Consider the following 57,671-nt stretch of genomic DNA (forward strand, 5'->3'; position numbering starts at 1 on the left):
ATCTGGGTGTGGCGTCGGGGAACGGCAAGGGGCAGATCTTCGTCAAGGGCGAGGTCATCAAGACGGTTCCGGAGTCGAAGATCGTCGAGACTCTTGTCGAGGAAGCCCTGAAGATCGCCGAGGGCATGGACGGCGCGGGGACACCGTCGGGCGTCCCCGCCGTCACCGTGAGCTGAGGCAGGACCGGAGAGGGGGCCCGAGAGTGACCATTCTGGAGACCATCCGGGGACCGCGCGACCTGAAGGCGCTGAGCGGACCGGAACTCGACGAACTCGCCGAGGAAATCAGGAGGTTCCTGGTCGAGGCGGTGGCCAGGACCGGCGGACATCTGGGGCCCAACCTCGGGGTGGTGGAGCTGTCCATCGCCCTGCACCGGGCCTTCGACTCACCGGTGGACCGCATTCTGTGGGACACCGGGCACCAGAGCTACGTGCACAAACTGCTCACCGGGCGGCAGGACTTCTCGAAGCTGCGCGGCAAGGGCGGCCTGTCCGGCTACCCCTCCCGCGAGGAGTCCGTGCACGACATCATCGAGAACTCGCACGCCTCGACCGTGCTCGGCTGGGCGGACGGCCTGGCCAAGGCGAACAAGGTGATCGGCCGCCCCGACCATGTCGTCGCCGTCATCGGGGACGGCGCGCTCACCGGCGGCATGGCCTGGGAGGCGCTCAACAACATCGCGGCGGCCCGGGACCGGCCGCTCATCATCGTGGTGAACGACAACGAGCGCTCGTACGCCCCGACGATCGGCGGGCTCGCCGACCACCTGGCCACCCTCCGTACCACCGACGGGTACGAGCGCTTCCTGACATGGGGCAAGGACGTCCTGCAGCGCACCCCGGTGGTCGGACAGCCGCTGTACGGGTCGCTGCACGGCGCGAAGAAGGGGTTCAAGGACACCTTCGCCCCGCAGGGCATGTTCGAGGACCTGGGGCTCAAGTACGTCGGGCCGATAGACGGGCACGACATCGCAGCCGTCGAATCCGCGCTGCGCCGCGCGAAACGCTTCCACGGTCCGGTGCTGGTGCACTGCCTCACCGAGAAGGGCCGCGGCTACGCGCCCGCACTGCGGGACGAGGCCGACCGGTTCCACACCGTCGGCGCGATGGACCCGCTGACCTGCGCACCGGTCGCCCCGATGGTGAGTCCGTCGTGGACCTCGGTGTTCGGGGACGAGATCGCCGCGATCGGCGCCGAGCGGCCGGACGTCGTCGCCATCACCGCGGCGATGCTGCACCCCGTCGGGCTGACGAAGTTCGCCGAGGCGTTCCCCGAGCGGGTCTGGGACGTCGGGATCGCCGAGCAGCACGCGACGGTCTCCGCGGCGGGGCTGGCCACCGGGGGACTGCACCCGGTCGTCGCCGTCTATGCCACCTTCCTCAACCGCGCCTTCGATCAGCTGCTGATGGACGTCGCCCTGCACCGGTGCGGGGTGACGTTCGTCCTCGACCGGGCCGGGGTCACCGGTCCCGACGGCGCCTCGCACAACGGCATGTGGGACATGTCCGTGCTCCAGGTCGTGCCCGGGCTGCGGATCGCCGCCCCGCGTGACGCGGAGCGGCTCCGGGAGGAGCTGCGCGAGGCCGTTGACGTCGACGACGCACCGACCGTGCTGCGTTTCCCCAAGGAGTCGGTGGGGGAGCCGGTGCCGGCGACAGGCCGCGTCGGTGCCATGGACGTACTGCACCGCGCCGACGACCCCCACGTCCTCATCGTGACGGTCGGTGTGCTCGCCTCCGTCTGCCTGCAGGCCGCGGACCTGCTCTCGGGCGGCGGGATCCGCTGCACGGTCGTCGACCCGCGCTGGGTGAAGCCGGTCGACGAACAGCTCGCCCCGCTCGCCGCACGCCACCGGTTGGTCGCCGTCGTCGAGGACAACAGCCGGGCGGGAGGCGTCGGTTCGGCGGTCGGGCAGGCGTTGCGTGATGCCGGTGTCGACGTACCGCTGCGGACCTTCGGTGTCCCCGAGCAGTTCCTCGCGCACGGCAAGCGTGCGGAGGTGCTGGCCGACATCGGGCTCACACCGGTCGAGATCGCCGGCCGGATCAGCGGTGCGCTCGCCGCCAAGGAAGCGGCCCAGGGGATTGAGGAGAGCGGGGAATGAAGGACGACGGGCCCAAGGGCTTCGATCTGGCGCAGCTCCTCGCGGAACGCGGGGCCGAGCGGTACGAGCTGCACAAGAAATACCTCAACCACCAGCTCCCGCGGATGCTGCACACCATCGGTTTCGACAAGGTGTACGAGCGGGCCGAAGGTGCCCACTTCTGGGACGGGGACGGCAACGACTACCTCGACATGCTCGCCGGCTTCGGTGTCATGGGTCTGGGCCGCCACCACCCGGTCGTCCGCAAGGCACTGCACGACGTCATGGACGCCTCGCTCGCAGACCTCACCCGTTTCGACTGCCAGCCGCTTCCCGGGCTGCTGGCCGAGAAGCTGCTCACCCACAGTCCGCATCTGGACCGGGTCTTCTTCGGCAACAGCGGTACGGAAGCCGTCGAGACCGCGCTGAAGTTCGCCCGGTACGCCACCGGGAAACCCCGCATTCTCTACTGCACCCACGCCTTCCACGGCCTGACCACCGGCTCGCTCTCGGTCAACGGTGAATCGGGTTTCCGGGACGGCTTCGCACCGCTGCTCCCCGACACCGCTGTCGAGCTCGGCGACCTCGACGCACTACGGCGCGAACTGAGACGGGGCGATGTGGCGGCGCTCGTCGTCGAGCCGATCCAGGGGAAGGGTGTCCACGAGGCGCCGCCCGGCTACCTGCGCGCCGCACAGGAGCTGCTGCACCGCCACAAGGCGCTGCTCATCGCCGACGAGGTGCAGACCGGTCTCGGCAGGACCGGCGAGTTCTACGCGTACCAGCACGAGGAGGGTGTCGAACCCGATCTGGTCTGTGTCGCCAAGGCGCTCTCCGGCGGCTATGTGCCGGTCGGGGCGACCCTCGGGAAGGACTGGATCTTCAAACGCGTCTATTCGTCGATGGACCGGGTCCTGGTCCACTCGGCGAGCTTCGGTTCCAATGCCCAGGCGATGGCGGCCGGGCTTGCGGTCCTGGCGGTGATGGAGGACGAGGAGACCGTCGCGAACGCCCGCCGCACCGGTGATCTGCTGCGCGAGCGGCTCGCCGCGCTCACCGACCGCTACGAACTGCTGCACGAGGTCCGTGGCCGCGGGCTGATGATCGGCATCGAGTTCGGCCGGCCGAGCTCGTTGAAGCTGCGCAGTCGATGGACCATGTTGCAGGCGGCCCGCAAGGGTCTCTTCGCACAGATGGTCGTCGTGCCGCTCCTGCAGAAGCACCGGATCCTCACCCAGGTCTCCGGCGACCATCTGGAAGTGATCAAGCTGATTCCGCCGCTGGTCATCGGGGAGCCGGAAGTGGACCGGTTCGTGACCGCGTTCACAGCGGTGATGGATGACGCGCACAGCGGCGGCGGGCTGATGTGGGACTTCGGAAGAACGCTGGTCAGACAGACCGTCGCCAACCACTGAGGTCGAAGTTGCCTCAGAGGCAAAAAGTTTGCCTCCGAGGCAGGATCCTGGCCCAATAGGTACATGAACTCTCCCCATGGAGGGGTGGCCGACGAGCTGCCCGGCGTCGCGCCGCGCCTGCGCGATCTGCGCCGCCGCCGTGGTCTGACTCTGGAGGCCGCCGCCCAGCACGCCGGGCTGTCCCCGGCCCATCTGTCCCGGCTCGAAACGGGCCGGAGGCAGCCGTCGCTGCCCATGCTCCTCGGACTTGCCAGGATCTACGGTACGACGGTTTCCGAGCTGCTCGGCGAGATCGCCCCCGAACGTGACGCGATCGTCCGCGGTGGCCGGTTCGAGGGGGCAGAGGCCGACGGCTGGATGTACCAGCAGGCCGGCGGGTCCGGCCGGGCGATGCAGGCCCTGCGCGTCCGGGTTCCGTACGGCGCCCAGGGTGATCTCGTGCGGGTCCATCCCGGCGAGGAGTGGCTGTACGTCCTTGCCGGGCGGCTGAGGGTGAGCCTCGGCGACACCGTGCACGATCTCGACCCGGGCGACAGCGCCCACTTCGACTCGCTCACCCCGCACCGGATCGCAGCCGTGGACCGCGACGGATCCGAGCTGCTCTTCGTCCACACCCTGTTGCAGAGCCCCGCCGCCGAGCTGTGCCTCGGCAGCGGTACCCACCATCGCTGAGACCGGCCCGGCCGGTCACCGGAAAGGACTGTCATGTCCGATTCAGAGCACTTCGATCCGCTCACCCCGAGGTCCCAGAAGAACTATGACTCGCAGGAGCGGAAGTTTCCTCGCGGCGTGGTGATCAGGCTGTTCGCCTATCTCATCGCCGGACACATCTTCGCGGCCTTCCTGTACCTGCTCTTCGCGGTGGCCGGAAAGGGCTGACATCGACCGCCGTGCGGTCCGGCTACACCTCTTCGAGGAGCCGTCCGCGCAGCCGCTCCAGGATCTGCGGAGTCAGCTTCAGGCCCTCGGCGAGATAGCGGTCCGTGCTGCCCCAGGTCTCCTCGATGGTGCTGAAGGCCTCGGCGAGGTACTCGGCGCGGGCGTCGAAGAGCGGGCTGAGCAGCTCCATCACCTCCGGCGACATCCCGGTCGCCGAGGTGTCGGTGCGCCGGACCTTGTACCGGCGGTGCGGATCGTTGGACTTCAGGTAGTCGGCCTCGATGGCCTCGCGCTCGACGCCGACCGCCAGCAGCGAAACCGCGATCGAGAGACCGGCACGGTCCTTGCCGGCCGCGCAGTGCATCAGAGCGGGAACGCTGTCCTCGGCCAGGGCGTGCAGCACCCGGCCGTGCTCAGCAGTGCGATCCCTGATGATCGCCTTGTACGAGGCGGTCATCTGTGCCGCTCCCTTGCCGTCGGCAAGGACCGAGCGAAGCTGTGCGATGTCGCCGTCGCGGACCATCCGCCAGAACTCGGTGCCGTCAGCCGGGTCGGAGAGCGGAATGTTCACATTCCGCACGCCCGGCAGCTCCACGTCCGGGCCTTCGAGCCTGTGGTCCGCCGCATTGCGGAAGTCGAAGATCGTGTGCAGCCCGAGGCTGCCGAGGAACGCCGCGTCCTCGTCGGTGGCGTGCGCGAGGTGACCGCTGCGGAAGAGCCGTCCATGCCGCACCCGGCGGCCGTCCACGGTAGGCAGTCCGCCCACATCGCGGAAGTTGCGCACACCTGCCAGTTCGGGTTCCGTCGACGGGACCTGCGGCACCTGCTGCGTCACGGTGTCTCCTGGAGTGTCTGGCGTCGGCGCGGCTCGCCGGCGAGGTCAGTTCCTGCGACGATACGACATTGAATTCTCTGGCCATCCTCTCGGCCGTTTCCTGCTGAACAGCCCATGGAATTCCCCTCGCACGGGCGTTGCCCGGCCGTCGGTCGGCGGTCGATGATGTGCGGAACTGTGGGAATGCGGGGGATGGCATGATCGAGACAGGTGAGCAGGGTCGGACCTGGCTGCTGACCGGGGCGAGCGGCAGCTACGCGCTGCACCTCACCGGCCGGGACGAACTATTGCATCTGCACTGGGGGCCGCGGATCTCCCTCGCGGCCGCCGAGGCCCTCGCTGCCGCGCCCGAGCCGCCCTTCCGGGGCTTCGAGTCGCAGCTGGACGGCCGGGAGGAGTACCCGGTCGAGGGTGGCCCCCGCTTCGTCCGGCCCGCTCTCTCCGTACGCACCCCCGAGGTCCGTGGCACCGAATGGGCGTTCGCCGGGGCCGCCGTGGACGGCGACGAACTCCGTATCGCGTTCGTCGACCCGGTGCAGCAGCTTGCGCTCACGCTGCACTACCGGATGCGGGACGACTCCGATGTCATCGAGCGCTGGGCCACTGTCACCCACACCGGTCCTGACGGTCCGCCGCTGGAGCTGCTGCGCGCCGACGCGGCGGCCTGGGCGCTGCCCGCCCGCGACAGCTGGCGGCTGAGCCACCTGCACGGTCGCTGGGCGGCCGAGTCACAGCTCGTACGGTCGGAGCTGACGTACGGCGAGAAGGTCCTTTCCAGCAGGCGCGGCCACACCGGACACCAGTTCCTGCCCTGGGTGGCGCTCGACGCGGACGGCGCCGCCACCGAGGAGGGCGGCGAGGTGTACGGCTGCGCGCTCGGCTGGTCCGGCTCGTGGCGGATCGCGGTGCAGCAGCTCCCCGACGGGCTCGTGCAGATCACCGGAGGCGCCGGATACGACGACTCCGGGCTGCTGCTGCTCGCACCGGGGGAGACGTACACCACACCGGTGTTCGCCGGACTGTGGAGCGCCGAAGGGTTCGGCGGGGCGAGCCGGTCCTGGCACGCCTGGCAGCTGGCCCATGTCGTCCCGGACGCCGAGAGCCTGCGGCCGGTGCTCTACAACTCCTGGGAGGCGACCGGCTTCGATATCGCGGAGGACCAGCAGCGCGCCCTCGCCGTGCGCGCCGCGGCGATGGGCGTCGAGCTGTTCGTCGTGGACGACGCATGGTTCGGGCAGCGCACCAGCGACCGGGCCGGACTCGGTGACTGGACCCCCAACCCCGAGCGGTTCCCCGGCGGGCTGAAGCCGCTCGCCGACGAAGTGCACGGACTCGGCATGCAGTTCGGCATCTGGGTCGAGCCGGAGATGGTGAACGCCGACAGTGATCTGTATCGCGCGCACCCCGACTGGGTGCAGCACTTCGCTGGGAGGACCCGGACCGAATTCCGTCATCAGCTGGTGCTCAACGTGGCCCGGACCGATGTGCAGAACCATGTGTGGGAGCAGCTCGACAGGCTGCTCTCCAGCGCCCCGATCGACTATGTGAAATGGGACTTCAACCGCTGCTTCACCGATGCGGGCTGGCCGGGCGAGGGCTATCCGCAGAAGCTCTGGATCGCGCATGTGGACGCGCTCTACGCGCTGATCGACCGGCTGCGGGCCGCCCACCCCGGCGTCGCCTTCGAGTCCTGCTCGGGCGGCGGTGGCCGGATCGATCTGGGGATCCTCGCCCGTACCGACCAGGTGTGGACCTCCGACAACACCGACCCGCTCGACCGGCTCGCCATCCAGGAGGGCTTCGGGCAGATCCATCCGGCGCGGGTGATGGCCGCCTGGGTCACCGACAGTCCGAATGTCCAGCTCAACAGCAGGGTCAGTTCGCTGCGCTTCCGCTTCGTCAGCGCGATGGCCGGGGTGCTCGGGGTCGGCGGGGATCTCACCGAGTGGAGTGACGAGGAGCTGGCCGAGGCGCGGAGCTGGGTGGATCTCTACAAGGAAATCCGTCCCGCGGTGCAGCACGGCGCGCTGCACCGGTTGCGTGCCCCACGCGGTGGGCTCAGTGCCGTGCAGTACGTGCACGGCGACGAGGCCGTGGTGCTGATGTGGCTGGAGGCACAGCGGTACGGGGAGCGGCCGCCGGCCCTGCGGCTGCGCGGGCTCGACCCCGCGGCGACCTACACCGACCTGGGCACCGGGGCGGTCCACCACGGTGCTGTGCTGCTGCATCAGGGTCTGCACACCGGGCTGAGGGGGGACCTGGACGCGAAGGTGCTGAGGCTCCGACGTGGTGAACGCCCGTGACGTGTCCGTATTGCGTCTTTTAGCGGAACATAGCCTATTTCTACGGGAGATGATGGCCTCCTCGTGAGCGGGATCATATTCGTGACGGTGTGTGGTGGTGCCAGGGATGGGTATTCCTGACGACGCGCGGAAAGCCAAGATCCGTAATCCACAGAGGGTGACCGGGATTCCGCGCCGATTTCCCGGTGCGGAATCCATTGAGTAATGAGTGGCTTGTTTCCGCTGTCCTCGCTCGCCTACGGTCACCCTCAATCCGGACGGACCGCCAAATCCTGCCGCCGCCCGGAATTCGCACCCACTCACGTGTGGCAGGAGCGGGGGAACCAGGTAAGCCGCCGCCCGGAGAAATCCGGCCGGCTCGGGGTGAAGTCGCGAACTGCGACCGGGCATCTCCAGCCCGAACCCGACAGCTCACCTCGCAGGCGCCGGAGAGGAACTTCTTCATGCCCGCATCGGGTAAGCATCGCCGTACCAAGTCCAGCACGATCGCTCGTGGCGTCGCCGCTATCGGTGCCGGTGGGGCTGTTATCGCCCTTCCGCTGTTCGGCGCCACCGGTGCCCACGCCGCGGAGCAGGCCGCGCCCACCGCGCAGTCGGCAGCCGCACACGCCGCCGAGGCCGCGCCGGTCGTGAAGAAGCAGGCCGAGACCCGGACGTACTCCGTCGTCGGTGGTGACAACCTGTCGAAGATCGCCGCCGAGCAGCAGGTCGAGGGCGGCTGGCAGAAGCTGTACCAGGACAACCGCACGGTCGTCGGCGAGAACCCGAGCCTGATTTTCCCGGGTATGAAGCTCACGCTCGGCGGCAAGCCGGCCGGCTCCGCCGCGACGACGGACACCACGCAGTCCGCCCCGGCTCCGTCGACCTCCTCGGCCGACAAGTCCGCGTCGCAGTCCAAGGCTTCGGACTCCGTCAAGACCACCACGGTCTCCACCTCGGCCGGCCAGAGCAACAGCTCCGGCTACGTCCACCCCGTCCCGGGCAACCACACCACCGCCTACCGTGCCTCCGGCTCCAACTGGTCCAGCGGCAGCCACACGGGTATCGACTTCCCGGTTCCCACCGGCACCAGCGTGAAGGCGATCACCTCCGGCACCGTCGTCACCGCCGGCTGGGGTGGCGCGTACGGCAACCAGGTCGTCATCAAGCACGCCGACGGCCACTACTCGCAGTACGGCCACATGTCCTCGCTCTCCGTCTCGGCGGGCCAGACCGTGACCGCAGGCCAGCAGGTCGGCCTCTCCGGTGCCACCGGCAACGCCACCGGCCCGCACCTGCACTTCGAGATCCGCACCGGCCCGGCGTACGGGTCGGACATCGACCCGATCGCCTTCCTGGCCTCGCACGGGATCTACGTCTGATCCACGGCTGATCCGGTCGGCTCGGTGAAGGGGCGGTGCGCATCGGCGCGCCGTCCCTTTACTTATTCCCCGTTTACCAAAACCTGACCAGGTGGTCTATCTCACCACCCGTCAACCCTTTATTACGGTCGCGTAGGTCACATTCGGCGGTGCAGGATATGCGCTTGTGGCAGACGATTCGAGAAACAATCAACGTGGCGTCATCAACCGGCATGGCGCCATCGGGTCGTACGCAGCGATTGGCGACAGCTTCACCGAGGGAGTCGGAGACCCCGGCCCGGACGGAACCTTCGTCGGCTGGGCGGACCGTTTCGCGGTACTTCTCGCGGACCAGCTCCCGGACCCCGAAGCGGCTACGAGCCCCGAGGGCTCCGCGCATGGAATCTTCCGGTACGCCAATCTCGCCGTACGCGGACGCCTCCTCGACCAGATCGTCGAGGAGCAGGTACCGCGCGCCAAGGAGCTCGCGCCCGATCTGGTGAGCTTCTGTGCGGGCGGCAACGACATCATCCGGCCCGGCACCGACCCCGACGACGTGGCCGAGCGCTTCGAGCGCGCGGTCGCCGAGCTCACCGACTCGGTCGGCACCGTCCTGGTGACGACCGGCTTCGACACCCGCGGCGTTCCCGTCCTGCGTCATCTGCGCGGCAAGATCGCCACGTACACCGCCCATGTGCGCTCCATCGCCGATCGCTACGACTGCCCGGTCCTCGACCTCTGGTCGCTGAAGTCCGTGCAGGACCGGCGGGCCTGGGACGACGACCGGCTCCACCTGTCGCCCGAGGGGCACACCCGGGTCGCGCTGCGCGCCGCCCAGGTCCTCGGCCTCGATGTGCCGGCCGACCCCGACCAGGAATGGCCCCCGCAGGCACAGCGCGGCACGCTGGAGGTCCGGCGCGACGACATCCACTGGGCGCGTGAGTACCTGGTTCCGTGGATAGGGCGGCGCCTGCGCGGCGAGTCCTCCGGCGACCACGTCGAGGCGAAGCGGCCGGACCTCCTGCCGCTTTAGGGCGTCATCTGCCGGACGGGCCCGTTCCCCTTCTGCCTCTCGGGGGCTTCAGGCCGGTCCGGCGACGGGGGACACCGGCAGGAACCGGCGCCCCGAGGGCGCCGGTATGTCCGGGCGTCGGGCCGGTATGCGCTCCAGGACGCCACCCGCGAAGACGTCGTACAACGGCAGCGTCTCCAGATGCACATAGCCGATGTGGCAGTCGCAGACGCTGAGCGGGCAGGCCCGCGGACCGAGCGCGCGCCGGTAGCTGCCGTCGTACAGGTTGCCGAGCTCGGCCGGGACGAAGTGGCAGCGGCGCACCGTGCCGTCGCCGTCCACCGAGATGACGGACTCGCCGGTCCGGCACGGCATGCCTGCCGAGCGGTGCGGGTGACGGCTGTACGGGAACAGGGGGTCGAGGGTCGTCCAGCGGTCCGCCTCCTCGTCCGTGTAGCTCTGCCCCTCAGCGGCATTGACCCAGAGATAGACCTCGTCGGGCAGGTCGGTACGGAGCCGCCGCGCCTCGTCGACATGCTCCTCGAGACCGACGACACCGACGCTGTACCGGACACCGAGAGCGGACAGCTCCCGGCACCTGGCGAGGAAACGGTCGTACGGTGTCTGCCCCGGGTGGTACGTGCACCACAGTGCGATCTTGTCGCGGTCGGCTCCGCCGGCCTCGGCCAGCCACCGTGTACGACCGCTGAGATTGGTCTGGATCGCGACCCGGCCGATGTGCGGCAGCTGCGCCAGTTCCACCAACGCGCGGCGGTACCAGGAACGGACCAGCCCTTCGCCCCACGGTGTGAACAGCACCGAGATCCTGTCCCCGGTCTGCGCCGCCGCCCACGCGGTGAACCGCTCCAGCGCGGCGCGGTCGGCACGGAGCTGCTCCGGGCTGTCGCGCCGCTTGGCGAACGGACAGTACGGGCAGTCGTAGTCGCACGACGCCAGGGGACCCCGATAGAGGATCGTCAGATCCATGGGAGTGCTCACTTCGGTTCGTACGCGGCCATCGCGGCCCGTACAGCGGGGGAGAACAGTTCGGGACCCAGCGCGTCGGAATGGGCGAGCCCCTCGGGCGAGAGCCGTAGCAGCCCGGACGCCACGGCGGACCCGTCCAGCCAGCCCCGCGCCTCGAACCGGTCCAGCTCACCTGGGAAGTCGTCACCGGGAGCGGTGCCGAACCGCTCGCGGTATTCGGCCAGTTGCAGCCCCTCGGCCTGAAGAAGGGACTGCAGAAGGTGGCGCCTGCGCGCCTCGTCGCCATCGACATACCGCCCCACTTCCGCGCGGGAGAAGTCCTCGGTGGCGGTGTAGCTGTCGATGATCGCCCGCACTTCGCGCATCTCCACCGCGTAGTCGAAGGAGTAGTGCAGCCGGCTGGTGTACGAGCGTGCGCCGCAGCCCAGCCCGATCATGCCGTCCGTCTGGCACGCATAATCGGCGGGGCCCTGCTGCGGGGCGTCGGCGCGGCGGAACATCCGCATCGACACCTGCTCGTAGCCGTGGGCGAGGAGATGTTCCCGGCCCGCCCGGTACAGCCGGAGCCGCTCATTGTCCCAGGCCTCGTCCGCTGCTGCTTCGTCGCCGAGCCGGCCCAGGCCGGTCAGCGGGCGCACGTACAGCGGATAGAGATACAGCTCCTCCGGCAGCCAGGCGAGGGCCGCGTCCAGCGAGGAACGCCAGCTGATCTCGGTCTGTCCGTCGATGCCGTAGATCAGGTCGATGTTGAGGACCGGGATGCGTGCGTCCCGGATCCGGCCGAGCGCCGCCTCCACATCGGCGCGGCGCTGGGGACGGACCGCCGCGCGTGCCTCGGCGTCGACGAAGCTCTGTACGCCGATGCTGATCCGGGTCGTCCCGCGGTCGGCGAGGACGGCCAGCCGGTCGGTCGTTGCGGTCGACGGCGAGGTCTCGACCGACAGCGGCACGGACCGCAGGTCGGCGCCCATCCGCTTCTCCGCGATGTCGCAGAGCCGCTCCAACTCGGCGGCCGTCAGGAAGGTGGGGGTGCCCCCGCCGAACGCCGTTGCTGCGAACCGCACCGGCTCGTCGTCACCCAGTGCTTCACGCACGGCGGTGGCCTGCCGGTCCAGTGCGTCGAGATAGCGCGTCGTCAGCTCGTCGGGGGCGCCGATCCGGGTGAAGAGGTTGCAGAAACCGCAGCGGACCTCGCAGAACGGTATGTGGAGATAGAGCGAGAGCGCGTCCTTGCGTTCTCCCGCCCACAGCTCGCGCAGCGCGGGACGGCCGACGGGATGGCCGGTGAGCGGGCGGTACGCCGTCTTGTGCGGATAGGCGTAGACGTAGCTCTGGTACGGGCGGACGGTGTGCGGACTGGTCATCGTGCGGTGGCCCCCGGTTCCAGGAAGAAGTGCGCGTACGGAACGGTCCAGACGGACTCGTGGCCGAGCCGGTGACCGGTGTAGCCGTCGTCCCCGTACGCCGTGCCGTGGTCGGAGCAGACGATGGCGAAGCAGCGCCGACGGCTGCTTGCGGCGGCAAGGAGCCGACCGATGTGTGCGTCGACGTACTCCAGGGCGGAGGCGTGCGTGGCGCGGGAGTCACCCGACTCGCGGGTGGCGCCGGGCTGGTGGAACCAGTTGGGCTGGTGCAGCGCCGACACGTTGACGAAGAGGAACAGCCGTTGTTCGGCGGGAAGCCCCGCGACGACCTGCTCGGCCCGTGCCACCTGGGCCTCGAAGGAGGTGGGTGACGCGACGCCGAACTCGGGTTCCCAATGGCTCTCCTGGAACATGGCCGGCAGCACGGAACCGAGCGGGCCCTGCCGGTTGAAGAAGCCGACGCCTCCGATGCACACCGTGCGATAACCCGCCCCGGCCAGAGCGGACACCAGGTCCGGGGTGTCGAAGACGAAGGTCCGGGAAGCGGTGGTCTCACTGCCCGCGAAGCGTGCCGCGAACAGCCGGGGGTGCGGGCCGGGGGCGGCGGGCGTCGGCAGGAATCCCGCGAAGATCGCCTGGTGCGAGGCATAGGTGAAGCTGCCCGGGGCATGCCGCTTCTCCCAGATGCCGCCCGGGAGATGGCGGGCCAGATGCGGGATGCGTCCGGCGGCGGCGAGCTCCGCCGCCACGTCGTAGCGCAGGGTGTCGAGGGTGATGAGGAGCAGATCGTGACTGCCCACGATCTCGCTCATGTCCGGATTCCCGGCGTGTTCCGAGGGAGCGGCGTCCGCGTCGCGGATGTCGGCGGCGGACTGTCCGGCGTCAGGGGGTGGCGCTTGCACGGTGGTTCCTTGCTCTGTTCAGTACGGCGACGACCTGCGTCGCGTAGGTGTCCAGGCCCTCGAAGCCGCTGCCGGGCATCCCGGTCAGGCGTGGCAGCAGGTCGCCGAAGGCGTTGACCTCGCCGACGGCGAACCGCCGCCAGCCGGTCGCGGGCAGCAGATCGACGGCCACACACAGCGTGTCCGGGAAGCAGGCAGCGGCGCGCTCGCACACGGCCAGGGCCTCGGACCAGCTGCCGCCTGCCGCCTCGATGGCCGCGCGGACCTCGTCGAGGCTTCCGCGCTCGCCGCCGAGGTGAAGATTGGTCATGGGGGAGTGGCTGGTCCTTACGACGGCATGGGTGGCGCGGCCCGCCACCACCAGGACCCGCAGGTCGGCCGAGCGCCCACGCTGCGATGCCTTGGGCAGCCAGCGCTCGATGTGCAGCCCGTCCGGTGCGAGCGCGTCGACGATCGCCGCCACCTCGCGCTCCGTCGTACAGCGGCGCACCCGCAGCGAGTTGAAGAGCCGTCCGGACGTGTCGCGTTCCACCGACGTGGTCGCCCGCACCCGGCCGGGACCTGCCGTTTCCACGGCCAGCACCCCCGAGGCGGACGAGCCGTGCGCGAGCTTCACGAAGGCCCGTGGCATCCGGTGCTGAGCCAGCCGCTCGCGCACATCCGCCCAGTCGCGCACCACGGGCGCCGCAGCGCCGGAGGTCGGCGAAGCCGGTACAGGGACCCCGGCGCCGTCCAGCACGGCATGGCACAGCCGCTTGTCGAACAGCACGGCGACATCGCCCGGGGCGTCGAGCAGGGCCGCTCCGGCCGCGTCGGCCGCCCGTGCGACCGTCCGCACCGCTCCGGTGAACCGGGTGTACCAGAGGGCGGTGCCCTCGACCCTCGTCGGATCGTCCACCGACCGCAGCAACCGTTCTACCTCGGCGTCCTCACCGGGCGAGTCCATCCGTACGGTCTCGCCCGGCCGGAAAACGGCCTCGCCGCCCAGGACGTCCAGCCAGGGCACCACACGCGCGGCCGGCAGCCCGGCGGCGCGTACGGCGTCCCGGAAGAGTGTGACCCGGCGGTTGCCGGGAACTCCCACGACGGCGAAGCGCACCGCCGGGCCGCCCGCCCTACTCGCTGACTGCGACATAGCGCTCGTCGTCTTCATCCGGATCCCAGTACTCCACCTCGTCCGCTTCACCGTTCACCCGGTCGGCACCGAGCAGTCCCCTGAGACGGTCCAACCACGGGTCACTCATGTAGTGGTGATGCAGATCCAGCGAGGTCAGGTGGGTGAGCGGCTGGCCCGCGAGAAGCGCCTCGGCTCCGAGGTCGCCGAGCGTGCCCATCGCCAGGGAGAGCGATTCCAGCTGGGCGACAACCGGGGCGGACGCCACCGCGGCCGCGATCTCGTCCTGGATCTCACTGTTCTGCAGACCCAGATGGCGCAGGTTCGGGAACGCGGCGCCGGAGAGCAGAGGCGCAAGGTCCTCGACCGTCGCGTCCCCGCCGTACTCGGCGACGCCGAGCCAGAGTTCGAGGTGCTCCAGCACGGGCAGTTCCGACGCCCCGACCGCCCGCACGACGGCCGATGGAAGGCCGCCGGACTCGAACCGCAGCGAGGTGAGCGCCTCGTGCCGCACCGGCTGCAGATCAAGGGTCTGCCGGTCGGCCATCGGCTCACCGCAGCCGCGCACCGTCAGCTCCTGCAGCTGTCCGAACGCCTCGAGCACCGGGGTGATGTCGGCCATCTCCAGCCACGAGAGCTCGCACTCCTCGCTGACGACATCGGCGAGGAAGAGCGCCCGCAGGGATGGGAACCGGTCCGCGTGGCCCGCCAGCAGGTCGACGACGGGGGCGAACGGCTCGTACTCCTCCTGCCACCACGGGCCGATCAGCAGGGCTCGCACCTGGGTGGTGTCGACCGTGTCGAGGAAGTGCTGCCACAGAGCGGCGAACGTCACGCTGCCCTGCCAGGCGCTCTCCAGCCGCCAGGCGACCGCATCCGCCGCCGGAAGCGGACCGGTGCGCGACAGGCCGGGGCCGGGCAGCGTGAGGACCGGCAGGCCGTGGAACGTCTCGGGATGGTCGATGTCGGTCATCGAGCGTCACTCCGAAACCGCGGTGTAGCGGCCCTCGGCCCCGCGATCACCCCATGGTTCCTCGCGTTCGGACACATCGACCTGCACTCCGTGCGGTTCCAGCGCCTCCTTGATCCGGCGCTCCATCGGCGCGGTGAGGAAGTGATGGTGCAGATCGAGCCGGTCGAGGTGGGTCAGCGGCTGGCCTTCGAGCAACGCGGCCGCGCCCTCGTCGCCCAGCGTCCCGTGCGACAGATCGAGGGTGCGCAGCTGGGCGACGACAGGGGCGCCCGCGACGGCCGTCGCGATCTCGTTCTGCACCTCGCTGTTGCGCAGACCGAGGTGGCGCAGACGGGGGAAGCGCGAGCCGGAGAGCAGCGGGGCCAGGTCCGCGACCTCGGTGTCGCCGCCGTACTCGGAGACACCGAGCCAGAGATCGATCCGCTCCAGCGCGGGCAGCTCGCTGTCCAGAATGCCGCGGATCACTCCGGCCGGCAGCCCGCCCGTCTCGATGGTCAGCGAGCGCAGCCGCTCGTGCTTCGACGGGGAGAACTCCAGGTCCGTTCCGCCGCGCACGCCCAGTTCCAGCAGGCCGGGGAACGCCTTCAGCAGCGCGGTGACGTCGCACTGCTCGATCCAGGAGATCTCGTTCTCCTCGGCCGTCATGTCGCCGACGAAGACGGCTTCCAGCGAGGGCAGCCGGTCGGCGGCGGCGATCACGAGATCGATCGGGTAGGACGACTTCTCCTCGTACGACTCGCCCCACTGACCGATGATCAGGGCCCGCACGCCCGCAGGGTCGACAGCAGCGAGAAATGCCTGGAACGCCTCCTCCCAGGTCATCTCGGACTCGTCGTCGTACGGGTCGACCGCGATACGCCAGGCCGCGGCATCGGCGGCCTGCGCCGGGGCTTCGTTCGTCGCGTGCCGGAAGTCGACGGCCGGCAGGCCGAGCAACTCGTGCAGATGATCCACACCGGACATGACCCTGAGCTCCTGAGACTGGGGGACGGCTGATGTCCGCAAGGTTTATCAAGCCCCACTGACAATGCGGCGGGCGGGGGAGCGGTTGTGACCGATTGTCAGACCCTCCCCCTAGCGTTTTCTCCAGGGTCGGCACAGCGGGTGTCACCCTGGAGGGGAGACGTCTGTGTACCGGCAGGGCGATGTACTGATCGTGCCGTTGGACGAGTCCGAGGTGCCCGCGCACCTGGCCGACGCGCCGGGGGAGCCGAGGGACGCCCGCGGACGGATGGTGCTCGCGCTGGGCGAGGTCACCGGTCATGCGCATGCAGTCCAGGGGCCCGGCCGGCTGATGCGCGAGGCGGGCGCCTTCGGCCCGATGCTGCTCCATCTGCCCGACGGCGGGCGGGTGGTGCATGAGGAGCATGCTGCGATACCGCTGTCGAAGGGCTGGTACCGCGTCGTGCGCCAGCGGGAGTACGCACCGGGTGCGGTCCGCATCGTCGCGGACTGAGCCGGCCGGTCCGGGCAGGCAGCGAACAGCAGAGATCCGAGAGTGGACAGGGGACGGGGACAACCGATGCAGTACGTGGACTCATGGCGGGCCGTGGCAGCGGCGACGGGTGCGGCGGACCGGGGAGCGGCCGAGGACGGGGTCCGCCTCGCCTACCGCAGCGCGGGGCTGGCCGAGCCGGAACAGATTGTCTGGGCCGACTCGCCGAAGGCGGCCGTCGAGGCGGTCGGGAAGCTCGTCGACGCGGGCCGCTCCGTGCGCGACGAGGTGCGGACCCGCCCATGGGCGGAGGAACGGCGCCGGATGTACGACGAGCTGGGCCCGGCAGGCTGGTCCTCTCTCTGGTCGGCCACGGGCGCCCAGCTCTGGGAGACCACGGCCGCGCTCGCCGAGCGGATACGGACCGGTGTCGTCTCGGCCCTCGCCGCAAGCCTCGAGGACGAGTCGGATGTACGCCTGGTGCTGCTCGACGCGGTCCTCGGCCAGCACGACGCGGCGTGGCTCGCCGCGTTCGACGGCCGCGGGGACCGGCTCGTCGGCCTGGCGGAGGTGGCCCGGCACGCGGGCTGGTGGTGGCCGTACGAGCGCACCGTGGTGATCAGCGAACGCCCGGAGACGCTCCACCGCGACGAGGCCGGCCGGCTCGACCGCGGGGACGGCCCTGCCCTTTCGTACCGCGACGGGTTCGCGCTGTACGCCTGGCGCGGCATGCCCGTTCCCGCCGAGTTCCTCGCGGAACTGGCGGCCCTGACCCCTGAGCGGATACGCGAAGAGGGGAACGCGGAGCTGCGCCGCGTCATGCTGGAGTTCTACGGCTACGACCGCTACCTCACCGAGTCGGGCGCCGAGCCGGTGCACCGGGACGAGACGGGCGTCCTGTGGCGGATCGCACTGGACGGCGACGAGGACGTGGTGATGGTCGAGGTGGTCAACTCCACCCCGGAGCCCGACGGGACCCATCGCACATACTGGCTGCGGGTACCGCCCTCGACCCGCACCGCGAAGGACGGCGTCGCCTGGACCTTCGGCCTGGACGCACAGGCGTACGCGCCTCTGCGTCAGACCTGATCGGCCGACAGGGCGGAAGCAAGCGAAGGAGGCGGAGCGGCCGGCCGGGTCAGGCCGTCAGCGCCGCGTGGTCGATGCCCAGTTCGCGGGCGAGTGCCTCGTCGGTCCACGCCAGCATCGTGGCCCGGGAGAGCGGACCGGCGTACGACGTCATCTGGACGGCCAGGCCGTCCAGCAGCGCGGTCAGTCGCCAGGCCACGGACATCGGGTCGTCGCAGTGGAACTCACCCGCGGCGGCGCCCTCTTCGATGACCTCGGCCAGCTCCGACTTCCACTGCTGGTCGAGATCGCCGGCCACATTGCGCAGCGCCGGGTCCCGGAGCGAGGCCGCCCAGCCCTCGATCCACAGCCGCCAACCTTTGGCCTGCCCGGTCGGTGCGTACCAGCGGACGGCGGCGCGCAACCGCCGTACCGCACTCGTGCGGTGGCTCAGGAGCTTGCGCAGATGGGCGAGGTCCGCCTCGGCCGCATGTGCGAAGGCGGCTGCGACCAGCTTCTCCTTCGTCGAGAAGTGGTAAAGCACCAGGGCGTTGCTCACGCCGAGCACGGAGGCCACATCGGCGATCCGTACCGCCGCGACACCTCGCACCTCGATCTGTTCGACGGCAGCGCGGAGCAGCTCCTCGCGTCGTTCCTCCACGCTCAACCGCACTCTGGCCACGGCGTCACCCTAACCAATGCGCCGGTCCCGGACGGGCCGGGGGCGGGGCCGCATGCGGCCCCGCCCCCTCTCACCACCTGTCACCTGGGGGCTTCGGCCCCGGTCAGCACCAGATATCGGCGCAGCCGGAGTTGTACGCGTCGATCAGGGTCTCCGTCAGCGAGGCACCCGAGGTGTCCGTGACGGCGGTGCGCAGGTCGACCTTCGCGGTGCCCACCGCGGGCACCGTCACCTTCCACCTGCCGTCGGCCGTTCGCGCCGCCTCGGCCTGCTTCCAGTCGGTGCCGTCCGTCGCGTACCAGACCTTCAACGAAGCGATGGCAAGCGCCCGCTGACTGCCCTGCGCGGTCAGTCCGACCGTGTAATCGAGCGGCTTCCCGGCATCGGCCGCGTTCTCGCCGGTCAGCGGCAGCCGGTAGTCGAGGTCGAGCAGCCGGGCCGCGGCAGCCGACTTCTCGTGACCGGAGCGGAACCGCCACTCGCTGGTGATCCGGGTGCCGAGCATCCACGTGACCGGATCCGGTGATGTGCGGGTGGCGTCGACCGTCAGCCGGTACCAGTCGTCCTTGCGCGGCAGGTCGAATGTGGCGCGGCCCGGTGCATCGTTACGGGCCAGCACCTTCCCGTCGTCGTCCGCCAGGACCGTGCTGCCGGTGTCCGCCCCCGGCGCCGTCTCGGCACGGTGCCCGGCCGCGTCCGAGAACACCGGAAGCGCCACATTCAGCTTGTCGCCGTCCCGGGTGATCTGCGCCGCCCCGGCCTGTTCGCCGAGCGCCGGGTTGAAGGGCGCGGACATCCAGTCGTCCCGGTAGTCACCGCCCGCGCGGTACACGGTGGCCGGGCCGACGAGCGTCCCCAACGGGTAGACGAAGTCGGAGACGTCGTACTGGTAGTGGAAGGTCGCCGTCGTCCACGCGACGTCCGGGCTGTAGTAGAGCGTCTGCTCCGACGGCGGCCGATAGCGGGTGGACTGCTGGTTGAGCGTCAGCCCGTGCCATGTCGTCCAGGCGTACATGCCCTTGGGGTCGCTCGGGTAGCCGTGCGTGCGCTGCACCGTCGTCACCCTGGCCAGATCCGACCGCCGGTCGAACCAGTCGGCGCCCGCCGGGACCCTGCCGTCGACCGAGTGGTGCAGGAAGTAGGCGTCCGCCGAGGTGCTGATGCCGTCGAGCGTCAGCGTCAGCGGCCCTGCGGCCAGCCGTGCCCGCAGGGCGGGCACACTGGCCGTGTCCAGCCTGAGCACCGGTGTCGGCTTGTAGACCGAGAGTCCGTAGCCGACGTACACGATGGCGGCCGTGCCCGCGTCCGTCAGCTTCTGGTAGAGCGCGTTGTTGAACGCGGTCTGGCTGGTGGCCGGTGTCCACAGGACGATCTTGCCCTTGAGGTCCATGGCCGCCGGGTCGGTGTCCACCCCGGTGCCGATGTCGACGACCTCGCCGGTGGCCGTACCCAGCCAGCTGTAGATGCTGTACTGGGAGAGCAGCAGCCTCAGCGCGTCGGCCGAGGAGCCGGGCTCATGCGCGTCGACCTCCCGCTGCTGCCAGCTCAGCTCGCCGAAGAAGGTGAGCCCGTCCAGCGTCCCGCCCGTGGAGGGCACCGCCTCCACGCGGTACTGGCCGGCGGAGCTCGGTGCGACCAGCCCGGTGTCCGCGGCATCCGTGCCGGAACCGACCCGTGACGCGATCCCGGTGGCCGACTGCAGCGACACCCGGGCGGACCCGTCGTCGACACCGATCCTGACGGGCTCTGCGCCCTTGGTGTCCAGTGCGAGAGTGCTGTTCCGATCGAGCGTCACCCGGTGGGCGAAATGGATCGCCGCGGTCCCGACGACCGTGTTGCCCACGGTGTCGTACTCCCAGGTGTGCCCCAGGACGCGGTAGCTGCCGCGCGGCACCGTCACCGTCCTCGGCTTGGTGCCGTCCAGCCCGATCAGCTGGGATGCGCCCGTCTTCTCGTTCTGCAGGACCGCGCCCGTCGAGCTGCGCTCGGCGCCTTCGCGCGGTGCGGGGCCGGTCAGGGTGAGGGTGTACGTTTCCGGATCGGCCTCCACGGAGACGGGCACCGTCGCCCTGCCGCGCCCCGGCCAGGTTGCGGTGACCGCTCCGCTGTACGTCGTTCCCGCCTCGACCTGTGACGGATCGAGGACGACCTCCGTGACCGCGGACGACCGGGCGGGCACGGTCACGGTCTCCGCGCCCACCCGGATCGCCCGGCCGGGCCCGGCGGACAGCCGCAGCTTCACGGGCTTGTCCGTGGTGTTCGTCCAGGTCACGTCGTGGCTCTGCGGTGCGGCAGAGGCGTTCGGGTACGTGGCGTGGGCGGCCAGCGCGGTGGGTTCGGCGACCACCGTGGTGTCCAGTGCGGCCGGTACGTCGGTGAGACCGGCCCCCGTGTCGTTCACCGTCGCACCCGCCACCGGGGCGGCGCTGCCGACCAGCGCGGACTTCAGCTGAGCCCCCGTCCAGTCAGGGTGGCGCTGGGCCAGCAGGGCCGCGGCTCCCGCGACATGCGGGCTGGCCATCGACGTACCGGAGAGCGAGGCGTACTGCTCGGTGACGGCCGCGTCGTCCAGCGTGCCGGCTGCGCGGGCGGCCACGATGGCGCTGCCCGGTGCAGAGATCTCCGGCTTGACCGCGGGCCTGCCCTGGCGCGGTCCGCGTGAGGAGAACGCGGACATCTCACCGGACTTGGTGACCGAGCCGACCGTCAGTGCGGAATCGGCGGCGCCCGGCGCGCTGATCGTACGGTCGCCGCTGTTGCCCGCGGCGATCACGAAGAGCGTGCCGTGCTCGGCGGAGAGCCGGTCGACCGCGGCGGAGAGCGGGTCGGTGCCGTCGGAGGCCCGGTTCGATCCGAGGCTCATGTTGACGATCCGGGCGTCCTGGTCCACGGCCCACTGCATGCCGGCGAGGATCCAGGAGTCGTAGCCGTAGCCGTCGTTGCCGAGGACCTTGCCCTCGACGAGCTCTGCGCCCGGCGCGACACCCGCATACCGGCCCCCGGATGCGGCACCGGATCCGGCGATGATCGAGGAGACATGGGTGCCGTGGCCCTGGAGGTCCTGGACGTCGCCGTCCTCGGTGAAGTCCTGCGAGGCGGTGACGGCCTTCTTCAGGTCCGGGTGGGTGCGGTCGTAGCCGGTGTCGAGGACCGCGACCTTGGTGCCCCTGCCGGTGATTCCGGCGCGGTGAGCCGTGTCCGCGCCGATCTGCGGTACGGACCGGTCGAGAGTCGCCCGTACCCTGCCGTCGAGCCAGACCTTCCCGATGCCTTCGCTGCGGGCCCTTGACGCCGTGCCGAGCTGCTTCCACACGGTGCCGGCCGACTTCTTCGGCACGCTCAGCGCCGTGGTGCGTGCGGTGCGAAAGGCCGCGGCGACGCGGGCACCCTTCGGCGCGTCGGGGCTCGCGGCTGACGGTGTGTCGCCGCCGACCAGGACCCGCAGGGTGTCGGTGCTGCTGTCGGCGTAGCCCGAGGCGACCAGCTCGGTCACGTCGAACAGCCGCTGATCGACGCGGCCCTGCGCGATCTGTCCGACGGCGTCGATCGGCACCGCGTACTCGTGGCCGTCCGCCCGGAACCGCGTGAAGCCCATGCCCTCGCGGCCGGAGCCCGGCACGATCGAGCTGATCTGCACGGCGCTCCCGCTGCCGGAGTACGTCACCACGTCGCCGGTCAGCAGCGTGACGGTGCGGGCCGCGCCGCCCGCGGCCGGTGATGCGGCCGGGTCGGCGAAGGCGGGGGCATTGTCGGCGGCGGCAGGGAGTGATCCACCGGCAAGGGCGGCGGCGAGCGCCGTGGCGCAGGCCGCCGCCCATCTGGTCCGTCTCATTCTCACCTCGTGAACTCGTGTGTTCCCAGGGGGTGGTGAGGCGAGAGTGTCAGGAGCACGGCGGCGCGGGGGCGGTCGGTGCTGGCGGAAAGCTGCCATGGCAGCTATTCGCCGTAAACCCTTTGGATCAGCGGGAGTTGAGAGAAGGTTCGCGGAGGGTCACCGGTACCAGCCGAACCGTTCGGCCATCACCGGCAGTCGTTCGGCGACGAGTGCATGGGCCGCCGCGCGGGGCGTGGAGCCGTCGGCCTCGGCGCGGGCCAGCATCCGGTCGATCAGGGCGCGCATCGAGCGACGGGTGTGCCCGAACGCCTCCTCGGCGTCGGCGCCGATGTCGCCGAACAGGGTCCACCACCACCAGGCGTTCGTACCGGAGTTGACGACCACATCGGGCAGCACGGTGATCCCGCGCCCGGCGAGCAGCGCCTCCGCCTCCGGCAGCACCGGCATGTTCGCCGCCTCGACCACCCAACGGGCAGTGATCAGAGCCTGGTTCGCGGCGTCGATGGCGTACGAGACCGCTGCCGGGACGAGCACCTCCGCCTCCTGGGCCAGCCAGGCGTCGGCGGGCAGCTCGCGGTCCCCTTCCCGCAGCGCACCGCGGTCCACCGTTCCGTACGCGTCGCGGGCGGTGAGCAGCGCCTCGACGTCGAGGCCCGCCGGGTTGGCGATGGTGCCCTTGATGTCCGCGACGGCGACGACCTTCAGCCCTGCCCGCGCCAGGAACCGCGCCGTCGCCCCGCCCATCGTGCCGAGCCCTTGGACGGACACGCGCGCCTCCGGATAGGCCACGCCCGCCCGGTCCAGCGCGGCGAGCACCGACTCGGCGACCCCGCAGCCGCCGACCAGCTCGTCGAGCCCGATGCCGTCCACCTCGACGGCGAACGCGTCGGCGAGCCGCTGCCGCGCCGCCGCCTCGTCGTCGAGCAGCGGATAGACGGCCTGGACCGAGGAGACGAGCCCGGCCTCGGCGGCCGCCCGGTCGACGAGGTCCTGCGTCAGCCCGAGATCCTCACCGGTCGTCCAGATGTTCTCGATGTACGGGCGCACGGCCCGCAGATAGCGCACCAGTACCCCGTACGCCTCCGGGGCCCGCGGGTCGCAGTCGATGCCGCCCTTGGCACCGCCGAGCGGTATGTAGCGGGCCTGTGCGTTGTCGGCGTCGAAGTGCAGAGCTTCCTTCATCGTCATACCACGGGCGAGTCCGGCCACCTCGTCGAGCGTGCAGCCCTCCCGCATCCGCAGCCCGCCGCTGGACACACCGCGCACCAGCCGGTCGACGACCAGATGGCCCTGGCGTCCGGTGACATGGTCCGTCCAGGTCAGCGAGATCAGCGGAGCCGGCGGGGCGGTCGGGGACGAGGGCGTCGTCTGCGTTGTCATCGGGGGGTCTCCTCGGTCACGGTGATCAGGGTGGGCCCAGGGGTGGTCAGGGCCCCGGACAGGGCGCGGGTGAGCGCCTCGGGTGAATCGGCGTGGACACCGTGGCCGCCGTACGCGCGGGCCAGCGCCGGGAGGTCGACAGACGGCAGATCGACCGCCGTGGGGGTGTCGCCGCGCGCCGCCATTTCGTCGCGGATCTCGCCGTAACCGCCGTTGTCGAACACCACGACGGGCAGCGGCAGTCGCAACTGGGCGGCGGTGGCGAGCTCCTGAACGGAGAACTGCAGCCCGCCGTCACCGCTCAGCGCCACCACCTGGCGGGCGGGATACGCGGTCTTCGCGCCGATCGCGGCGGGCAGGGCATAGCCGAGCGTGCCGAAGCCGGTCGGATGGAGATAGCGCCCCGCCGGACCCACCGGCAGATGCGGGATCGCGCCGTAGTAGCAGCACTGCGCACTGTCCGAGGTCAGGATCGCGTCCGCGTCCAGGACGGTTCGTACGGCCTGCAGATACGGCAGCCAGCGGGCATCGCGCTCCGCGGTCTCCGCGTCCCGCCCGGCGCGCAGCGCCCGTACGGAACCGGCCCGGTCCGGAGCCCCGGAGGCCGGTGCGCCGTGGGTCGAGGCGAGTTGCTGCCGCAGGGCTTCCAAGGTGGTGCGGGCGTCGCCGACGAGCGGCAGCTGCGCGGGCAGTCCCGCGTACATCTGATCCGGGTCGACATCGATCCGGATCAGGGTGGCGCGCAGCACCGGCGGCGCGGACCAGAGATCGGACTCGGCCAGTTCGGTGCCCACGGCCAGCACCGCATCGCATCCGGCCAGCCACTGCTGTACGGACGGGCTGTGCAGCGACACCCCGAGCGACAGCGGGTGCGTCTCGTCGACGATCCCCTTGCCGTTGGCGGTGGTGACCACCGGCGCACCCAGCTCCTCGGCCAGCGTCAGGCACTGCGCCGTGGCGTTCCTGGCACCGCCGCCGAGGACCAGTGCGGGCTGCCGGGCCGACCGCAGCGCCTGCGCCGCGTCCCGCAGCGCGGGCCCGGACGGGCAGGTCGCGGGAGTCGGCGGGGCGAGCCGAACCGGACCCGCCGGTTCCATCGTCTCCAGCAGATCGAGCGGCACCTCGATGTGGGCCGGGCGCGGGCGCCCGGTGCGGAACAGTGTGAAGGCGCGCGCCACTGCAGAGAAGATCTCCTCGACCGTCGACACCCGGTGGCTGAAAGCCGAGACCCCCCGCAGGGCCTCGGTCTGGCTGCGCATCTCGTGCAGCAGACCGGTCGACTGGCGCGGGTGACGCAGCGGCATGCCGGGCGAGACGACCAGCAGCGGCACGCTGTCCGAGTACGCCTGCCCGACCGCCGCCGCGATGTTCAGCAGCGCCGGACCGGTGGTGGTGATCGCCACACCGGGGCGTCCGGTGACCCGCGCGTACGCATCGGCGGCGTACCCCGCGCCCTGCTCGTGGCGCGGGGTGACATGTGCGATGCCGTACGGGTCCAGATGCCGGTAGATCTCCAGGTTGTGCGTTCCCGGAATCCCGAACGCCTGCGTCACACCGTGCTCCGCCAATGCTCGAACCACGGCTTCGCCACCGGTCAACGAGGTCGGCCTCGGCTGCTCGGACACGCCGCCTCCCGCCACTCACAGGTCGATTTACTGAATCGCCAGTCAGTATCGAGAGCCGGGAGCGCCCCTGTCAATCCGATCTTTGCTGAATCGGTGTTCAGTGGCGGAAGTGCGACCGTCAGGGGGCGGCGGGGCTCGGCACCTCGCACTGGTCCTTGAAGCCCTGGCTGGTCAGACCCAGTGCGGAGTTCGTCCGCGAGCGCATGTTCTCCACGGCGACCATGGTCGTCAGCTCCACCAGGGCCTTCTCACCGAGCGCGATTTTGAGCCGGTCCACCAACTCGTCCGTGACCTCCGGCGGGGTGAGGCTCATCGCCTCTGCGTACTCCATGACGTCACGCTCCAGCGGTGTGTACGCTTCGCTCTCCCGCCACACCGGCACCTCGCGCAGTTTGCGGGGGTCCATCCCGTGCCGGTGGTGCTCCCAGTAGCCGAAGTCCATGCACCAGCTGCAGCCCACGGTCGCCGCGGACGTCATCACCGCAAGGGCCTTGAGCTGCGGGTCCAGTGCCTTCCACCGGCCCACGGCCAGCTCGAAGCGGAGCTCGGCCCACAGCACCTTGGTGTGGTGGGCAGCGGCCCGAACGGGATCGATGACCTTCCCGTACGTACGGTTCGAATACCACGACACGGCGCGGAAGAGGAGGCTGCGGGGCGGGTCGAGCGAGATTCGGGCGGTCATGACGGGTCTCCTTCGGTTCGGCTCCGAGCCCGCCGCGCGCTCCCCAGGGGGCGCCGGCGGCTGCGGTCACGGATGCGACGGCCGGGGGCTGCCGGATGTGACATCGCAGAGCGGCGGATCGAGGAATCCTGCGACGGGTACGGACGTTGGTTCCGGCATGACGGGATTCGATGCAGAGCAGGACGCGCTCCTCCGGCTGATCACCGAGGAGGACGGCGGGGTGCTCGTGACGCTGAAGCGGGAAGGCCGGCCCCAGCTGTCCAATGTCAATCACTTCTACTACCCCGAGGAGCGCATCATCCGCGTCTCGATCACCGAGGACAGGGCGAAGACGCGGAACCTCCGGCGCGATCCCAGGGCGAGCTACCACGTCACCAGCAAGGACCGCTGGGCCTGGACGGTCGCGGACGGGACCGCCGAGCTGTCGCCGGTCGCCGCCGATCCGCACGACGCGACCGTGGAGGAGCTGATCAGGCTCTACCGCGACGTGCAGGGCGAGCACCCCGACTGGGACGACTACCGCAGTGCCATGGTCCGCGACCGGCGGATCGTCCTGCGACTGCACGTGGAGCATGTGTACGGGCAGCCGCGTGGCTGAGGCAGCGAGGTCCGGCCGTCATTCATTCCCCTGGCCGTCCCCTGCTCGCACCGTCGTACCCCCTGCTGACACTGAAACGACACCGACTCCCTCAGGAGATGTTGTGACCGGCGCTGACTCCCTGCACCCGCTTCGCACCCGGCACCGTACGCTGCGACCTGCCGCATTCGGCGCCGACCCTGACGGCGACCGCATGGAGCGCATCCGGCGCTCACCCAACTTCGCCGACGGCGTCTTCCAGAACCCCATGGGAGCGCGGAGCAGGCCGTCCGGCTCCATGCTGGAGTTCGCGAAGGTCTTCTTCGGCAAGGAGGAGCGGGCCCGCAGGACGCCGACGGGCACGGTACCCGTCCACGCCACCACGCTCGCCGACCTCGCCGCGCCGCCCGCCACGGGGCTGCGGCTCACCTGGATGGGTCATTCGAGCGTGCTGGCCGAGATCGACGGCCGCCGGATCCTCTTCGACCCGGTGTGGGGTGAGCGATGCTCGCCCTTCGCGTTTGCCGGGCCCAAACGGCTGCACCCCGTTCCTCTGCCGCTCGCCGCGCTCGGCCCGGTCGACGCGGTCGTCATCTCCCATGACCACTACGACCACCTCGACCTGCCGACGATCCAGTCCCTGGCGGATTCGGACACAGTCTTCGCCGTGCCGCTCGGCGTCGGGGCCCACCTGGAGCGCTGGGGCGTGTCCGCCGACCGGATGCGCGAGCTCGACTGGAACGAGACCACGCACATCGCGGGGATCAGCCTGACCGCGACCCCCGCCCGGCACTTCTGCGGGCGCGGCCTGCGTAACCAGCAGCACACCCTCTGGGCGTCCTGGGCCGTCGCGGGCCCGGAGCACCGGATCTACCACAGCGGGGACACCGGCTATTTCCCCGGTTTCAAGGACATCGGCGCCGAGCACGGCCCGTTCGACGCGACGATGATCCAGATCGGCGCCTACTCCGAGTACTGGCCCAAGAACCACACGGACCATACGCCGCTGCCGGGCGCGTGGCCGGACATTCACATGACGCCTGCGCAGGGGGTGCAGGCGCACTTTGACCTGCAGGGATCGAAGCCGCACGGTGTGCTGCTGCCGATCCACTGGGGCACCTTCAACCTCGCGCTCCATCCCTGGGCGGAGCCGGGGGAGTGGACGATGGACGCGGCCGAGGAGGCCGGCCAGCCGGTCGCGGTCCCGTGCCCGGGTGAGCCCTTCGAGCCCGCTGGCGTTCTGCCGGTCGATCGGTGGTGGCGCGCGGTCTCCCCGCCGATCGCCCACCCCTGGCGCCGTCCGAAGCCCGTGGACGTGCCCTCGCCCGACACCCTCCAGGGTGATCTCGACCTGGCCGGCGAACGCTGATCGCTACGGAGGGCGACTCGACGCCGCCTCCCATGTGCCGGTCGGTCTTATGGAGCGGCCCGACTGCAGAGCAAAGGCGGCGGGCCGCGATGGCAGGGGACGACGTTCCGGCCCGGCATCCGTGTTCGATCAGCCCATGCAGCGGGTCACGGCATCGGCCGTCTCGCGGTTCGCGAGGTAGCCGGCCGCCTTGTGGAAGGGGAAGGCGCCGATCCCCGTTCGGACATCGGTGGTCACCTTGTTGAAGCGCTCGGTGAGAGGCTGGGGGATCGCGACGATATCGCCGGGGTCCGCGACGTTGACCCAGGCGGCCGCCCCGTGCGGCCGTATCGCGGCGGGTGCCTGTCCCGAGATCGCATCGGCCACGTTCGCTGAGGGCAAGCAGGTCGGGCGGAGCCTGTGCAGGCTCCGCCCGACCCGGCTCAGGCCGGAGTGCGTCGCAGCACCGCGCCCGTTTCGGTCAGACACGACCATGCGACTGCGCAACTCGCCACGCTTGCCAGCACGCCGATCAGGGTGTCCGGGCCCGAGGCCCCGGTGGCGACCGTTCTCAGGAACATCACGGCGATGGCCAACTCACCGAGTCCGAGCAGGATGAGCCAGCCCACGCGCAGCGCACGAGGTGTCCTCTCCCTGACCCGTGCCGATCCCAGCAGGGCGGCTCCGCCGATCATGGCCGGGAGGGCCACAGCGACCAGCAGCGCGTACAGTACGGCGGATGAGGTGCTGGGATCGGTGTGGTCGATGTCCGCGGTGTCGGGCACCAAAGTGAACGCCACCTCCAGCAGGGCGACGTACGCGACCTGGCCGAGCAGCAGCACCGGCACGACTCGGCGGTGGAACACGGTCGTCATGCGTTGCTCCTTACCAGACGACCGCTCTTGATGATCCAGAGCTTGCCCGTCGAGACATGGCTCTTGCACGAACTCCGGGTTTTCTTGTACGACTCGGCCTTGGAGTAGCGGGCCTTGTAGTAGCGGCCGATTTCGCGCCCCTTCTTGTTGTTCTTGAGGTCCATCTCCTTGTCGACGCCCCGGGACTCGGATTCGTGGCGGGTCGCCACCTCGTACGCCGTCTCGTGGTCGACGAAGACCTCCATCAGGGCGTTCCAGTAGCAGTGCCGGAAGGCGTCGCCGGTGCCCTGGAAGAGGGTCTTGTCGGGGTAGAGATCCTTGGCGTACTTGAGAGCGATTTCCGCCTGGTCACGTGCCTTGGAGCAGTCGTACGGGTTCCAGAAGCAGTAGCTGCGCTCGGCGGGCGTCACCGTGTAGCTGGAGCCGCTCGGGTCGAGCAGCACCGGGTAGGCGAGGGTCTGACCAGCCGCTGGGGCAAGGGAGACGTCGACGTCCGATCCGTTCGCCTTCATGGTGACGGGGACCGTGGCGCCCTTGGCGTCGACCGCGACCGGCGCGCTGAGGAACGTGACCAGGTCACTGTTCCCGTCGGAGATCATCAGCGTGTTGTCGGAGACGGCCGACATCTCCTGGCCCGGCTGCAGGACGACCTTGTAGGTGAAGGTCTTCGGCGCGCCGGCGCTGCGCAGCAGGTGGAAGAGCTCGACCTGGCTGGCGCTGCCTCGCACGGCGATGGTGTCGGCATCCTTCTGGGTGCCGGCGTAGATCACCAGACCTGTCTCGCTCAGCTCGGCGGTCGCCGAGGAGGCCACCGGAAGGTCGATCAGCGTCTGGGACGCGCCGTCGGCGCTGTTGCCGGTGAGTGCGCCATCGGAGGACGCGGGCAGTTCCGTCGTGGCCGTCTGGACCGCGGAGTCCTCAGTCTCCGTCTTCTCCGGGTCCTCCTGCTCGACATAGCCGGCCGGGGTGTCGTCCTCGTCCGCGATCTCCTCGTCCAGTTCGTCGGTTTCCTCCAGCCCATCGGCGGAGTGCAGAAGGTCAGCGAAGTGGGTCTCGGCGATCTCGTTGACGAACGGAACCGACAGTGTTCCGGTGATGTTGCCGACCCGGAAGGTGTGCTCGGCCCAGTCCGACCAGGTGCCGGCAGCGTTCTTCACCCGCGCAGTCAGTGTGTGCGTGCCGCGCGTCGCGGGCGTCAGCGTGAGCGTCGCTTTCCCGGTGGCGAGGGTCGTCGTCTGCGCCGCGCCCTCGTCGAGACGGTACTCGGCAGCAGTCCCCTTGCCCGCGGGATCGGCGAGCATGAACGTTCCTGCAGTGCCTGTGTCCCCGTGCCACAGTCCGTCGGCCGGGTACGTCGTCGAGGTGACCGTGGGCGGGGCCGGGACGGAGGTATCCACGGTCAGGTTGCGCCAAGCGGACCAGGTGCTGTTCCAGTCGGTGCCGTCGTAGACGTTGACCCGCCACTTGTAGGCGCCGGCGGCCAGGGCGGGAGCCGTCCAGCTGCCCGCGGTGCCGGATGCGACGTAGGCCGAGGTGCCGGAGGCCACCTTGCTGGTGCCGGCGGAGTTCCACACCTCGAAGCTGAACCGCACGGTGTTGCCGTCGGCGTCCGTGGCCTTCGCCTGGAGCGTGGGCGTGGTGTCGGCGGTGACGGTGTCGGCGGCCGGGCTCACCGGACTCGCCGCGCCCGGCTTGGTGTTGTAGGTGACCGACAGGGCCGGCTCGGTCGGCCCCTGGGCGCCGTCGACGTAGTTGGCCGAGCGGAACCGGCGCCAGCTCTTGGAGTCCAGCTCGTCCACGGCCCTGATCTGCAGGCCGTTGTTGGTCTCGCCGTTCGCCCAGGACTGGGCGATGTCCTTGACGTTCCAGCGCATGAAGTTCGCCGGGCAGGACGCGCTGTAGCCGTAGGCGGCCTTGGAGACGACGGAGCCGGTCGTCGTGGTGGCGGGCTGGGCGCCCCAGGTCACCGCGCTGGGGTCCCAACTGCCCGTTATCCGGCGGACCTCGACTCCGGAACCGTCCGTGGCGCAGGTGGAGGACCAATACGAGTGCAGCCGCAATTCGGCACTGAGTATGTGCTTGCCGGCGTACTTGGCGACGTCGAACTTCACGTAGGAGCGCGCCTTGGTGGTGCCCGCGTCGTAGGTGCCGGCCTTCAGCTCCGCCGAACCCCGCTGCGAGTCAGGGTAGTTGGTGGCGACCCAGGTGTCGGTCGAGGCGGCCAGCGTAGTGGTCGGGTCGATGGTGACCGGGTAGGTCACCGCCGGGTCGTCGAGGAATTCCTGGCTCGGCTTGAGCACCAGGACCGTGCCCTCGGCTGTCTCCTCGACGGTGGTGGCTATCTCGGCACTCTTTGCCGGATCGCCCGAGCGCGGGTCCGTGCCCGTGCCCCACATCCGGGGTGCCGGGGCGCTGGCAACGAGCTTGCCGCCCGCGTCCTCGAGCCGCAGGTGCCGCTGGGCGGTCTTCTCCAGCTTCATGCCCTTGAGCGTCACCGGGAGCCTGAGCTCCACCGGTTCGACCGGACGCTCCTTGAGGATCAGCGACTCGGTGAACCCGTGTGGCAGCGCCGTTACATGAAGATCGCCGTTCGGCGCGACGGAACGGTAGACGGCGGTGTCCCCGTCGATCACCGGGGCCGGCAGGCCAGTGCCCCAGTCCAGCCCGAACGCCTGCTCCCCGTGGCTGACTTGGGCGAAGTCCCCGGTACCGCCGTCCGACAGCTGCACGTCGGCGACCGCAGTCTTCGGCTCGAGCCTGCTGCCGGAGTCGACGAGGTCGGTGTCGATCCTGTGCCACTGCCCGTTCTCCTTGACGCGGATCGTCCCTGAGGCGACGTCCGTGGTCGTCGTCCCGTCGGGGTTCGCCCACGTCGTCGAGTCCTCCGTGCGGGCGGAGAGCACCTCGACCCGCTGCCCCTGCAGGACCGCGACCAGCCTGGCTGCCCTCTCGTTCGGCGCCTCGGTGATCCGGTCACGCAGACCCGCGGCCGACTGTGTTCCGTCAGCCCTGTTCGTTCCCTCGTCGGCCAGGGCCACCGCGGCCGACTGGACGGCGAGCGCCAAGCACAGCGACAGCGACGTGGTCGTCGTTGCCGTAAATCGTCTTCGCACTTTTCCCTCAAATGGTCAAGCCATCGCCATGTTTTGGCAATGGTTGACCGATGATAGGAGGGTCAGCGGTTTCATGATCAACTCACAGGGTGCGCAAAAGGGAATCAAAGACTCTCCTTCCGTTGTGATGTTGATCATGATGGAAGGGGCAGTGGGTTCTGGTGCTGCCCAGCCGGCCGACTCACGATGCCGCCGGTATCCCGATCGGGCGATGCCCCTGGAAGCGTGCCGCCGAGCGGGAAGCGAAAGCGGCAACCCAGTGCGCCAACACCGTTCGGAATGCGCCCAGTACGCGGCAGCGGATCCAGGACTCACTCACGCACATTGGTGAGGAACGATTGAAGAGGCAAGTCCGTGAAGCCCGGAGTGAGGCAGAGCCCCGATCCTGCCCAGTGGCCGCCTTCGGATCACCGGAGGAGGGCCGCGGGCGCGGTGACTGGCGGTTGGCCGCCATCGCGCCCGCGGTGATGTACGTGCTTGCAGTTATCAGACGATATGTCAGGCGCCCGGCACCGGGAACGGGTCGAGGTCCGGCTTGAGGACCTGGCCGGACTTCGGCGTGACCTGGTCCACCAGGTAGGAGGTCACCAGCCCGTTGAGGGCCTTGCTCCGGCCGACCGCGCAGTGCTCGATCACGTCGACCGTGACCAGCACGGCGTTGCCGAGCTCCCGCTGCATGTTCTGGGAGAACTTGTACTGGGTGGCAGGGTCGAAGGTGTTGCCGATGACCATGACCGGGTTGGCGGTCTGCTTGTTCCACGGGCCGGGGTACTGCTCAGCGGCACGTGCGGGCGACGGCCAGGTCGCGCATGCGGGCGCGTCGTAGACCTGGTACCGGCCGAAGGTGGGGGCGTCATGCTCCCAGGGGCGGGCCAGGTTCGCAAACACCTTGGGGTTCGTCGGGTACGGCTTGTCCTGGCAGTTGACGCCGTAGTAGGAGTCGTCGGCGCTGTACGGGGAGTCGGCGGGGGCCTCACGCAGCGCCGCCGGGACAACCTTGGTCAGCCGGTCCGCCTCGTCCGTGGATACCGTCCCTGCCCCCGAGCGGAAGCCCTGCTGCGGGTTGATCGCCTCGTGCAGTGCCTGCAACGAGCGGGCCAGCGGTGCCAGTCGGGTCTGCGCGTACAGGGCGTCGGCGACCTGGCTGGTGAAACTGCTCAGGGTGACCTGCGAACCGCTCGGCAGGGTCACCGGGCTGGTGCGAAGGCGGTCGCGGATCGCGTCGAACTTGGCGCGGGTGTCGCCGTCGGCGAACGCACAGCGCGGCGCACCGGCGGTCTTGCAGCGCTCGAGGAACTCGTCCAGGGAGAGTTCGAAGCCGCCGGCGCGCTGCCGGTCGTACTCCAGGCCGTTGTGCAGGCGCAGCTGCGGGTCGACGTTACCGTCGATGACGAGGGCGCGCACCTTGTCCGGGTACATGTTGGCGTAGGTGGCGCCGATCAACGTGCCGTAGGAGAACCCGGCGAAGTTGAGCTGGGCGTCGCCGACGGCCTGACGCATGCGGTCGAGGTCGCGCACCACATTGATGGTGGACATGTGCTGGATGAGCGCACCCGCGTTACGGGCGCACGCGTCGGTGTAGTCCTTGGTGGCCGCGAGCGTGCCGTCCACCTCGGCCGGCGTGACGGGCACTCCGGTGATTCGATCGAAGACCGCGTCGGCCTCCTCGTCGGTCTTGAAGCACTGCAGCGGGTTGCTCCGGGCCACGCCGCGGGGATCGAAGCCGATCAGGTCGAAGTGCTGCATGACGCGGGGCTCGAACCGGGTCGTGGTGGCCCACAGGTAACCACTGCCGCCCGGACCGCCGGGGTTGAGGAACAGCGAACCGATGCGCTTTGCAGGATCGCCGGCCCGCCGCCGCATCATGGCGATGCCGACCTTCTCGCCTGACGGGTTCGCATAGTCCAGTGGCACCGGGTACACGGCACAGTCGTAGATCTTGGGGTCGGGCTTGGACGGGTCCGGGTTGCAGGGCGTCCAGACCACCGGGGCGACCTGCTGCCCGGTGGTGGCCGGCGCGGTCGCGGGGGTCGTTGCTCCGGAGGGCATCGCGGGTGCGGCCGACGCCGTGACGGCGCTGCCGGAAATGAGGGCGAAAGCGCTGGTGAGTGCCGCCGCCAGAACTGATATGCGAGACAAGGAACCTCCTTCGATTTCTCAAACCCGGTCAGCATGGCAGTACTTGAGGGGGCGGTAAAGATCGCGCGCAAGGCGTCGGGCCGGGTGCCCTTGCGTACCGCGGTGCTCTGTCACCTGTGCCGGGTTCATGCGGTACACGCCGTGCGGCGGGCTGACCGATGGCGGAGCTGGAGCAGTGTCAACGCCTGATGGTGCACGTCGGTTGGGGGCGGGACACGGGTCGCCGAAACCGCGGGACCCCTGGGGAACTCCCGGACTTGCGCGCCTTCCGCCTCGACCTGCCCACGCGGACCATCGAACTGGACCTGTCGTTCCGTCTCACTGAGAGCTACGAACTCGCCCGGTGGTCCGGCTGCCGGGCTGCCGCTATCAATGCGGCGTTATCGGTCTCTTGTGCGAGAGCTCATACCAGAGCGGGATGGATGGTGGGCAAGTTTGACAACTGCCCGTCGCAGGAGCCCGATTGGTGACTACTGTGTGTGGCCGGTGATCAACGCTGGGCTCATATCGTTCGAGCATGGCCGAGCGCTGACCCGAGCCTGACCGACGACCGTAGGTGCCACCGCATGAACGCCGATTCCTGGTGCCCCATGTACCGAGGACGCTGATGTCTCAACTTCGCGCACCTGAAGCGCGACCGGAACGCCGAGAGGGCGCGCGGCACGGCCGGCCGGGTGCCCGTGCCCACTCGGCCGCGGCCAGGCCGCGCGCCGCACAGCCGTCTCCTGACGCCCGCCTGTGCCCCCCGATTCTGCGTACCGCCCTGCTCCCGGCCATCGCCGTGATGCTGAGCGGTGCCGCAGCCGTCATTTTCACCATCCGTTCCACCGGTGCCCGCCCGACCATCCAACTGTGGACTGTGCTGGGAGGGTCCGGGGCGCTGGCCCTCGCCGCCGTGGTCGCCGCATTCCTCGGCGCCAACCGGGTCACGACCACCATCCTCGGCCGTTGCCTGGCCCTGCGCCGTGCCGGTGTCCAGGGCCAGGCCGACCTGCAGCGGCTGGTGGAGAAGCTCCGCAATGGAGAACCGGCGCCCGCGCGGCGCCCCCCGCGGCCTGTCGCCCCCGGCAGTGACGCCTTCGACCTGCTCGCCCAGGAAATGGGGCGTTCGCACGAGGGGGCCGTCGCCGCCGTCGTCCAGGCAGCACAACTCAGCAACAACTCCGGCGAGGAACAGCGGGTCGAGGTCTTCGTCAATCTCGCCCGCCGCCTCCAGTCCCTCGTCCACCGGGAGATCCAGCTGCTCGACGAACTGGAGCACGAGGTCGAGGACCCCGATCTCCTCAAGGGCCTTTTCCAGGTCGACCACCTCGCCACCCGCATCCGCAGGCACGCCGAGAACCTCGCCGTCCTCGGCGGGGCCGTCTCCCGGCGCCAGTGGAGCAACCCGGTCACCATGACCGAGGTGCTGCGCTCCGCGATCGCCGAGGTCGAGCAGTATCCGCGGGTCAAACTGGTGCCGCCGATCGACGGCACCCTGCGTGGTCACGCCGTGGCCGATGTGATCCATCTGCTGGCCGAACTCGTCGAGAACGCCACCGTGTTCTCCGCCCCGCACACCCAGGTGCTGCTGCGAGCCCAGCACGTCACCGCGGGACTGGCCCTGGAGGTCGAGGACCGGGGACTCGGCATGCCGGGCAACGAGCAGAAGCGGATGAACGCCCTGCTCGCAGACCCCGACCAGGTCAACGTCGCCCATCTGCTCCAGGACGGCCGGATCGGGCTCTTCGTCGTCGCATCGCTGGCCCGCAGACATGGCATCGCCGTCCGGCTGCAGAGCAACATCTACGGCGGCACCCAGGCCGTACTGGTGCTCCCGCAGTCCCTGCTCGGCGCCGACACCGAGGCACCCACCACGGCCGACGCCGTCCCGGTCCCGCCGCCCGGCCCCGTACACCGGCCGCCCGCCCAGGACGCCACGGCGCACCAGCGGAAACTGAGCCCGGCCCCGAACCGGCAGACCCAGGTGCCCAGTCAGCCGCTCCGCCTCCACCAAGCGTCCCAGCAGCCGCGAAGGCAGGGCGAGGGGCCACCGCTGCCGCTGCGCGCGGAGCGCGTCACCTGGCCCACGGTCGAAGCCCGACCCGGCATCCAGCGCCCGGACGACGCGCGTCCGGCCCTCTCGCCGGAGCCCGGAACCGTGCGTGGCACCATGGGCCGGCCCCAACTCCCCAGGCGTGCCCACCAGGAACACCTGGTCCCGCAGCTGCGCGAAGCCCCCGCCCCCCGTGCCGAGGACGAAGAGCCTCCTTTGCACGACCCGGGGCTGATGGCGTCATTCCGGCGGGGCATCGAGCTCGCCGACGCCCGGAGCGAAGCGGACGCCGATACCGCACAACCCCCGGTCGTCGCCGTCGACATGGCCGGGCCACCGGCCCGGCGGCCCCTCGAACCGCTGCCCGTCCGCGGAAGCACCGCGACCACCTCCCCGCTCCCTCCCGAACCGGACCCCCTCGAAACGAATACCTTGAAGGAGTAGATGCACCATGACGACCGATATGCCGTCCGGCCAGGTCGCCGACCTCGACTGGCTGCTGAGCGGGCTGGTACAGCGTGTGCCGTACACGCGCAGCGCGGTCCTGCTCTCCGCCGACGGGCTGGTGAAGTCCCTCCACGGCATGGACGCGGACAGCGCCGACCACATGGCGGCGCTGGCCGCCGGTCTGTACTCCCTCGGCCGCAGCGCCGGGGCGCGCTTCGGGGACAACGGGGAGGTCCGGCAGGTGGTGGTGGAGCTCGACTCGACGCTGCTCTTCGTCTCCACCGCCGGTTCCGGCACCTGTCTCGCTGTCCTCGCCGGACGCGAGGCAGATGCCGCGGTGCTCGGCTACGAGATGACGATGCTGGTCAAGAGCGTCCGGCCGTATCTGACGACCCCGGCCAGGCAAGCGGCCGGGGCGCCGAGCTTCACGGGGCTGTGAGCGTGCCGGCCGCGCAGGACGGGCCGTTGCTCGACGACGCCGCGGGCCGGCTCATCCGTCCGTACACCGTGAGCAACGGCCGTACCCGTCCGACCGCCGTGCTCGATCTGCTCTCCCTCGTGCGGGCCACCGGCACCGATCCGCAGACGCATCTCGGCCCCGAGCACTCCGTGGCGCTCGGGCTGTGCGGGGGACCCACTTCGGTGGCCGAGATCGCCGCGCATCTGCGGCTGCCCGCAGTCGTCACCAAGGTGCTCGTCTCCGATCTGGTCGACTGCGGCGCAGTCACCGCGCATCCGCCCGCCTTCCATGACATGCCCACCGACCGATCTCTGCTGGAGGCAGTGCTCGATGGCTTACGACGACAGCTCTGACGGCTTCGGCACCTTGGGCGGAGGGGACGCTCCCGGGGGCCCCGAGTGCTTCCCCGTCGCGCTCAAGGTGCTGGTGGCGGGCGGCTTCGGCGTCGGCAAGACGACGTTCGTGGGCGCCGTCAGCGAGATCGCACCGCTGAGCACGGAGGAGCTGCTGACCCAGGTCAGTGCGGCGACCGACAGCCTGGAGGGTATCGAGTCGAAGACCGCCACGACGGTCGCCATGGACTTCGGCCGCATCACCCTCGACGAGCAGCACGTGCTCTATCTGTTCGGCACCCCGGGCCAGGAGCGCTTCTGGTTCATGTGGGACGAGCTCTCCCGGGGCGCGCTGGGAGCGGTCGTGCTCGCCGACACCCGGCGGCTCGAGGAGTGCTTCCCTGCAGTCGACTTCTTCGAGCGGCGAGGCATCGGATTCATCGTCGCGATCAACGAGTTCGACGGCGCCTACCGCTACGGCCCCGACGAGGTACGGGCCGCGCTCGACCTTCCGCCCGAGGTGCCGATCGTCCTCTGCGACGCCAGGATCGCGAACTCGGGTACCGGAGCGCTGATCACAATGGTCCAGCATCTGATCAACGCCACCTCCGACCCCGCCCCGCTCTCCACCCTCGGAGCCCACCCGTGAACGGACGCACCAACGGCCGGCCGCTGCTGACCCCCGTCGACCGCGATGCCCCCGTCCGAGCCCAGCGGCTGCAAACGCTCGGACTCGGGGAACCGGCCGGTGGATCGTTCGACAGCTTCGATGTGTTCGCAGACAAGGTGGCCGAAATGACCGATGTTCCTTTCTCGATGGTCAACTTCATCGACGGGAACCGGCAGTTCTTCGCCGGACTGCACACGCCGGCCGGCACGCACACCGGTTCCGACCTGGGCGCCATGGCCGCGGGCAGTGGCCGTGGCGGGCGGTATGTGGCCCTCGATCACGGCTACTGTCCGCACGTCGTCGCACGGCGGAAGGCGCTCGTCCTGGACGACGTCTGCGACTACCCGAGATTCGCCGGCAATCCGGTCGTCGACGACATAGGCATCCGTTCCTATCTCGGGGCTCCGCTCATCGACCGTACGGGCATCGTGCTGGGGGCGGTCTGCGCCGTCGACACCGTGCCCCGCCCCTGGGGGCGGGCCGGTCTCGACATCATCAAGTCCCTGGCGCAGGAACTCATCGGCCACATCCACCGACGGGAGGACAAGGCCTTGGGGAACTTCGGAACGGAAAACAGAGGGAGCCGCTGATGATTCCGCATGGCCCGGCCCCGGACGCCGCGCAGACCTGCACTTGAGCCCCGGCACCCTGCGCGACGCGCGACGGCACCTGGGAATCCCGGCCGGGAAAGGCCATACCCGGCCAACCGCAAACCCGTCCCCCAAGCCCGGCCCCTCCGCCGCCCTCGAGGCCACTGACGACAACCGATCGAGCCAAGCGGGAAACTGACGTGCGATCGGCCCTCAGGAGTGTCACCCTGTCGGGTGACCTCAATCGAGATGACCTCCATCCAGGCCGCCGCAGCCCGAAACAATGCCGACTGGTGTGCTTCGGTCTGTCGGTCCCACGGCATCGCGGGGACCTTCGGCCAGACGGCCTGGTGGAGTTCCCGCCGCACGCCGCCGTACTACCCCGACGCCGTCACTCTGCGCCACGACGCGGTGCCGGCCGACTTTCTTGCTGAGATTGACACCACGGCCCCCGGGTGCTCGATCAAGGACAGTTTCGCCACGCTCGACCTCACCTCCAGCGGCTTCGTCGAACTCTTCGATGCCCAGTGGATCCACCGCCCAGCGGAACTCCCGGCACCAGCAACGTCGGCCCTGCGCACCGAGCGGGTCTCCACGGCAGCCCAGCTTCGCGACTGGCAGGCCGCTTGGCACGGCGGTGACGGAACCCCGGACGTCTTCCGACCAGCGCTACTGGACGATCCGGCTGTGATGGTGCTCGGCGTCCACGACGGCGAAGGCCTCTCCGGCGGTGTCATCCTGAACCGCAGCACGGGGCTGATCGGCCTCTCCAACCTCTTCGCCGTCAACAGCAGCGACGTTGCGGCCATCTGGTCATCAGCGATCGCCGCGGTCGCCGCCCATTACCCCGGTCTTCCCCTCGTCGGATACGAACACGGGGACGATCTCGCGCACGCACAGGCCGGCGGATTCGACACACTGGGCACACTTCGCATCTGGCTGCACGACTCCTGACCGGCAACTGTCCCCCGCCCAAGTGTCGGGGGACAGGCAGGCACCCTGACGACACGGTTCGTCGCGCCGCCGGTGCCTCGTGCCGGGAGGGGCACTCGTACGTGTGCGAGCCGCCGCCCGTGCCTGGAAGCCCGCGCTCAGACCTCGACCGTCGTGCCGTCCAGGAAGGTCAGCAGCACCGACTCCGCGTCGGCCTGTACCGCCACCGATTCACGCAGCGCCCGCGGATGGATGGTGTCGCGGGACAGCGCGACCAGCGAGACATGGATGCTCTGCCCGCCCGGATGCCGTTCGCTCCGGAGATACGGGATCGCGGAGTGCGGCCCGTACGCGTTGGACTGCACGTCCCGTGCGACGCCGGCCCCTTCCGCTGCCTCCTCGGGCGCCGCGCCCGCCGTGGTGTCCCAGCCGTACAGGGCGACCACGGCACTGGTCAGACCGTCGGCGGTGCGCGTCAGCGCCCAGCCGGGTCCCGACGAGGAGAACGGCCGCTCGGTGTGCGCGACCGCGTGACCGCCCTCCCGCACCACCGCACCCTCCGGCGCCTCGACCCGGTGCACCCGGATCTCCCACGGGCCGTGCAGCACACTCGTGGTTTCGATCCGGTACGTGCGATCGTCGCGGGGCAGCCGGGCCGCGTACCAGGACGAGGCGACGCGGTCCTCACAGCGCACCGGATGGATCCTGCGCCGTCGTGACGGGGTGCCGTCCGGGGCGAGGAGCGCCAGATGGCCGTCGACGGCGCGTGCCATGGCGTGCGGCGCGGACTCGGGCGCGGTCGCTGTCGAATAGGCGAGCTTCGCGTAGTGCGGGTCCTCCTCGCCCGTGTCCGCGTCTGTGTCCACGTCCGTGGTGTCGCCGGTGGCGGCGGGCGGGTTGTGGTCGCTGCCGTGGTTGATCAGCCGGACGATGCCGTCGTGCCGTGTGGCGTGCAGCAGCCATCCCGGTGCGGGCAGCGCGGTGTACTGGTCGGACTCCTCGACGGGGAGCGGGAGTTCCCGCTCCGTCCACACCGGGTGGTCTGCCGGGAGCAGCAGCCCGAGGAAGCCCTTGCTCGCCCAGTACGGGGAAGCGGGACCGGAGTACGGCTGGGTGCTCGGCAGGAACGTGTCGTACCAGCCGAGGGTCAGCAGGCCCCGCTCGTCCGGGACGCCGCGCTCCACGAAGTGCCGCAGGGTGCCCGATGCGAGCCGGCGTGTGAGTCCGGGTGCGAGCGGCGTGCACTCGGCCAGCGCTCCCATCCAGACCGGTGCGAGCGCCGCGAACCGGTACGTCAGCGAGCGCCCCTGGTGGACCGGCGCACCGTCGGAGCCGAAGAAATGCGGATAGTCCTGCAGGAACCGGGAGAGCCGCTGCCGGTAGACCTCGGTTCTGCCGCCGTCGTCGTCCGGGCCCGCTATCCGCGACCAGAGCAGCGGATAGAGATGCATGGCCCAGCCGATGTAGTAGTCGAAGTTTCGGCCGTCCCCGTCCGTGTACCACCCGTCCCCGACGTACCAGTCCTCGATCCTGTCCAGATTGCTCTCGATGTCGGAGCGGCTGTAGGGGGCGCCCACCGAGGCGAGGAACTGCTCGGACACCACCTGGAAGAGTCGCCAGTTGTTGTCCCAGGTGCGGCCGCCGACGAAGCCGGAGAACCAGTCGACGACCCGCTCCTGGACCCGGGTGTCCAGCTTGTCCCATATCCAGGGGCGGGTCTCATGCAGACCGACGGCGATCGAGGCGGCCTCGACCATCTGCTGCGAGCAGTCGGTGAGCCTGGGCCAGGCCTCGGTGGAGGCCGGGTCCGTGCCCGTTGCCAGACCCTGCGCGTAGCGTTCGATCAGTTTCGGATCGACGTCCCCCCGGGCTCCGGCGATACGGAAGGCTGCCATCAGGAAGGAGCGTGCGTATCCTTCGAGCCCGTCCGACACCACGCCCGACCAACTGGCCCGGCCGGGTAGCCGGTATTGCGCGAAGCCCGGTGTGGCGTACGGGACGAGCGCGTCGAGCATCCGGTCGGCCGAGGCCTCCCAGTGCGCGCGCGTCCAGCCGGTCCGTGAGGAGAGCAGCCGGTCGGTCGGGGGGAGGTGCAGGAAGGGCGGGGTCATGCGGGTTGTGCTCCTCAGTCCGTCAGGGTCGACGGTTCTACGGGCGGTTTGGGCAGGTTGAGCGCGGCTAAGGGCTGTCCCGTAATCCCTGGTGGATCAGCGCGCGGCGTCAGATGCGGTGCATCGCAAGGCGGAGGGGCGTCCTCATACTGGTCGTATTCGGGTGTTTCGACAATGCAGCGAGGTGCCGCAGCTGTCGTCGTGCGCCCGCCAGGGATTACGGGACAGCCCTTAGGGCGTGTTTCGAAAGTCCCGTCTGCCGGGCGGCGTCCGGCACGCACGCTCGCCGTGTTGTCGGGCTCGCCCCGATACGACCGGTATCGGGGCGACCCTCCGCCTTGCGATCGCACGCACCGGACGCCGCCCGGCCCGCCCTACGGGCGGACGACGCTACTTTCGAAACACGCCCCAGGGCACTTCAGCGGCTGAACGGGGACGAGGTGGGGGAAACGTGCATGCGTACTCCCGGAGGAAGGAGGGGAAGGCGGGTCACAGGTGCCTGCTCAGCAGAGGGTGGCTGTGTGCGTGTGACCGCGCGATCCGCCGACCGTGACGGTGAGGACGGGGCGACGGCCGGGTGTCACGGACATGGTGGGGTCGGCGGTGACCACCCTGCTCACCGGGAAGGGCAGTTCCACCGTGACCGTGGTCTGCGTGCGGCTCGGGTCGGCGACGGCGACGGTGAGTTGCTGGTCCCTGCGCTGGACCAGCACCGAGGCCGGTCCGGATGCGGTGATCCCGGCGGCAGTGGCGGCTGCCCAGAAGTTCACCGCGGTCAGCCCCTGCCTGCGGACCTCCACGGCCTGCGCGGTGGCGTCGTTGGCGACGATCCGGATCGGACGCGAGTGCGACCAGACGGCGGTCGCAGCCGCGGACGCGCCGGGCAGCAGGACATAGGCGTAGCCCGCATCGGTGGGGGAGACACCGTGATCGACCCAGAGCGTCACATAGCGGCGGGTGACCGGATCGGTGCTGCCGCTGGTGTCCGCCCCGGTGTTGAGTGCCCGCCAGGTTCCGGTCCGCTCCTCACGCAGCGCCTGAAGTGCGGTGGAGTCGGGGAAGACATAACCGCCGACGCCGTCGACATGCGCCCACCGGGCGCGGCCGAACTCCTTGGTCCAGCCCTGGTCCGCCGGCTGTCGGACGCCGTCGACCGTCAGCTGCTGCGTGCCGTCCGCGCCGAGATTGCGGTTCTCCATGACCGTCTCGATCGTGCGCCCGTCGCTCGCGGTGATACCCGCACCGAGCGCGATCACCGCATTGTCGAGCAGGAACCAGGATTTCCTGGCCCGCAGGGTGCTGCCCGAGGGACCGATGAGCTCCATCGCCGAAGCACCGTACCGGTCGTGGAGCACCGCTCCGCCCGCGACGGCGTTCGTCGGCCGGTAGGTGGAAGTGCCGGCGCCGGTGCCGAGATCGGTCCGCTGCCTGGTGTCGACCGTGGTGCCGGGCAGCCGGTACGGGTCGACGGTCGGCCAGAAGCCGTCGTTGAACTGCCCGAGATCGTCGCCGTCGTACAGATACGTCATGCCGTCGCCGGTGTACCAGCCGTGCAGATTCTCGCCGTTGCCGGCCTCGTAGGCCGAGATCCGCTTCGACGACAACGACAGTGCGCAGGCCCAGCGGGGCTGCCGGTGCACCACCCGGTCCATGTCCGCGAAGACGAAGTGACCGGTCGTGCGCGCCCCGGCGGGGATGCTCCGGTCATTCAGCACAGCCTTGGCGAGGGCCAGTTGGGGAAGGGTGGCGAGATTCGCGAACGGGGTGGTGCGGTTGCGGGTCAGCCAGCCCTTGGCCAGCGCACGCCAGCGGTCCGCGTACGCGGCGGGTGCGCCGGTCGCCAGGAGCAGGATCGCTGCGACGGTCGCCGCACCGTCCCGGTGGTCACCGGCGCGCTCCCGGGAGATCGCCCGGCCGCGTACCGCGTCCATCATCAGCCCGTCGAAGACCACCGGCGAGAAGGTCCGCTCGACCGCCTCGTACATCACGGAGACCTGGGGGTCGGCGACCGCCCACTCGGAGTCCGCGAGCAGGGACAGCAGATAGGCGGCGCCGCTGAGCAGCACCGTGCCGTACGTACCCGTGTACGCGACCACGTCGTGCTGGACGAATGACCCGTCCTCGTAGAAGCCGTCACCCGAACCCGTGTACCTGAACAGGCTGTTGCGTCCGGAGTCACGCACGTCGGAGAGCGCGTCACGGGCCGATGCCAGCTTGGCCGCGTCCCGGCCCAGCAGTCCGCGCAGCGCGACGATGACGGCCTTGTCGGTGCGGTTGGCACCCGTCTCGGCGAGCGTGGGGGAGTTGGTGCGCCGGTCCGCGTTCGGGCAGAACCGGTCGACCACTGCCAGATAGTCCGTCAGATCGGTGGCGGACAGACGCCCGCGCAGCAGGACGGAGCAGTCCATCAGTGCCCGCGGGGCGCCGATCTCCCAGAACCACCAGTTGCCGGTCTCGCGCTTGGCCGGGTTGTACGCCGTGTCGTACGTGAAGCGCAGCGCGGAGACGAGGGCGTCCGCCGCCTCCTCGCTGCCGGTCAGTGAGGTGCCGGGGGTGGCCCAGGCAGTCGCGAGCGTACGGAGCCGGGTGTAGCTCTGGCCGAAGTTGCCGGGGTCGGTGACCGGGGAGAGGTCCGGCCAGAGCGCGGTCCGCCCGGCGCCGCGGTCAAGTGTCTCCCAGAGGCCCTTCGCCGTGGTGTCCAGGGTGGCGACCGCGGCGGCGACATCGAGGTCGGACGGGTCGATCGCGCCGCCGGTCAGCAGGGTTTCGGCGCGCTGGAGGAGCGCGTCGAATCCCACGGTGCCGGCGGTCTCGCCGACCTCTGCGGGCTGCGCCTGCGCGGCGCCGGCCGTGGCGACGAGTGTCGTGGCGGAGGTGGCCGCGACGGCCGCGGTGGCGCCCGTCGCGGCGAGCAGGGTGCGTCTGCTGAGGTTCATGATGTCCCCTTTCGACTGTGGTCAGTCCGTGAGCGTGCTCGGGTCGACGGGCGGCTTCGGCAGGTTCAGCGCGGCCAGTTCAGCCTTGCCGACGGCGTCGATCGGGAATGCCCAGGTGTTCACGAAGAAGTCCGTGAGGTCGTATCCGCAGACCCGGCTGGAATACGTGGCGAGCGCCCGGTAGCGCTTGTCGTTCTCCGTGTAGTCCGACTGGGGGTTCTCCTCGCGCACCAGCTTGTGCATGCGCGGCCAGAAGTCGTCACCGAAGGCGAGCTCCAGCTGGCGCAGAGGGACGAGCTTCTCGTACGCGCCGAAGGACTTCTCGTACGTCAGCCCCGCCGTGCCGAACTTGAGCTGTGCGGACTGGAAGTACGTGAGCCCGGTCTTCGGGTCGACCGTGAGGAGGTTGGACGGCTGCTTCAGGGTGCGCTGCGCGCCCAGCGAGTAGATGTTGACCGTGACCTCGGTCAGACCGCCCGGCTTGTACGCCATCTGCTGGTGGAGGTGGCCGAGTTCGTGGTACAGCCCCCAGCCGCGGGTCCGCAGCCCCTCCACCGTGGTGGCCCGGTCGAGGTAGGCGCGCGGGAAGCCGTTGTAGCCGTGTGTGGCATACGCGCCGACGCCGCTCGGCACCTTGCTGACCTCGGTGAAGTGGTATGGCCCCGCCTTGCGCCGGTGCACCGGCTTCGAGCCGTCGAGACCGCTGATCCGGGCGTGCGAGTCGATGATCGTCTCGACCAGCCCGAGCAGCGCCGCATGGTCCTCGCCGCGGTACAGGAGTGCGCCGTCGCGGGTGAGCGTCATGATCGTGTGCGGGGCGTGGAGTTCGACGTACGGCGAGGTGGTCAGTGTGTCGAGCTGGTGCTGGTAGTCGGCCTCGGAGGTACGGCCCAAGGTGAAGACCGGCATCGGGACGGCGCCTGAGCGGAAGACCACACCGGCGCGCTCGCCGTTCCCCGTCAGGGTCAGATAGACGGGGCCGCCGTGCGGGTCGGTCACGGTGTTCGTGCCCGCCGTCAACGGGTAGCTGCGGGGCTCGGCGATCTCGCCGTAGTAGTCCCACGCGCCGATCCAGAGCGTGGGTACCAGGCCGTCGTTCGGCTGGACGGTGAATGAGAGTGGGGTGGCGGCCGGGGCGTACAGGCCGGTGGGCTGGAACTCGGAGCCGCGCAGGGCCTGTCCGAGTCGCAGCCGCTCCGCCTCGGCGGCGGGTCGCGCGGTCACGCTCACCTTGACGGGCTGTGCGGTATCCGCGGCGGCGGTGGAGGGGGCAGTGGCGCCGATCGCGACTGCCGCTCCCATGCCGGCCGCGGCGGCGAGAACCGAGCGGCGGCCGACGGGGGAGGAGACCACGTCCGGAGGCGTGACGGCGGAGAAAGAGGACTGACGCATGCGGAACTCTCCCTGCAGAAACAATTGAGGGGCGGAAGCGTGCGGAACGGGTGAAGCTCGCCGTCAGCATGTAAGCGGTTGCTATCGAGCCGCAAGAGGTCTCAGGAAGTTACTGTTATTTACTATGGTCAACTGCGGTCAGTGGTGCAGTAACCGGTCACATTCGGGTGGACCGACCATACCGAGGTGCCACGGAATCGCGTACCACGATGTGGGTGCCGAGCCGCAGTGCGCCCGCGGTCGGCTCGCGCCAGTCGTCCTCGTCCCCACCGCCGACGGCCAGTCGGACGGCCTGCCGTCCCATCTCCTCCAGCGGCACATGAACGGTCGTCAGCCGCGGCCGAAGCTCCTGGGCGACCGGAATGTCGTCGTACCCCACCAGGGAGATGTCCTCGGGCACCCGCACCCCGGCCTCCTCCAACGCCTGGGCCGCGCCCGCCGCCACGATGTCGTTGGCGGCGAAGACAGCGGTGAAGACCGGTCCGTTCCGCAGCAGTTCCGCCATCCGCCGGTAGCCGAAGTTCCGGCTGAAGGTGCCGGGCTGGGCCAGCTCAGGGTCCGGCGTCACCCCGCGCAGCTCCAGGGCCCGCCGGTGCCCGGCCAGCCGGTCGCGGGTGGTGGAGAGCTTCGGCGGGCCGCCCAGGTAGAGGATCCGTTCGTGCCCCTGCATCAGCAGATGGTCGGTGATGGCGAAGGCGCCGCCCTCGTTGTCGTACTCGACCGCGGCCGTCGGTGCCTGCTCGCCCAACGGCGGCCTGCCGCACAGCACGAGCTTCGATCCGCCGGCGTCCAGCTCACGGGCCCGACGGGCCAGCTCCGAGGTGTAGCCCCGGTCGGCGACGCTGCCGCCGACCACGATCACCGCGTCGGCCCTGCGCTCGTGCATCAGCTCGACGAAGGCCAGCTCGCGCTGGGGATCGCCCTGGGCGCAGCACACCAGGCAGAGCCGCCCGCCGAGCGCGGCCTCCCGCTCCACACCTCGGGCGATGTACGCGTAGAAGGGGTCGATGAGCTCGTTGACGATGATGCCGACGGTGCGGCCGGAGGCGCCGGCAAGGGCGCGGGCGTGCGCGTTCACGACATAGCCGAGCTCGTGCATCGCGGCCTCGACCCGCTCCCTGGTCGCCTCCGCGACCGGGTAGTTGCGGTTCATGACGCGCGAGACCGTGGCGGTCGAGACGCCCGCCCGCCTGGCCACATCGGTGACGGTCGCCCTGCGCGGTCCGTCCACGGCAGTGCTCTGCCGGCGCATCCGGCTCACCCCCTGGTGACTGTTGTGTGACGCCGAGCCTAGTGCCCCTCCCGGCAAGCTTTCCCCCCTCGTGCCGTCCAGCACGCCCTCCCCCAATGCCTTGAGGGCCAGGGGGGGACCCCCTACCGCGTTGACCAAAAGCCCTGGTAGCGCCTTCCCCAAGCTCTCAACTTCGTTCGAGCCGGGGAGACCCCCTCCAAGGACGTCCGGCCGCCTGGCGATCCCACGCACGGGACCATGCTTCTCATGGGGCGAACATGGCCGGTCACGGCCTCGAGCCCGGGCGCGGGTGGGCTTCACGCGATCCTCCCCAGGTCGGCCCGGTGGACCGGATGGGTGAACGGCGCGCCCTGCGCGTACCGCACCAACTCGTCGACGGCGAGGGCCCCGAGCCGCCCCACTTCATTGCCCTGTGCGCCCGCCAGGTGCGGGGTGAGGAAGACGTTCGGCAGGTCCCACAGGGGGTGACCGTCCGGCAGGGGTTCGGGGGACGTGACGTCCAGAACCGCGTCCAGCCGCCCGCTGACCAGGTGCTCGGTCAGTGCCTCGGTGTCCACGAGGGGGCCGCGCGCGGTGTTGACGAGCAGGGTGCCGGGGCGCATCAGGGCGATCCTGCGCGCGTCGAGCAGTCCACGGGTCTCGGGTGTGTCCGGAGCGTGCACGGTGACGACATCGCTGGTCGCCACCAGGGTGTCCAGATCGGTCGGGGTGACCCCGAGCCGTCCGGCCTCGTCGGCGTCGATGTACGGGTCGTAGAGCAGCACCTCGGCATCGAGGATCCCGAGCAGTTCGATGACCCGGCGGCCGATCCGGGACGCGCCGACGACGCCGATGGTCAGTCCGTGTGTACCGAGCCAGTGATGCCGGTCGAGGTCGGCGGCGGTGCGGTGGGTCCGTCGGGTTCGGAAGAGACCGGCCAGCGGGAACACCCGTTTCGCACCCATGATGATCGCGGCCAGGGTGTACTCGGCGACCGGTACGGCATTGGCCGCCGCGGCCGAGGAGACCACGATGCCGCGGTCGAACGCCGTCGGCGACAGAAAGGTCTTCACCGTGCCGGCCGCGTGGATCACGGCGCGGAGCTGTGGGGCCCGGCCCAGCAGGGCCGCATCGACGGGCGGGCAGCCCCAGCCGGTGAGCAGGACCTCGGCCGAGGCCAGCGCCGCGGCGGCCTCCGGTGTGCCGAAATCCCTGACCGAGGAAGGGACGATGAGATCTGCGGACTCCTCCAGCCGGGTCCGTACGGGCGGCGGGAAGACGTCGTCGAGCAGTCCGGGGCTCATGGCCAGGACCGTGCGGGGCCGCCTCGGGGGCAGTTCCGCAGCGTCGGTGCCGGAATGAGCCGGTGCCTCTTCGGTGGTTCGCACCCTGCCTCCGGACAGTAAGCGTGTTCTATGGAATGACCGGCACGCTAGGTATCCCGAGGCCCGACCGTCAAGCGTGACCGTTGGTCAACTGTCCTTTTGCTCAGCTATTTTACTGTTTCACCCCCTGGGATTTGACCGTGAGAGCTCCGCGTAGCGCAGTCGTTTCTCCAGATCTCTTGACGCTTTGGTTAACCGCTTACTAACTTGCGGCCGCAGAAGGCTCACCATGCGCCAACCGGCCGAACAGGAAGCACCATGGCTGAAACAGCACCCCCGCTGCCTCGGGAAAAGCGGTCAAAACGGCATCAGAGGACCGGAACTTCTGCGTCTTCGTCGTCGACCCGGACCGTTCTTCCACAGAACAGCCTGACCGTCTGGCAGCGGATCAAGCGGGACCGGGTGATGCTGCTGCTGACCCTGCCGGGCCTGCTGTACTTCATCGTCTTCCACTACGTTCCGCTGCTCGGCTATGTCGTGGCCTTCCAGGACTACCAGCCGTACCTCGGGTACATGCACAGCGCCTGGGTGGGCTTCGCCAACTTCACCGCCGCGTTCGGCGAGCCGGCCTTCTGGTCCGCGACCTTCAACACCCTGGAGATCGCCCTCATCCAGCTGGTGTTCTTCTTCCCGATCCCGGTGGCCCTCGCTCTGCTGCTCAACAGCATCGTCAGCGAACGGATCCGGCGCTTCGTGCAGAGCGTCGTCTACCTGCCGCACTTCATCGGCTGGGTCATCATCGTCTCGATCTTCCAGCAGATCCTGGGCGGCGCCGGGCTGTTGCCCGATGTCCTCGGGGGGATGGGGCTGCCGCGCTACGACATGATGAGCGACCCCGACGCCTTCCCGTGGCTGCTGACCCTCCAGGTGGCCTGGAAGGACGCCGGCTGGGGAACGATCATCATCCTCGCGGCACTGCTCGGCATCGACAAGGGCCAGTACGAGGCCGCCGCGATCGACGGCGCCGGTCCCAGGCGCCGCCTGTGGCACGTCACACTTCCCGGCATCGCACCGGTCCTGATCCTTCTGCTGATCCTCAACCTCGGGCAGATCCTCTCCGTCGGCTTCGAGCAGATCCTGCTCCAGCGCGACGCGGTCGGCCCGGACGCCGGTGAGGTCCTCGACACCTACGTCTACTACCACGGCATCAAGGACAACGACTGGGGCGTCGCCGCCGCCGTCGGACTCGTCAAGGCGGTCATCGGCACCGCACTCGTCCTGGGCGCGAACAAGTTCGCCCACCGCCTCGGCCACGAAGGGGTATACCGCGGTGCTGACCGTTGAGAAGCCGCCCGCCACGTCCGTACCCGCCACGACGTCGGCGAAGAAGACTCCCCGTGGCAAGAAGCAGTCCGACGGCCGTCCGCCGTGGATGGAGAAGCCGACCCGCGTCGGGCAGGCCGCCAAGGGCCTCGCCATCGTCGTCGTGGTCGCCGCCGTCGCCTATCCGCTGCTCGGAGTCATCGGCACGAGCTTCGCCTCGCAGACCGACATCATCCGCAGTTCTGGGCTGGTCCTGTGGCCCGACCACCCCACCCTGGACGCCTACCGCACCATCTTCACCGGCGGAGTCGTCACCCGGGCGCTCGTGGTCAGTCTCGGCATCACGGTGTTCGGCACCCTCGCCAGCCTGCTCGTCACCGTCGGTATGGCGTACGGTCTCTCCCGCCGCGATGTCACCGGATCCCGCTTCATCCTGATGACCGCCCTGTTCACGATGCTCTTCAACGCGGGCATCATCCCCAACTTCTTGCTGGTCAAAGGACTTGGGCTGTACGACACCTACGCGGCGCTCGTCATGCCCACCCTGGTCAGCGCCTTCAACCTGGTCGTCCTGCGGTCCTTCTTCATGAACCTGCCCGAAGAGCTGTACGACGCGGCGAAGGTCGACGGGGCCGGCGACTTCCGCGTCCTCGTACGCATCGTCCTGCCGCTCTCCAAGGCTGTCCTCGCCGTGATCAGCCTCTTCTACGCGGTGACGTACTGGAACGCCTTCTTCAACTCGCTCCTGTATCTCAACGATTCCGACAAGTGGCCGCTGCCCATGGTCCTGCGCACCTATGTCCTCCAGGGCCAGAGCCTGAACGCCGCGTCGGCCGGTGAGGTCCTCGCCCCGCAGCAAGCCGTCCAGATGGCGGTCCTGGTGATCGCTGTCGTTCCGATCCTCTGCGTCTACCCGTTCCTCCAGCGCTATTTCACCAAGGGCGTGCTCACCGGCGCCATCAAGGGCTGACCGCCACTCCACCACCCCCTGCACTTCCTTTCCGTTCTCTCCCAAGGAGATTCCAGGTGTCGAGCTCCACCCCCATCAACCGCAGATCGCTGTTCCGCCTGGGCGCGGGCGTCGGTCTCGGTCTGGCCGCCGCTCCACTGCTCGCCGCCTGCGGCGACGGTGGCACGACCGCCAAGGCGGAGGCCAAGAGCGCCTCGCTGCTGCCGAACTCCGCGGTCCGTAACATCGGCCTCAATCCCGACCTCCAGGGGACTGCCACCGGCGTCCCGCAGGGCTTCTTCAGCTACCCGGCCAAGCCGCTGCGGGCCACCAAGGGCACTCCACTCAAGGGCGCGAAGCCGATCAGCGCGACGATGGAGACGTTCTCCCCGCCGCCGCCCGCGCGCGGCAACAACGCCGCTTGGCAGCAGATCGAGAAGCTCCTCGGCGGCCGGGTGGACATCACCGCCGTCCCCGCCGACGACTACGGCACCAAGTTCTCCACGATGGTCGCCAGCGACAGCCTGCCGGACCTGTTCATGTACCCGGAGTCCGGCGGCGTCGACAACAAGGCCGCCTTCCTCCAGGCCACCTGTGCCGACCTGACCCCGTTCCTCGCCGGGGACAAGATCAAGGACTACCCGAACCTGGCCGCGATCCCGAAGGGCGCCTGGCAGGCCGCCATCTTCGGCGGCAAGCTCTACGGTCTGCCGATCGCCCGCCCCGGCACCGGCGGCGCGGGCTTCTACCGCCACGACCTCTTCGCTGAGGCCGGGGTCACGAACCTGGACCAGATCACCGACCTCGACCGGTTCATCGAGCTCTGCAAGGAGCTCACCCGGCCCAAGAAGGACCGGTACGCGATCATCGCGGGTGCCACCACGATGCTCGCCATGTCCGCGGGCGCGCCGGGCGGCTGGCGGTTGGACGCCAAGACCGGCAAGTTCACCGTGGACCTGGAAACTCCCGAGTACCGACAGGCCGTCGAGACCGCCCGGAACCTGTACAAGGCGGGCTGTTACTACCCCGGCACCCTTCAGATGTCCGGGGCGCAGAAGGCCCAGTACACGGACATGTTCAAGAACGGCAAGGGCGCGTACGTCTATGACGGCATGCCCACCTATCTGGCGCCCGGCGTCGGCTACATCGCCGCGATGAAGGCGATCGACACGACGTACGACCCGCGCCCGTTCGTCCCGTTCGGCAAGGACGCCGTCACGTGGATGGACAACGTCGCGCTGCAGAACACGCACATCAAGAAGGCGTCCGGGGACCGCGTCAAGCAGATCCTCGCCTTCGCAGACTTCGCCGCCTCCCCGTTCGGCAGCGAGGAGTACACACTGATCAACTACGGCGTCGAGGGCACCGACTTCACCCGTGACGACAAGGGCAACCCGGCCCTCACCAAGCAGGGCACCCAGGATGTCACCGTGCCCTGGAAGTTCGCGGCCTCCGCCGTCCCCGCGATCTTCAGCGCCGACTCCGAGCAGGGCGTCCGTCACGTCCACGACGCGTTCACCAAGATGATTCCGATGATGGTGCCGGACCCGACCCTCCAGTACTCCTCGCCCACGTGGGATTCGAAGGGCTCCGGCAGCCTCATCACGCTGAAGGGGGACGCCCTGAAGGACATCATCGCCGGCCGCAAGCCGATGTCGGCCTACGACCAGCTGGTCAAGGACTACCTGGCCAAGGGCGGCGAGCAGGCCCGCGGCGAGTTCGAAGAGGCCTTCCAGAAGGGCAAGAACTGATGAGCTCTCCCACCAGCAGGCGGTCCGCGCTCCGACTCGGCGGCGCGGCCGTCGCGGCAGCGGTCGCCGTACCCGTCCTCGGCTCGCCCGCCCGTGCCCGCAGCCGGGGCTTCGACCCGGCCCCCGGCTCCGACGGCGTCGGCGACCCGCTCTTCCCGACCCTCGGCAACGGCGGTTACCAGGTCGTCCACTACGACCTGACCTTCGACTTCACCCCGGTGACGTACGACTTCACCGCCGTCGTGAAGATCAATGCCAGGGCGACCCAGGACCTGTCCGCGTTCAATCTGGACACCGACGGGCACACCATCGACTCCGTCACCGTCGCCGGGCGCACCGCCACCTGGGCGCTGTCGGCCGGCAAGAGCGGCCAGGAACTCACCGTCACCCCCGCCCGAGCCTTGCACGACGGGCAGCCGTTCACCGTCGAGATCCGCTACCACGGCAACGGCAAGGCACCCCGGCTCGGCCTCACCGGATGGAAGTTCGGCACCGACGGCGGTTTCGCCTCGGCCGCCCAGTCCTCCCGCGCCGACACGTTCCTGCCGTGCAACGACACCCCCTCCGACAAGGCCACCTGGACCTTCCACATCAGCGCGCCGCAGGGCTATGTCGCGACCGCCAACGGCGAACTGCTCGACAGGACCCCGCGCGCCGACGGCTCCACCGTCTGGCACTTCGCCCTGCGCGAGCGGATGGCGACCGAACTGATCGGCATCGCCGTCGTCAAGGGCACCTATCTGTACGGCACCAGCCACCGTGGACTGCCCCTGCGGCACATCGTCCCGCAGGGGCAGGAGGAGAAGTACGGCCCGATCGTCGCCCGTACCGCCGACCATCTGGCCTGGCTGGAGGAGAAGTTCGGCCGCTACCCGTTCTCCGTCTACGGCCTCCACATCTACGACGGGTACACGGACGCCCTGGAGAACCAGACCCTCTCCCTCTTCTCCACCAACTGGTTCAAGCTCAACGCCGACGGCCAGCCCGGCTACGAGACCACCATGGTCCACGAACTCACCCACCAGTGGTTCGGCGACTCCGTCACCCCGAACGACTGGCAGCAGGCCTGGCTCAACGAGGGCCCCGCCGTGTACTACGCCGGGCTGTACGGCGAGGAGCGCGGCTGGTCGGTCTTCGCGGACAAGATGAAGGCCACGTACGAGAAGCTCGACGCGGTCCGCGCCGCCGACGGCCCGCCCGGACGGCCCAAGGCGCTCGGCGGCACCAACATCTACGACGGTGGCGCGCTCGTCCTGTACGCCCTCGGCCGGCAGATCGGTCAGCAGAAGTTCGACCAGGTCATGCGGGAGTGGGTCAAGCGGTTCAAGGACTCCACCTACACCAGCGAGGAGTTCATCGCCCACACCGTCAAGATCACCGGCGACGCATCCCTCGACCCGTTCCTGCGCGACTGGCTCTTCGGAGCCGTGAACCCGCCCATGCCCGGACACCCCGACTGGAAGGTCGCCGCATGAACCGCCCGATGAACGTCATCCGGGGAACCGCCGCAGCCGTCACCGCCGCGGCTCTCGCCGCCCTCTTCGCCGCCCCGACCGCCCAGGCCGCACCCGGTGCCCGCACCCTGTACGCCGCACCCGACGGGCACGGCACCTCGTGTACCGTCGCCCGCCCGTGTTCACCGGAAGGCGCTCGCGACCAGGCGCGAACCGAGACCGGCCGTGACATCCGCGTCCTCCTCAAGGGCGGCACGTACCACCTCGACGCCCCCCTGCGGCTGGGTGCAGACGACTCCGGCACGGACGGACACACCGTCACCTGGACCGCGGCGCCGGACGCGCGCCCCATCCTGTCCGGCGGCCGCACCCTCACCGGATGGACGCAGAACACCGACGGCACCTGGAGCGCCGAGGTCCCGGCCGGTGTCACCCCGCGTCAGCTCTTCGTCGACGGCAAGCGTGCCACCCGCGCCCGGGGCGAGGCCTGCGCGGCGAGCGTCTGCGACGCCACGAAGACCGGCATGACCGGTGCGAAGGCCACCGGTATCGCCGACTGGCAGCGCCCCACGGACGCCGAGGCCGTCATCCGGGTCCGCTGGCGCAACTACCACTGCCGGATCGCGGGCGTCAGCGGCGACCTGCTCACCTTCGCCCAGCCCTGCTGGACGAACTCCGCGAGCGGTACCAACCGCACCGGACCCGCCTGGGACACCACGACGGTGGACTCCACCCGCTACAGCGGCGTCGCCTTCTTCGAGAACGCCCCCGAACTCCTCGACGAGCCGGGCGAGTTCGTGTGGAACTCGGCGGCCCGCACGGTCACCTACCTGCCGCGCAAGGGCGAGGACATGCGCCGCGCGCAGGCCATCACTCCGCACACCGAACAGCTGCTCGTCGTCGACGGCGCCCACGACGTCACCGTCAGCGGGATCGGCTTCGCGTATGCGGCGTACCGCCAGCCCGGCACCGACGAGGGCTACGCGGGCATGCAGGCCGGTCTCACCCTGACCGGAGCCACCGGCCCCGTCGATCATGCGGGCCGCTTCTACACCAAGCCGTCCGCCGCGGTCACCGTCCGCGGCGGAGAGCGCATCTCCATCGAGAACGCGCGATTCAGCGACCTCGGCGGGGCGGGCGCGACGCTCGAAGCAGGAACCAAGGACAGCGCCCTGACCCGTTCCACGTTCACCGACCTGTCCTCGGGAGCGGTGTACGTGGGTGACACCGAGCCGATGCCCTCGGCGGCACTCGCGGGCGAGCGGAACACGATCGCGTACAACACGATCACCCGTTCCGGAGTCGAGTACACCGACTCGGTCGGCATCTGGGCAGGTTACGAGGCCGAGCTGACCGTCGACCACAACAGCCTCGACCACCTCCCGTACTCCGGGATCTCGGTCGGCTGGGGCTGGAACCAGCCCGAGTCGCGAAAGTCCGTGCTGCGCGACAACAAGGTGACGAACAACCGGATCACGAACGTCATGGAGGTCGCCCACCAGCAGCACGACGGCGGGGCGATCTACACCCAGGGCGCCCAGCCCGGCACCGTCGTCTCCGGCAACTACATCAACCGCTCCGCCTTCGGCAACACCGAGCGCGACGGCAACGGCATCTACCTCGACGAGCAGTCCTCGTACATAGCCGTCGAGAACAACGTCATCACCCGTATCGGCTACAAGTGGGTCTCCAACTGGGCGGACTACGGCATCCAGAACACCGCCCGCAGCAACTGGACCGACACTGCGGCGCCCGCGCTCGGTGGAACGGGGTCCGTCATGACGGACAACTCGACCGGCCTGGACCGGCTGCCGGCCGAAGCCCTCGCCGTCGCCGCACGGGCCGGCGCCCACGGCGGCCCCGTCGAACAGCTCCGCACCGACCTGGCACGCACGGGCACCGCAAGCCAGTCCTCGACCGAGGGCTCGGCCGGTGCGGCGCTCGCCCTCGACGCCGACACCAACACGGACACCCGGACGCTGTCCGAGGCGGGTGCCTGGTGGCAGGTCGACCTGGGCGCGACGAAGCATGTCCGCCAGATCGAGATCTGGAACAACTCGTCGACCACGACAGCGGACTTCGACGTCATCACTGACGACGGCACGGTCCACGTCAGTGGCAAGGCGCTGCGTCCGACCGTCCTCAACGTGGACAGCAGGACCCGCACGGTGAAGATCGCCCTGTCGGGAACGGGCCGCGTGGCTCTGTCCCAGATCCTGATCCACCCGTAGGTCTGCGGTTTCACCGCAGGTGATGCACCCCGCCGGACGGGCCCTGGCCCGTCCGGCACCCTCATGGCGCTGGTCAGGCTGTTTGGGGTGAGTACGCGAAGGGGCGACGAGGGCAGGATTCGAACCTGCGTCCACCCGGGATCAGAGCCGGGCGCTCCTCCGCAGAGCCTCCTCGTCGCCGGGACAGGTCGCGTTCCTGAAAGGCGGCGTGGTCGTCGCTCCACTGCTTGGTCAGGCGGATGACGGTGGCCGGGGACAGGCCGGCCGTTCCGCCGAGAAACTGCTCCAGGGCGGGTACGAAGTCCCCGGACGACAGGCCGTGCAGGTAGAGCAGCGGCAGCACCTCGGAGATCTTCGGCGACTTGCGGCACCACGGTGGCAAGATCTTCGAGGAGAACCGCCTGCGCTCGCCGGTCTGCTCGTCGACGCGCCGGTCGTTGATCCGTGGGGCCTTCACCTCAACCGGTCCGGCTGCAGTGACCACGGTCCGGGGCCGGTGGTGGCCGTTGCGGACGACCAGGCAACGGCCGACCTCGTCGGCCCCGACGGCCAACTCAGCTATGTACTGGTTGACTTCTGCTTCCAGTGCGGCGGCCAGCATCCGGCGGGCGCCCGTGAGATCGGAGTCAAGGTCTTGTGCCCCCAGCCCAAGCTGCCGGCGGTACGACCAAGTACGGTGCGGAACCGTAACCGCCCCGCCTCGATGCTTGCTTCCCACAGCCCTGCGGCGTCACCGGACACCGAGAGGGACTGGAGCCCATGCTCCTGCGCGCGGAAGCCGGCGTCGACCACATTCTGGTCCAGCATCCCCATCGCAGTGAGCGTCGTATGGCCACAGGACACCGCGTCATCGGGGCTCCCGGAGCCGTTGGCCAGCAGGGCATAGCGCAGGACCAGGGCGGCGAAGAAGGTGTAGGTGCCGACGACGTCGGTGACCTCCTCGTCGCCGGTCCACTGCAGCTCCGGGAACCGCTCCAGCACACGTACGCGCTCCGCGGCGTCGGAGAGCGGGCGGTCGACATGCCAGAGGTCGCGTACGGACTCCACGTAGAAATCCACGTCGCCTTCCCGGCTCCCTCCGCCCACCCGCAGCCCCACAAACAGTGGCGCCATACGTTCGGCGCAGGCGGCTACGTACAGACGGACCATCTCTCCGTTCCCGCTGCGAAGGGTCGTCGTGACGGCCTGTTCCACCAACGTCTCCACGCCTCCACCTTTCCTGTAAGCCGTCCGTATAGCCGACATGCTCGCAGGAGGCTGGCGCGTTCCAGCGCCTGGTCACCAGCGCCGCAACAGGTGAACGCTCAGCGGGTGGCCAAGCCCGGAAAGCTTGGTGTCCGGGAGTCAGTGGCCGCCGAGGCCCCATGCGTCGAGTCCGCCGTAGATATGGGCCTCCAGGCAATGGGGGGCGGCGAAGCCTACGGCTTCGCCGCGGTAGATGGCGATGAGCGAGTCCTTGCCCCGCCACCAGGTGTCGGTGAGTCCCCGGACTTCAGGCACCGGCTCGAACCCGTCAAGGTTCACCTGTTCGACGG

Annotated in this window: 45 protein-coding genes, 1 tRNA gene, 2 pseudogenes and 1 riboswitch (1 of these 49 running past the window's edge); of the genes and pseudogenes, 23 read left to right on the plus strand and 25 right to left on the minus strand. The window is 69.8% G+C overall.

All coding sequences use genetic code 11. The annotated features are described in order from the left end of the window. The 5 genes and pseudogenes from ACNPQM_RS24265 to ACNPQM_RS24285 form a co-directional block, all read left to right on the plus strand. Window positions 1-176, plus strand: a pseudogene (locus ACNPQM_RS24265) (4-hydroxy-3-methylbut-2-en-1-yl diphosphate synthase); the annotation flags it as partial. A 26-nt stretch (window positions 177-202) separates the two neighbouring features. Beyond that, window positions 203-2,104, plus strand: a complete 1,902-nt coding sequence (gene dxs, locus ACNPQM_RS24270) for a 1-deoxy-D-xylulose-5-phosphate synthase (RefSeq protein WP_418085704.1) — start codon at window positions 203-205, stop codon at window positions 2,102-2,104. After that, window positions 2,101-3,498: an aspartate aminotransferase family protein gene (locus ACNPQM_RS24275; RefSeq protein WP_418085705.1), complete on the plus strand. Its 1,398-nt coding sequence runs from the start codon at window positions 2,101-2,103 to the stop codon at window positions 3,496-3,498. Before dxs ends, ACNPQM_RS24275 begins: the two co-directional genes overlap by 4 nt. A 63-nt stretch (window positions 3,499-3,561) precedes the next feature. After that, complete coding sequence (locus ACNPQM_RS24280) at window positions 3,562-4,170, plus strand: helix-turn-helix domain-containing protein (RefSeq protein ID WP_418085706.1); 609 nt, start codon at window positions 3,562-3,564, stop codon at window positions 4,168-4,170. A 33-nt stretch (window positions 4,171-4,203) separates the two neighbouring features. Beyond that, entirely contained in the window at window positions 4,204-4,377 is a 174-nt protein-coding gene (locus tag ACNPQM_RS24285; RefSeq protein ID WP_418085707.1) for a DUF6126 family protein, read from the plus strand. 22 nt (window positions 4,378-4,399) lie between these two features. Here the strand turns inward: ACNPQM_RS24285 and ACNPQM_RS24290 are convergent, their stop codons facing one another. Continuing rightward, complete coding sequence (locus ACNPQM_RS24290; RefSeq protein ID WP_418085708.1) at window positions 4,400-5,212, minus strand: tyrosine-protein phosphatase; 813 nt, start codon at window positions 5,210-5,212, stop codon at window positions 4,400-4,402. Window positions 5,213-5,409: 197 nt separating this feature from the next. Here ACNPQM_RS24290 and ACNPQM_RS24295 point away from each other — a divergent pair, with 197 nt between their 5' ends. The 3 genes from ACNPQM_RS24295 (at window position 5,410) to ACNPQM_RS24305 (ending at window position 9,888) form a co-directional block, all read left to right on the plus strand. Further along, complete coding sequence (locus ACNPQM_RS24295; protein ID WP_418085709.1) at window positions 5,410-7,515, plus strand: alpha-galactosidase; 2,106 nt, start codon at window positions 5,410-5,412, stop codon at window positions 7,513-7,515. 282 nt (window positions 7,516-7,797) lie between these two features. Next, window positions 7,798-7,955: riboswitch (cyclic di-AMP (ydaO/yuaA leader) on the plus strand. A gap of 3 nt (window positions 7,956-7,958) precedes the next feature. After that, complete coding sequence (locus ACNPQM_RS24300) at window positions 7,959-8,876, plus strand: M23 family metallopeptidase (protein ID WP_418085710.1); 918 nt, start codon at window positions 7,959-7,961, stop codon at window positions 8,874-8,876. Between the two features lie 166 nt (window positions 8,877-9,042). After that, complete coding sequence (locus ACNPQM_RS24305) at window positions 9,043-9,888, plus strand: SGNH/GDSL hydrolase family protein (protein WP_418085711.1); 846 nt, start codon at window positions 9,043-9,045, stop codon at window positions 9,886-9,888. 48 nt (window positions 9,889-9,936) lie between these two features. On the opposite strand, the gene ACNPQM_RS24310 is transcribed toward ACNPQM_RS24305, so the two are convergent. From ACNPQM_RS24310 to ACNPQM_RS24335, 6 genes are all read right to left on the minus strand, one after another. Then, the gene (locus tag ACNPQM_RS24310; RefSeq protein ID WP_418085712.1) at window positions 9,937-10,854 is read right to left on the minus strand and encodes an STM4011 family radical SAM protein; all 918 of its coding nucleotides are present in this window, start codon (window positions 10,852-10,854) and stop codon (window positions 9,937-9,939) included. Window positions 10,855-10,862: 8 nt separating this feature from the next. Continuing rightward, a complete protein-coding gene (locus tag ACNPQM_RS24315) occupies window positions 10,863-12,218 on the minus strand; it encodes an STM4012 family radical SAM protein (protein WP_418085713.1) in 1,356 nt (451 codons plus the stop codon). Next, window positions 12,215-13,030, minus strand: coding sequence for an STM4013/SEN3800 family hydrolase (locus tag ACNPQM_RS24320; RefSeq protein ID WP_418085756.1), 816 nt, complete (start codon window positions 13,028-13,030; stop codon window positions 12,215-12,217). Before ACNPQM_RS24320 ends, ACNPQM_RS24315 begins: the two co-directional genes overlap by 4 nt. Before the next feature lie 70 nt (window positions 13,031-13,100). Then, on the minus strand, window positions 13,101-14,255 hold the full coding sequence (locus ACNPQM_RS24325; RefSeq protein WP_418085714.1) for an STM4014 family protein: 1,155 nt from the start codon (window positions 14,253-14,255) through the stop codon (window positions 13,101-13,103). Further along, a complete protein-coding gene (locus ACNPQM_RS24330) occupies window positions 14,236-15,207 on the minus strand; it encodes an STM4015 family protein (RefSeq protein ID WP_418085715.1) in 972 nt (323 codons plus the stop codon). The genes ACNPQM_RS24325 and ACNPQM_RS24330 overlap by 20 nt, the downstream gene beginning before the upstream one ends. Window positions 15,208-15,213: 6 nt before the next feature. Continuing rightward, on the minus strand, window positions 15,214-16,170 hold the full coding sequence (locus tag ACNPQM_RS24335) for an STM4015 family protein (RefSeq protein ID WP_358861905.1): 957 nt from the start codon (window positions 16,168-16,170) through the stop codon (window positions 15,214-15,216). Window positions 16,171-16,336: 166 nt separating this feature from the next. Here ACNPQM_RS24335 and ACNPQM_RS24340 point away from each other — a divergent pair, with 166 nt between their 5' ends. Together ACNPQM_RS24340 and ACNPQM_RS24345 are read left to right on the plus strand one after the other, a co-directional pair. Next, entirely contained in the window at window positions 16,337-16,663 is a 327-nt protein-coding gene (locus tag ACNPQM_RS24340; protein ID WP_358861906.1) for a hypothetical protein, read from the plus strand. A 66-nt stretch (window positions 16,664-16,729) separates the two neighbouring features. After that, on the plus strand, window positions 16,730-17,731 hold the full coding sequence (locus ACNPQM_RS24345; RefSeq protein WP_418085716.1) for a DUF6745 domain-containing protein: 1,002 nt from the start codon (window positions 16,730-16,732) through the stop codon (window positions 17,729-17,731). Between the two features lie 49 nt (window positions 17,732-17,780). On the opposite strand, the gene ACNPQM_RS24350 is transcribed toward ACNPQM_RS24345, so the two are convergent. The 5 genes from ACNPQM_RS24350 to ACNPQM_RS24370 all read right to left on the minus strand — a co-directional run bounded on the left by ACNPQM_RS24350 (window position 17,781) and on the right by ACNPQM_RS24370 (window position 25,914). Beyond that, window positions 17,781-18,392 carry a TetR/AcrR family transcriptional regulator gene (locus ACNPQM_RS24350; RefSeq protein WP_418085717.1) on the minus strand — a complete coding sequence of 204 codons (612 nt, stop codon included), beginning with the start codon at window positions 18,390-18,392 and terminating at the stop codon, window positions 17,781-17,783. 103 nt (window positions 18,393-18,495) lie between these two features. Continuing rightward, complete coding sequence (locus tag ACNPQM_RS24355; protein ID WP_418085718.1) at window positions 18,496-22,224, minus strand: S8 family serine peptidase; 3,729 nt, start codon at window positions 22,222-22,224, stop codon at window positions 18,496-18,498. A gap of 159 nt (window positions 22,225-22,383) precedes the next feature. Next, the gene (locus ACNPQM_RS24360; protein WP_418085719.1) at window positions 22,384-23,607 is read right to left on the minus strand and encodes a Glu/Leu/Phe/Val dehydrogenase dimerization domain-containing protein; all 1,224 of its coding nucleotides are present in this window, start codon (window positions 23,605-23,607) and stop codon (window positions 22,384-22,386) included. Further along, a complete protein-coding gene (locus tag ACNPQM_RS24365; protein ID WP_418085720.1) occupies window positions 23,604-25,232 on the minus strand; it encodes a thiamine pyrophosphate-binding protein in 1,629 nt (542 codons plus the stop codon). The genes ACNPQM_RS24360 and ACNPQM_RS24365 overlap by 4 nt, the downstream gene beginning before the upstream one ends. 118 nt (window positions 25,233-25,350) lie before the next feature. Further along, the gene (locus ACNPQM_RS24370; protein ID WP_358861911.1) at window positions 25,351-25,914 is read right to left on the minus strand and encodes a carboxymuconolactone decarboxylase family protein; all 564 of its coding nucleotides are present in this window, start codon (window positions 25,912-25,914) and stop codon (window positions 25,351-25,353) included. Between the two features lie 157 nt (window positions 25,915-26,071). Between ACNPQM_RS24370 and ACNPQM_RS24375 the strand changes: the two genes are divergently transcribed. Together ACNPQM_RS24375 and ACNPQM_RS24380 are read left to right on the plus strand one after the other, a co-directional pair. Beyond that, entirely contained in the window at window positions 26,072-26,512 is a 441-nt protein-coding gene (locus tag ACNPQM_RS24375; protein WP_358861912.1) for a PPOX class F420-dependent oxidoreductase, read from the plus strand. Window positions 26,513-26,615: 103 nt separating this feature from the next. Further along, window positions 26,616-27,860 (plus strand): MBL fold metallo-hydrolase, encoded by a 1,245-nt coding sequence (locus tag ACNPQM_RS24380; RefSeq protein WP_358861913.1) that lies wholly within the window; start codon window positions 26,616-26,618, stop codon window positions 27,858-27,860. 129 nt (window positions 27,861-27,989) lie between these two features. Here ACNPQM_RS24380 and ACNPQM_RS24385 read toward each other — a convergent pair whose 3' ends face one another. The 4 genes from ACNPQM_RS24385 to ACNPQM_RS24400 form a co-directional block, all read right to left on the minus strand. After that, window positions 27,990-28,226 carry a hypothetical protein gene (locus ACNPQM_RS24385; RefSeq protein ID WP_418085721.1) on the minus strand — a complete coding sequence of 79 codons (237 nt, stop codon included), beginning with the start codon at window positions 28,224-28,226 and terminating at the stop codon, window positions 27,990-27,992. Window positions 28,227-28,282: 56 nt separating this feature from the next. Further along, the gene (locus ACNPQM_RS24390; RefSeq protein ID WP_418085722.1) at window positions 28,283-28,714 is read right to left on the minus strand and encodes a hypothetical protein; all 432 of its coding nucleotides are present in this window, start codon (window positions 28,712-28,714) and stop codon (window positions 28,283-28,285) included. After that, entirely contained in the window at window positions 28,711-31,827 is a 3,117-nt protein-coding gene (locus ACNPQM_RS24395) for a DNRLRE domain-containing protein (protein ID WP_418085723.1), read from the minus strand. The genes ACNPQM_RS24390 and ACNPQM_RS24395 overlap by 4 nt, the downstream gene beginning before the upstream one ends. A 498-nt stretch (window positions 31,828-32,325) precedes the next feature. Continuing rightward, window positions 32,326-33,966, minus strand: coding sequence for an alpha/beta hydrolase (locus tag ACNPQM_RS24400; RefSeq protein ID WP_418085724.1), 1,641 nt, complete (start codon window positions 33,964-33,966; stop codon window positions 32,326-32,328). A gap of 607 nt (window positions 33,967-34,573) precedes the next feature. Here ACNPQM_RS24400 and ACNPQM_RS24405 point away from each other — a divergent pair. The 6 genes from ACNPQM_RS24405 (at window position 34,574) to ACNPQM_RS24430 (ending at window position 39,454) form a co-directional block, all read left to right on the plus strand. Then, complete coding sequence (locus tag ACNPQM_RS24405) at window positions 34,574-36,445, plus strand: ATP-binding protein (RefSeq protein WP_418085725.1); 1,872 nt, start codon at window positions 34,574-34,576, stop codon at window positions 36,443-36,445. A gap of 7 nt (window positions 36,446-36,452) precedes the next feature. Beyond that, a complete protein-coding gene (locus ACNPQM_RS24410) occupies window positions 36,453-36,887 on the plus strand; it encodes a roadblock/LC7 domain-containing protein (protein ID WP_358861916.1) in 435 nt (144 codons plus the stop codon). A 2-nt stretch (window positions 36,888-36,889) separates the two neighbouring features. Further along, window positions 36,890-37,261 (plus strand): DUF742 domain-containing protein, encoded by a 372-nt coding sequence (locus tag ACNPQM_RS24415; RefSeq protein ID WP_358861917.1) that lies wholly within the window; start codon window positions 36,890-36,892, stop codon window positions 37,259-37,261. Beyond that, complete coding sequence (locus ACNPQM_RS24420) at window positions 37,239-37,889, plus strand: GTP-binding protein (RefSeq protein WP_418085726.1); 651 nt, start codon at window positions 37,239-37,241, stop codon at window positions 37,887-37,889. The genes ACNPQM_RS24415 and ACNPQM_RS24420 overlap by 23 nt, the downstream gene beginning before the upstream one ends. Beyond that, the gene (locus ACNPQM_RS24425; RefSeq protein ID WP_418085727.1) at window positions 37,886-38,500 is read left to right on the plus strand and encodes a GAF domain-containing protein; all 615 of its coding nucleotides are present in this window, start codon (window positions 37,886-37,888) and stop codon (window positions 38,498-38,500) included. Before ACNPQM_RS24420 ends, ACNPQM_RS24425 begins: the two co-directional genes overlap by 4 nt. 234 nt (window positions 38,501-38,734) lie before the next feature. Further along, window positions 38,735-39,454 carry a hypothetical protein gene (locus ACNPQM_RS24430; protein ID WP_418085728.1) on the plus strand — a complete coding sequence of 240 codons (720 nt, stop codon included), beginning with the start codon at window positions 38,735-38,737 and terminating at the stop codon, window positions 39,452-39,454. Between the two features lie 137 nt (window positions 39,455-39,591). On the opposite strand, the gene ACNPQM_RS24435 is transcribed toward ACNPQM_RS24430, so the two are convergent. The 5 genes from ACNPQM_RS24435 to ACNPQM_RS24455 form a co-directional block, all read right to left on the minus strand. Then, window positions 39,592-41,544 carry a DUF2264 domain-containing protein gene (locus ACNPQM_RS24435; protein ID WP_358861920.1) on the minus strand — a complete coding sequence of 651 codons (1,953 nt, stop codon included), beginning with the start codon at window positions 41,542-41,544 and terminating at the stop codon, window positions 39,592-39,594. Window positions 41,545-42,047: 503 nt separating this feature from the next. Continuing rightward, on the minus strand, window positions 42,048-44,480 hold the full coding sequence (locus ACNPQM_RS24440) for a polysaccharide lyase 8 family protein (RefSeq protein WP_418085729.1): 2,433 nt from the start codon (window positions 44,478-44,480) through the stop codon (window positions 42,048-42,050). Between the two features lie 21 nt (window positions 44,481-44,501). After that, on the minus strand, window positions 44,502-45,872 hold the full coding sequence (locus tag ACNPQM_RS24445) for a M60 family metallopeptidase (protein WP_418085730.1): 1,371 nt from the start codon (window positions 45,870-45,872) through the stop codon (window positions 44,502-44,504). A gap of 157 nt (window positions 45,873-46,029) precedes the next feature. Next, window positions 46,030-47,124 (minus strand): LacI family DNA-binding transcriptional regulator, encoded by a 1,095-nt coding sequence (locus tag ACNPQM_RS24450; protein ID WP_418085731.1) that lies wholly within the window; start codon window positions 47,122-47,124, stop codon window positions 46,030-46,032. A gap of 296 nt (window positions 47,125-47,420) precedes the next feature. Further along, entirely contained in the window at window positions 47,421-48,407 is a 987-nt protein-coding gene (locus tag ACNPQM_RS24455) for a hydroxyacid dehydrogenase (RefSeq protein ID WP_418085732.1), read from the minus strand. 339 nt (window positions 48,408-48,746) lie between these two features. On the opposite strand from ACNPQM_RS24455, the gene ACNPQM_RS24460 reads away from it, so the two are divergent. The 5 genes from ACNPQM_RS24460 to ACNPQM_RS24480 all read left to right on the plus strand — a co-directional run bounded on the left by ACNPQM_RS24460 (window position 48,747) and on the right by ACNPQM_RS24480 (window position 56,136). Beyond that, window positions 48,747-49,772 (plus strand): ABC transporter permease, encoded by a 1,026-nt coding sequence (locus ACNPQM_RS24460; protein WP_418085733.1) that lies wholly within the window; start codon window positions 48,747-48,749, stop codon window positions 49,770-49,772. An 88-nt stretch (window positions 49,773-49,860) separates the two neighbouring features. Continuing rightward, window positions 49,861-50,721 (plus strand): carbohydrate ABC transporter permease, encoded by an 861-nt coding sequence (locus ACNPQM_RS24465; RefSeq protein WP_358860030.1) that lies wholly within the window; start codon window positions 49,861-49,863, stop codon window positions 50,719-50,721. Between the two features lie 56 nt (window positions 50,722-50,777). After that, window positions 50,778-52,451: a hypothetical protein gene (locus tag ACNPQM_RS24470; protein WP_418085734.1), complete on the plus strand. Its 1,674-nt coding sequence runs from the start codon at window positions 50,778-50,780 to the stop codon at window positions 52,449-52,451. Further along, entirely contained in the window at window positions 52,451-53,926 is a 1,476-nt protein-coding gene (locus ACNPQM_RS24475) for a M1 family metallopeptidase (RefSeq protein WP_418085735.1), read from the plus strand. Before ACNPQM_RS24470 ends, ACNPQM_RS24475 begins: the two co-directional genes overlap by 1 nt. Next, complete coding sequence (locus tag ACNPQM_RS24480) at window positions 53,923-56,136, plus strand: right-handed parallel beta-helix repeat-containing protein (RefSeq protein ID WP_418085736.1); 2,214 nt, start codon at window positions 53,923-53,925, stop codon at window positions 56,134-56,136. The genes ACNPQM_RS24475 and ACNPQM_RS24480 overlap by 4 nt, the downstream gene beginning before the upstream one ends. A 104-nt stretch (window positions 56,137-56,240) precedes the next feature. Here the strand turns inward: ACNPQM_RS24480 and ACNPQM_RS24485 are convergent. The 4 genes and pseudogenes from ACNPQM_RS24485 to ACNPQM_RS24500 all read right to left on the minus strand — a co-directional run. Further along, window positions 56,241-56,313 (minus strand) — tRNA-Gln (locus tag ACNPQM_RS24485). 4 nt (window positions 56,314-56,317) lie between these two features. Beyond that, window positions 56,318-56,782 (minus strand): annotated as a pseudogene (locus ACNPQM_RS24490) (transposase); the annotation flags it as partial. After that, the gene (locus ACNPQM_RS24495; protein ID WP_418085737.1) at window positions 56,695-57,342 is read right to left on the minus strand and encodes a hypothetical protein; all 648 of its coding nucleotides are present in this window, start codon (window positions 57,340-57,342) and stop codon (window positions 56,695-56,697) included. The gene ACNPQM_RS24495 and the pseudogene ACNPQM_RS24490, both read right to left, overlap by 88 nt. Window positions 57,343-57,480: 138 nt before the next feature. Further along, window positions 57,481-57,671 carry the 3' end of a hypothetical protein gene (locus ACNPQM_RS24500; protein WP_418085738.1) on the minus strand. It continues 475 nt past the right edge of the window, so only the last 191 of its 666 coding nucleotides appear in the window; its start codon lies beyond the right edge, outside the window; the stop codon is at window positions 57,481-57,483.

It is taken from the genome of Streptomyces sp. NPDC056231, assembly GCF_048270745.1.
Taxonomy (GTDB): Bacteria; Actinomycetota; Actinomycetes; order Streptomycetales; family Streptomycetaceae; genus Streptomyces.

Bases quoted from the DNA above. Each gene is read 5' to 3' on its own strand.
- ACNPQM_RS24345 (WP_418085716.1), top strand. From the start codon at position 16,730: ATGCAGTACGTGGACTCATGGCGGGCCGTGGCAGCGGCGACGGGTGCG.
- ACNPQM_RS24285 (WP_418085707.1), top strand. From the start codon at position 4,204: ATGTCCGATTCAGAGCACTTCGATCCGCTCACCCCGAGGTCCCAGAAG.
- ACNPQM_RS24410 (WP_358861916.1), top strand. From the start codon at position 36,453: ATGACGACCGATATGCCGTCCGGCCAGGTCGCCGACCTCGACTGGCTG.
- ACNPQM_RS24450 (WP_418085731.1), bottom strand. From the start codon at position 47,124: ATGCGCCGGCAGAGCACTGCCGTGGACGGACCGCGCAGGGCGACCGTC.
- ACNPQM_RS24280 (WP_418085706.1), top strand. From the start codon at position 3,562: ATGAACTCTCCCCATGGAGGGGTGGCCGACGAGCTGCCCGGCGTCGCG.
- ACNPQM_RS24295 (WP_418085709.1), top strand. From the start codon at position 5,410: ATGATCGAGACAGGTGAGCAGGGTCGGACCTGGCTGCTGACCGGGGCG.
- ACNPQM_RS24370 (WP_358861911.1), bottom strand. From the start codon at position 25,914: ATGACCGCCCGAATCTCGCTCGACCCGCCCCGCAGCCTCCTCTTCCGC.
- ACNPQM_RS24420 (WP_418085726.1), top strand. From the start codon at position 37,239: ATGGCTTACGACGACAGCTCTGACGGCTTCGGCACCTTGGGCGGAGGG.
- ACNPQM_RS24300 (WP_418085710.1), top strand. From the start codon at position 7,959: ATGCCCGCATCGGGTAAGCATCGCCGTACCAAGTCCAGCACGATCGCT.
- ACNPQM_RS24475 (WP_418085735.1), top strand. From the start codon at position 52,451: ATGAGCTCTCCCACCAGCAGGCGGTCCGCGCTCCGACTCGGCGGCGCG.
- ACNPQM_RS24315 (WP_418085713.1), bottom strand. From the start codon at position 12,218: ATGACCAGTCCGCACACCGTCCGCCCGTACCAGAGCTACGTCTACGCC.
- ACNPQM_RS24390 (WP_418085722.1), bottom strand. From the start codon at position 28,714: ATGACGACCGTGTTCCACCGCCGAGTCGTGCCGGTGCTGCTGCTCGGC.
- ACNPQM_RS24480 (WP_418085736.1), top strand. From the start codon at position 53,923: ATGAACCGCCCGATGAACGTCATCCGGGGAACCGCCGCAGCCGTCACC.
- ACNPQM_RS24455 (WP_418085732.1), bottom strand. From the start codon at position 48,407: ATGAGCCCCGGACTGCTCGACGACGTCTTCCCGCCGCCCGTACGGACC.
- ACNPQM_RS24460 (WP_418085733.1), top strand. From the start codon at position 48,747: ATGGCTGAAACAGCACCCCCGCTGCCTCGGGAAAAGCGGTCAAAACGG.
- ACNPQM_RS24435 (WP_358861920.1), bottom strand. From the start codon at position 41,544: ATGACCCCGCCCTTCCTGCACCTCCCCCCGACCGACCGGCTGCTCTCC.
- ACNPQM_RS24320 (WP_418085756.1), bottom strand. From the start codon at position 13,030: ATGAGCGAGATCGTGGGCAGTCACGATCTGCTCCTCATCACCCTCGAC.
- ACNPQM_RS24465 (WP_358860030.1), top strand. From the start codon at position 49,861: ATGGAGAAGCCGACCCGCGTCGGGCAGGCCGCCAAGGGCCTCGCCATC.
- ACNPQM_RS24275 (WP_418085705.1), top strand. From the start codon at position 2,101: ATGAAGGACGACGGGCCCAAGGGCTTCGATCTGGCGCAGCTCCTCGCG.
- ACNPQM_RS24405 (WP_418085725.1), top strand. From the start codon at position 34,574: ATGTCTCAACTTCGCGCACCTGAAGCGCGACCGGAACGCCGAGAGGGC.
- ACNPQM_RS24355 (WP_418085718.1), bottom strand. From the start codon at position 22,224: ATGAGACGGACCAGATGGGCGGCGGCCTGCGCCACGGCGCTCGCCGCC.
- ACNPQM_RS24445 (WP_418085730.1), bottom strand. From the start codon at position 45,872: ATGCGTCAGTCCTCTTTCTCCGCCGTCACGCCTCCGGACGTGGTCTCC.
- ACNPQM_RS24335 (WP_358861905.1), bottom strand. From the start codon at position 16,170: ATGTCCGGTGTGGATCATCTGCACGAGTTGCTCGGCCTGCCGGCCGTC.
- ACNPQM_RS24375 (WP_358861912.1), top strand. From the start codon at position 26,072: ATGACGGGATTCGATGCAGAGCAGGACGCGCTCCTCCGGCTGATCACC.
- ACNPQM_RS24310 (WP_418085712.1), bottom strand. From the start codon at position 10,854: ATGGATCTGACGATCCTCTATCGGGGTCCCCTGGCGTCGTGCGACTAC.
- ACNPQM_RS24325 (WP_418085714.1), bottom strand. From the start codon at position 14,255: ATGTCGCAGTCAGCGAGTAGGGCGGGCGGCCCGGCGGTGCGCTTCGCC.
- ACNPQM_RS24330 (WP_418085715.1), bottom strand. From the start codon at position 15,207: ATGACCGACATCGACCATCCCGAGACGTTCCACGGCCTGCCGGTCCTC.
- ACNPQM_RS24360 (WP_418085719.1), bottom strand. From the start codon at position 23,607: ATGACAACGCAGACGACGCCCTCGTCCCCGACCGCCCCGCCGGCTCCG.
- ACNPQM_RS24440 (WP_418085729.1), bottom strand. From the start codon at position 44,480: ATGAACCTCAGCAGACGCACCCTGCTCGCCGCGACGGGCGCCACCGCG.